53 protein-coding genes and 1 pseudogene (1 of these 54 cut by a window edge) are annotated in these 56,302 nt (G+C 63.7%); 25 read left to right on the top strand and 29 right to left on the bottom strand.

The annotated features are described in order from the left end of the window. A protein-coding gene (locus ACH2DW_RS04815) for a PaaX family transcriptional regulator C-terminal domain-containing protein (RefSeq protein WP_394928581.1) crosses the window boundary here: on the bottom strand, window positions 1-739 show its 5' portion. The gene continues 50 nt to the left of window position 1, outside the view; the window shows 739 of its 789 coding nt (coding positions 1-739); the start codon lies at window positions 737-739; the stop codon falls past the left edge of the window. A 113-nt stretch (window positions 740-852) separates the two neighbouring features. Between ACH2DW_RS04815 and ACH2DW_RS04810 the strand changes: the two genes are divergently transcribed. Continuing rightward, window positions 853-1,872, top strand: a complete 1,020-nt coding sequence (locus tag ACH2DW_RS04810; protein WP_394928580.1) for a fatty acid desaturase — start codon at window positions 853-855, stop codon at window positions 1,870-1,872. Between the two features lie 76 nt (window positions 1,873-1,948). Here the strand turns inward: ACH2DW_RS04810 and ACH2DW_RS04805 are convergent, their stop codons facing one another. After that, window positions 1,949-3,889 carry an alkyl/aryl-sulfatase gene (locus ACH2DW_RS04805; protein WP_394928579.1) on the bottom strand — a complete coding sequence of 647 codons (1,941 nt, stop codon included), beginning with the start codon at window positions 3,887-3,889 and terminating at the stop codon, window positions 1,949-1,951. Window positions 3,890-3,966: 77 nt separating this feature from the next. On the opposite strand from ACH2DW_RS04805, the gene ACH2DW_RS04800 reads away from it, so the two are divergent. Beyond that, on the top strand, window positions 3,967-5,241 hold the full coding sequence (locus ACH2DW_RS04800) for a serine hydrolase domain-containing protein (RefSeq protein WP_394928578.1): 1,275 nt from the start codon (window positions 3,967-3,969) through the stop codon (window positions 5,239-5,241). Between the two features lie 492 nt (window positions 5,242-5,733). Here the strand turns inward: ACH2DW_RS04800 and ACH2DW_RS04795 are convergent. Next, window positions 5,734-6,183 (bottom strand): annotated as a pseudogene (locus tag ACH2DW_RS04795) (DMT family transporter); the annotation flags it as partial. Window positions 6,184-6,240: 57 nt separating this feature from the next. Between ACH2DW_RS04795 and ACH2DW_RS04790 the strand changes: the two are divergent. Next, window positions 6,241-7,158: a LysR family transcriptional regulator gene (locus ACH2DW_RS04790; RefSeq protein ID WP_394928577.1), complete on the top strand. Its 918-nt coding sequence runs from the start codon at window positions 6,241-6,243 to the stop codon at window positions 7,156-7,158. Here the strand turns inward: ACH2DW_RS04790 and ACH2DW_RS04785 are convergent. Next, window positions 7,144-8,733: a N,N-dimethylformamidase beta subunit family domain-containing protein gene (locus ACH2DW_RS04785; protein WP_394928576.1), complete on the bottom strand. Its 1,590-nt coding sequence runs from the start codon at window positions 8,731-8,733 to the stop codon at window positions 7,144-7,146. The genes ACH2DW_RS04790 and ACH2DW_RS04785 overlap by 15 nt on opposite strands. 99 nt (window positions 8,734-8,832) lie before the next feature. Here ACH2DW_RS04785 and ACH2DW_RS04780 point away from each other — a divergent pair, with 99 nt between their 5' ends. The 3 genes from ACH2DW_RS04780 to ACH2DW_RS04770 are packed head-to-tail and all read left to right on the top strand — an operon-like array spanning window position 8,833 to window position 12,195. Next, a complete protein-coding gene (locus ACH2DW_RS04780) occupies window positions 8,833-10,020 on the top strand; it encodes an amidohydrolase family protein (protein ID WP_394928575.1) in 1,188 nt (395 codons plus the stop codon). Further along, window positions 10,017-11,588 carry an AMP-binding protein gene (locus ACH2DW_RS04775; protein WP_394928574.1) on the top strand — a complete coding sequence of 524 codons (1,572 nt, stop codon included), beginning with the start codon at window positions 10,017-10,019 and terminating at the stop codon, window positions 11,586-11,588. Before ACH2DW_RS04780 ends, ACH2DW_RS04775 begins: the two co-directional genes overlap by 4 nt. Before the next feature lie 40 nt (window positions 11,589-11,628). Beyond that, window positions 11,629-12,195: a peroxidase-related enzyme gene (locus ACH2DW_RS04770; protein WP_394928573.1), complete on the top strand. Its 567-nt coding sequence runs from the start codon at window positions 11,629-11,631 to the stop codon at window positions 12,193-12,195. Here ACH2DW_RS04770 and ACH2DW_RS04765 read toward each other — a convergent pair. The 5 genes from ACH2DW_RS04765 to ACH2DW_RS04745 all read right to left on the bottom strand — a co-directional run bounded on the left by ACH2DW_RS04765 (window position 12,177) and on the right by ACH2DW_RS04745 (window position 15,995). Next, on the bottom strand, window positions 12,177-13,031 hold the full coding sequence (locus tag ACH2DW_RS04765; RefSeq protein WP_394928572.1) for a TauD/TfdA dioxygenase family protein: 855 nt from the start codon (window positions 13,029-13,031) through the stop codon (window positions 12,177-12,179). The two genes, ACH2DW_RS04770 and ACH2DW_RS04765, sit on opposite strands and share 19 nt — an antisense overlap. Then, window positions 13,031-13,783: an enoyl-CoA hydratase/isomerase family protein gene (locus ACH2DW_RS04760; RefSeq protein WP_394928571.1), complete on the bottom strand. Its 753-nt coding sequence runs from the start codon at window positions 13,781-13,783 to the stop codon at window positions 13,031-13,033. Before ACH2DW_RS04760 ends, ACH2DW_RS04765 begins: the two co-directional genes overlap by 1 nt. Before the next feature lie 4 nt (window positions 13,784-13,787). Next, window positions 13,788-14,957 carry an alpha/beta hydrolase family protein gene (locus ACH2DW_RS04755; protein ID WP_394928570.1) on the bottom strand — a complete coding sequence of 390 codons (1,170 nt, stop codon included), beginning with the start codon at window positions 14,955-14,957 and terminating at the stop codon, window positions 13,788-13,790. A gap of 110 nt (window positions 14,958-15,067) precedes the next feature. Next, on the bottom strand, window positions 15,068-15,574 hold the full coding sequence (locus ACH2DW_RS04750) for an SRPBCC domain-containing protein (protein ID WP_394928569.1): 507 nt from the start codon (window positions 15,572-15,574) through the stop codon (window positions 15,068-15,070). Continuing rightward, window positions 15,567-15,995 carry an ArsR/SmtB family transcription factor gene (locus tag ACH2DW_RS04745; protein ID WP_394928568.1) on the bottom strand — a complete coding sequence of 143 codons (429 nt, stop codon included), beginning with the start codon at window positions 15,993-15,995 and terminating at the stop codon, window positions 15,567-15,569. Before ACH2DW_RS04745 ends, ACH2DW_RS04750 begins: the two co-directional genes overlap by 8 nt. 117 nt (window positions 15,996-16,112) lie before the next feature. Between ACH2DW_RS04745 and ACH2DW_RS04740 the strand changes: the two genes are divergently transcribed. Next, window positions 16,113-17,411 (top strand): aspartate aminotransferase family protein, encoded by a 1,299-nt coding sequence (locus ACH2DW_RS04740; protein ID WP_394928567.1) that lies wholly within the window; start codon window positions 16,113-16,115, stop codon window positions 17,409-17,411. Between the two features lie 63 nt (window positions 17,412-17,474). Further along, window positions 17,475-18,227, top strand: a complete 753-nt coding sequence (locus ACH2DW_RS04735) for a VOC family protein (RefSeq protein WP_394928566.1) — start codon at window positions 17,475-17,477, stop codon at window positions 18,225-18,227. 4 nt (window positions 18,228-18,231) lie between these two features. Here the strand turns inward: ACH2DW_RS04735 and ACH2DW_RS04730 are convergent, their stop codons facing one another. Together ACH2DW_RS04730 and ACH2DW_RS04725 are read right to left on the bottom strand one after the other, a co-directional pair. Continuing rightward, window positions 18,232-18,993 carry an SDR family NAD(P)-dependent oxidoreductase gene (locus ACH2DW_RS04730; protein WP_394928565.1) on the bottom strand — a complete coding sequence of 254 codons (762 nt, stop codon included), beginning with the start codon at window positions 18,991-18,993 and terminating at the stop codon, window positions 18,232-18,234. A gap of 37 nt (window positions 18,994-19,030) precedes the next feature. Then, window positions 19,031-20,290, bottom strand: a complete 1,260-nt coding sequence (locus ACH2DW_RS04725) for an acyl-CoA dehydrogenase family protein (protein ID WP_394928564.1) — start codon at window positions 20,288-20,290, stop codon at window positions 19,031-19,033. Between the two features lie 61 nt (window positions 20,291-20,351). Between ACH2DW_RS04725 and ACH2DW_RS04720 the strand changes: the two genes are divergently transcribed. Continuing rightward, on the top strand, window positions 20,352-21,128 hold the full coding sequence (locus ACH2DW_RS04720; protein ID WP_394928563.1) for an enoyl-CoA hydratase/isomerase family protein: 777 nt from the start codon (window positions 20,352-20,354) through the stop codon (window positions 21,126-21,128). On the opposite strand, the gene ACH2DW_RS04715 is transcribed toward ACH2DW_RS04720, so the two are convergent. The 5 genes from ACH2DW_RS04715 to ACH2DW_RS04695 are packed head-to-tail and all read right to left on the bottom strand — an operon-like array spanning window position 21,125 to window position 27,466. After that, a complete protein-coding gene (locus ACH2DW_RS04715) occupies window positions 21,125-21,406 on the bottom strand; it encodes a DUF1971 domain-containing protein (RefSeq protein ID WP_394928562.1) in 282 nt (93 codons plus the stop codon). The two genes, ACH2DW_RS04720 and ACH2DW_RS04715, sit on opposite strands and share 4 nt — an antisense overlap. A gap of 4 nt (window positions 21,407-21,410) precedes the next feature. Next, window positions 21,411-23,336 (bottom strand): ABC transporter ATP-binding protein, encoded by a 1,926-nt coding sequence (locus ACH2DW_RS04710; protein ID WP_394928561.1) that lies wholly within the window; start codon window positions 23,334-23,336, stop codon window positions 21,411-21,413. Then, window positions 23,333-25,069, bottom strand: coding sequence for an ABC transporter ATP-binding protein (locus tag ACH2DW_RS04705; RefSeq protein ID WP_394928560.1), 1,737 nt, complete (start codon window positions 25,067-25,069; stop codon window positions 23,333-23,335). The genes ACH2DW_RS04710 and ACH2DW_RS04705 overlap by 4 nt, the downstream gene beginning before the upstream one ends. Window positions 25,070-25,113: 44 nt before the next feature. Further along, window positions 25,114-26,475 (bottom strand): FAD-dependent oxidoreductase, encoded by a 1,362-nt coding sequence (locus ACH2DW_RS04700; protein ID WP_394928559.1) that lies wholly within the window; start codon window positions 26,473-26,475, stop codon window positions 25,114-25,116. A gap of 22 nt (window positions 26,476-26,497) precedes the next feature. Beyond that, a complete protein-coding gene (locus ACH2DW_RS04695) occupies window positions 26,498-27,466 on the bottom strand; it encodes an LLM class F420-dependent oxidoreductase (RefSeq protein ID WP_394928558.1) in 969 nt (322 codons plus the stop codon). 98 nt (window positions 27,467-27,564) lie between these two features. Here ACH2DW_RS04695 and ACH2DW_RS04690 point away from each other — a divergent pair, with 98 nt between their 5' ends. The 8 genes from ACH2DW_RS04690 to ACH2DW_RS04655 all read left to right on the top strand — a co-directional run bounded on the left by ACH2DW_RS04690 (window position 27,565) and on the right by ACH2DW_RS04655 (window position 34,168). Further along, the gene (locus tag ACH2DW_RS04690; protein ID WP_394928557.1) at window positions 27,565-28,137 is read left to right on the top strand and encodes a TetR family transcriptional regulator; all 573 of its coding nucleotides are present in this window, start codon (window positions 27,565-27,567) and stop codon (window positions 28,135-28,137) included. Window positions 28,138-28,168: 31 nt separating this feature from the next. Beyond that, window positions 28,169-29,002, top strand: coding sequence for an alpha/beta fold hydrolase (locus ACH2DW_RS04685; RefSeq protein ID WP_394928556.1), 834 nt, complete (start codon window positions 28,169-28,171; stop codon window positions 29,000-29,002). A 54-nt stretch (window positions 29,003-29,056) separates the two neighbouring features. Beyond that, on the top strand, window positions 29,057-30,118 hold the full coding sequence (locus ACH2DW_RS04680) for an LLM class flavin-dependent oxidoreductase (protein ID WP_394928555.1): 1,062 nt from the start codon (window positions 29,057-29,059) through the stop codon (window positions 30,116-30,118). Further along, window positions 30,099-30,875 carry a LamB/YcsF family protein gene (locus ACH2DW_RS04675; RefSeq protein WP_394928554.1) on the top strand — a complete coding sequence of 259 codons (777 nt, stop codon included), beginning with the start codon at window positions 30,099-30,101 and terminating at the stop codon, window positions 30,873-30,875. Before ACH2DW_RS04680 ends, ACH2DW_RS04675 begins: the two co-directional genes overlap by 20 nt. Next, entirely contained in the window at window positions 30,872-31,564 is a 693-nt protein-coding gene (locus ACH2DW_RS04670; protein ID WP_394928553.1) for an allophanate hydrolase subunit 1, read from the top strand. The genes ACH2DW_RS04675 and ACH2DW_RS04670 overlap by 4 nt, the downstream gene beginning before the upstream one ends. Beyond that, on the top strand, window positions 31,561-32,583 hold the full coding sequence (locus tag ACH2DW_RS04665; RefSeq protein WP_394928552.1) for a biotin-dependent carboxyltransferase family protein: 1,023 nt from the start codon (window positions 31,561-31,563) through the stop codon (window positions 32,581-32,583). The genes ACH2DW_RS04670 and ACH2DW_RS04665 overlap by 4 nt, the downstream gene beginning before the upstream one ends. A gap of 77 nt (window positions 32,584-32,660) precedes the next feature. After that, a complete protein-coding gene (locus tag ACH2DW_RS04660; protein ID WP_394928551.1) occupies window positions 32,661-33,194 on the top strand; it encodes a VOC family protein in 534 nt (177 codons plus the stop codon). Then, window positions 33,191-34,168 carry an FAD-dependent monooxygenase gene (locus tag ACH2DW_RS04655; protein ID WP_394928550.1) on the top strand — a complete coding sequence of 326 codons (978 nt, stop codon included), beginning with the start codon at window positions 33,191-33,193 and terminating at the stop codon, window positions 34,166-34,168. Before ACH2DW_RS04660 ends, ACH2DW_RS04655 begins: the two co-directional genes overlap by 4 nt. A 20-nt stretch (window positions 34,169-34,188) precedes the next feature. On the opposite strand, the gene ACH2DW_RS04650 is transcribed toward ACH2DW_RS04655, so the two are convergent. From ACH2DW_RS04650 to ACH2DW_RS04640, 3 genes are read right to left on the bottom strand one after another with little or no spacing between them, the layout of a single operon-like run. Continuing rightward, complete coding sequence (locus ACH2DW_RS04650) at window positions 34,189-34,419, bottom strand: hypothetical protein (RefSeq protein ID WP_394928549.1); 231 nt, start codon at window positions 34,417-34,419, stop codon at window positions 34,189-34,191. Between the two features lie 14 nt (window positions 34,420-34,433). Continuing rightward, window positions 34,434-35,093: a CDGSH iron-sulfur domain-containing protein gene (locus ACH2DW_RS04645; RefSeq protein ID WP_394928548.1), complete on the bottom strand. Its 660-nt coding sequence runs from the start codon at window positions 35,091-35,093 to the stop codon at window positions 34,434-34,436. Between the two features lie 57 nt (window positions 35,094-35,150). Further along, the gene (locus ACH2DW_RS04640) at window positions 35,151-35,891 is read right to left on the bottom strand and encodes an SDR family NAD(P)-dependent oxidoreductase (RefSeq protein ID WP_394928547.1); all 741 of its coding nucleotides are present in this window, start codon (window positions 35,889-35,891) and stop codon (window positions 35,151-35,153) included. 73 nt (window positions 35,892-35,964) lie between these two features. On the opposite strand from ACH2DW_RS04640, the gene ACH2DW_RS04635 reads away from it, so the two are divergent. Beyond that, complete coding sequence (locus tag ACH2DW_RS04635) at window positions 35,965-36,426, top strand: SRPBCC family protein (protein WP_394928546.1); 462 nt, start codon at window positions 35,965-35,967, stop codon at window positions 36,424-36,426. On the opposite strand, the gene ACH2DW_RS04630 is transcribed toward ACH2DW_RS04635, so the two are convergent. The 5 genes from ACH2DW_RS04630 to ACH2DW_RS04610 form a co-directional block, all read right to left on the bottom strand. Then, a complete protein-coding gene (locus ACH2DW_RS04630) occupies window positions 36,427-37,365 on the bottom strand; it encodes a DUF808 domain-containing protein (protein WP_394928545.1) in 939 nt (312 codons plus the stop codon). Between the two features lie 34 nt (window positions 37,366-37,399). Beyond that, window positions 37,400-38,539, bottom strand: a complete 1,140-nt coding sequence (locus ACH2DW_RS04625; protein WP_394928544.1) for a thiolase C-terminal domain-containing protein — start codon at window positions 38,537-38,539, stop codon at window positions 37,400-37,402. Then, on the bottom strand, window positions 38,536-38,970 hold the full coding sequence (locus ACH2DW_RS04620; protein ID WP_394928543.1) for a Zn-ribbon domain-containing OB-fold protein: 435 nt from the start codon (window positions 38,968-38,970) through the stop codon (window positions 38,536-38,538). The genes ACH2DW_RS04625 and ACH2DW_RS04620 overlap by 4 nt, the downstream gene beginning before the upstream one ends. Window positions 38,971-39,000: 30 nt before the next feature. Next, the gene (locus ACH2DW_RS04615) at window positions 39,001-40,560 is read right to left on the bottom strand and encodes a sulfatase (protein ID WP_394928542.1); all 1,560 of its coding nucleotides are present in this window, start codon (window positions 40,558-40,560) and stop codon (window positions 39,001-39,003) included. A gap of 583 nt (window positions 40,561-41,143) precedes the next feature. After that, entirely contained in the window at window positions 41,144-41,791 is a 648-nt protein-coding gene (locus tag ACH2DW_RS04610) for a class I SAM-dependent methyltransferase (protein WP_394928541.1), read from the bottom strand. Between the two features lie 123 nt (window positions 41,792-41,914). Between ACH2DW_RS04610 and ACH2DW_RS04605 the strand changes: the two genes are divergently transcribed. Beyond that, a complete protein-coding gene (locus ACH2DW_RS04605; protein WP_394928540.1) occupies window positions 41,915-42,715 on the top strand; it encodes an SDR family oxidoreductase in 801 nt (266 codons plus the stop codon). A 34-nt stretch (window positions 42,716-42,749) separates the two neighbouring features. Here the strand turns inward: ACH2DW_RS04605 and ACH2DW_RS04600 are convergent, their stop codons facing one another. Both ACH2DW_RS04600 and pobA read right to left on the bottom strand, forming a co-directional pair. Then, window positions 42,750-43,445: a type 1 glutamine amidotransferase gene (locus tag ACH2DW_RS04600; protein ID WP_394928539.1), complete on the bottom strand. Its 696-nt coding sequence runs from the start codon at window positions 43,443-43,445 to the stop codon at window positions 42,750-42,752. A 32-nt stretch (window positions 43,446-43,477) separates the two neighbouring features. Next, the gene (pobA, locus tag ACH2DW_RS04595; RefSeq protein ID WP_394928606.1) at window positions 43,478-44,653 is read right to left on the bottom strand and encodes a 4-hydroxybenzoate 3-monooxygenase; all 1,176 of its coding nucleotides are present in this window, start codon (window positions 44,651-44,653) and stop codon (window positions 43,478-43,480) included. 65 nt (window positions 44,654-44,718) lie between these two features. Between pobA and ACH2DW_RS04590 the strand changes: the two genes are divergently transcribed. Beyond that, on the top strand, window positions 44,719-45,756 hold the full coding sequence (locus tag ACH2DW_RS04590) for an amidohydrolase family protein (RefSeq protein WP_394928605.1): 1,038 nt from the start codon (window positions 44,719-44,721) through the stop codon (window positions 45,754-45,756). Next, complete coding sequence (locus ACH2DW_RS04585; protein ID WP_394928538.1) at window positions 45,753-46,433, top strand: 4-carboxy-4-hydroxy-2-oxoadipate aldolase/oxaloacetate decarboxylase; 681 nt, start codon at window positions 45,753-45,755, stop codon at window positions 46,431-46,433. Before ACH2DW_RS04590 ends, ACH2DW_RS04585 begins: the two co-directional genes overlap by 4 nt. Before the next feature lie 15 nt (window positions 46,434-46,448). On the opposite strand, the gene ACH2DW_RS04580 is transcribed toward ACH2DW_RS04585, so the two are convergent. After that, entirely contained in the window at window positions 46,449-49,241 is a 2,793-nt protein-coding gene (locus ACH2DW_RS04580) for an ATP-binding protein (RefSeq protein ID WP_394928537.1), read from the bottom strand. 208 nt (window positions 49,242-49,449) lie between these two features. Between ACH2DW_RS04580 and ACH2DW_RS04575 the strand changes: the two genes are divergently transcribed. After that, the gene (locus tag ACH2DW_RS04575) at window positions 49,450-50,463 is read left to right on the top strand and encodes a DUF1214 domain-containing protein (RefSeq protein WP_394928536.1); all 1,014 of its coding nucleotides are present in this window, start codon (window positions 49,450-49,452) and stop codon (window positions 50,461-50,463) included. A 514-nt stretch (window positions 50,464-50,977) separates the two neighbouring features. On the opposite strand, the gene ACH2DW_RS04570 is transcribed toward ACH2DW_RS04575, so the two are convergent. Next, window positions 50,978-51,349: a hypothetical protein gene (locus ACH2DW_RS04570; protein WP_394928535.1), complete on the bottom strand. Its 372-nt coding sequence runs from the start codon at window positions 51,347-51,349 to the stop codon at window positions 50,978-50,980. 253 nt (window positions 51,350-51,602) lie between these two features. On the opposite strand from ACH2DW_RS04570, the gene ACH2DW_RS04565 reads away from it, so the two are divergent. After that, window positions 51,603-52,784, top strand: a complete 1,182-nt coding sequence (locus ACH2DW_RS04565; protein WP_394928534.1) for a phytanoyl-CoA dioxygenase family protein — start codon at window positions 51,603-51,605, stop codon at window positions 52,782-52,784. Window positions 52,785-52,807: 23 nt separating this feature from the next. Here ACH2DW_RS04565 and ACH2DW_RS04560 read toward each other — a convergent pair whose 3' ends face one another. Then, on the bottom strand, window positions 52,808-54,007 hold the full coding sequence (locus ACH2DW_RS04560) for an MFS transporter (RefSeq protein WP_394928533.1): 1,200 nt from the start codon (window positions 54,005-54,007) through the stop codon (window positions 52,808-52,810). A gap of 120 nt (window positions 54,008-54,127) precedes the next feature. On the opposite strand from ACH2DW_RS04560, the gene ACH2DW_RS04555 reads away from it, so the two are divergent. After that, window positions 54,128-54,730, top strand: coding sequence for a TetR/AcrR family transcriptional regulator (locus ACH2DW_RS04555; RefSeq protein WP_394928532.1), 603 nt, complete (start codon window positions 54,128-54,130; stop codon window positions 54,728-54,730). 73 nt (window positions 54,731-54,803) lie between these two features. Then, complete coding sequence (locus ACH2DW_RS04550) at window positions 54,804-56,141, top strand: DUF1254 domain-containing protein (protein WP_394928531.1); 1,338 nt, start codon at window positions 54,804-54,806, stop codon at window positions 56,139-56,141. Window positions 56,142-56,302: the final 161 nt, after the last annotated feature.

The following is a 56,302-nucleotide window of genomic DNA, read 5'->3' as shown; positions in this document are numbered from 1 at the left end:
TGAACTCGTCGTAGGCCGATCGGAGCGCGGTTGCGGTCCAGGTCGGAGGAGCGAGCGCCGACGGGAGCTGTGGTTCGATGCGCAGGAAGCGGACCGCGGCTGCTGCGACCATAAAGGACTGCGGCATCAGTTCGATTTCGCCGTGGTCGAGCGCTGAACGTTGCCGAGTGAGTGCGTCGTGCAGCCGTTGTGCCGCCGCTTCGAGTTCGGTGAGTGGCCAGAGCCGGGCCACGAGGTCGTCGACATCGTCGCAGGCGAGCGGCCCTGACGTGATCAGAACGTCGGCCGGGCGTGGCGGTCCGGCGGTATTGGCAGGTCGCATCCAGATGTCGGGTCGCAGCTCGGCGAGCCGCGAGCCAACCATCGATTCGCGGAACGCTCGTCGCTCCGCCATTGATCGGCGATCGCTTGCAGCAACGGCAACGATCCAGTCGCCGTTCCATTCGACAGTGGGTGCAGTCTGTCCGCCGTCCTGCTCACGCTGTCGTTCGAGGAGGCGACCAGCCAATGAGTAGTGACCGTCGTTGGTGATCAGTTCGCCGTTGGTCACCATTCGGGACAGGGAGGTGCGCGCGGTGCCGGGTCGAATACCGAACAACTCGGCGAGCGCCACCAGTGATCTCCCGGGCAGGGTCGGGGGGTGTGTGCCCAGCAGCGCTGAGAGGACGACCGACCGAGCACTGAGTGGTTCGATTCCCAACGCGGCCACGTCGTCGGGTCGCATCGGTGCGGTCGTCATGCGTCGTTGCACGCCGTACCGAATTCGTCGGACCCGGATGCGAAGCGCCAACCCACCCCCACCCGATTGTTACGAATCTTGTTCATCACGACCGCAGAGTGTATCATCACGCCATGGCTGCGCTCCCCGACCTCGACGCGTCGGTGCCCACGATGGTGCCTTCGGCAGATCTGCTTCCCGATGTTCTGCCGACCGATCGGCTCAATGCTCGCGGCATGGCCCAGCGTGAGCTGCGCGATGAACTCCGCCACATCAACAACGTGGGCAATGTCGGCACCGTGCTGCACGCCCTCGCGCTGTCGTTCGGCGTTGTCGCTCTGGCCGGGTACCTCAACACCTGGTGGGCGTACGTCCTGGCATTCATCATGCTCGGCGGCGGCCACGCCCGCCTGAACATCCTCGGCCACGAGTCCGCGCATCGGCTCTTGTTCTCGAATCGCACGGCGAACGATCTCGTCGGTCGGATGCTCGCCTATCCCTCATTTCAGGCGGTGATGGCATATCGCCGATCGCATTTCGCCCATCACCGCGACGAGATGGGTCCCGAAGAGCCCGACCTCTCGTTGTACTCGGGCTACCCGATCCCACCCGACTCGGCACGTCGCAAGCTCCAGCGTGACGCGTTGGGACTGAGCGCCTACAAGAACTTCCGCGGTCTCTTTAGCGCCGTTCGCAATGGTGCGCGCGAAGCGCAGTACATCTTGGCAGTGCAGGTCGTCATGCTTGGCGTGTCGATCGCAGTGATGCGGCCGCTGATGTATGTGGTGTGGGTGCTGTCGTGGTCGACGCTGTGGCGCGTGTCGAACCGCGTCCGCTCGATTGCTGAACACGGCGGCATGGTCCGTTCAAGCGATCGTCGCCTCACCACGCACGTCATCCGGCAGTCCCTCATTGCTCGCATGTGGATGGTGCCGTACAACACCGGGTGGCATTTGGCCCACCATGTCGACATGGGCGTGCCGTGGCGCAACCTGCCGAAGTTGCACGCCGAGCTGGTTGAGTCGGGCTGGGTTGTCGAAGGAATTGAGTACCCGAGCTACCGCGCCTTTTGGAAGGTCGCAGTCTCAGGCACCGTCAAACAGCCAGACGTTGCGGGTGCTGGAAGCGGTCAATCAAGCATGCTCAGTTTTTAAGACTGGCCCCTCGCTCCTCGCCCCTCCCTCTGAACTCTCAACCAGACACCCGGTGCTGAGCCCGCATTTTTCGGATCTAGGGCTCGACGATCGCGAAGCCTGTCTCGAATGTGTCGAGGTTGCCGAAGATCGTGATCAGCGCGCTGGGATCACCGTCGAGCGCGACCAGGCCATCACCAACGGCATCGATGAACGAGACACCGCCGCCGCTGATGTCGACCAGCAAGTCCTTTGTCAGCGTGACGGTCACTGCGGCGTCAGGATCGTGTCGGCCGCAGACGTGGTGAATTGCTTGATTTTCGAGCGCCAGTACCCATGACGCTTCGGACTCGTCGAGATCGGTGAACTGCCAATTGGTGATGACGTGTTCGCCCACAACGTCTTCGGACTTGAGACGGATCGCCATGGCATCGAACACCATGTCGATCGTGAGCGCCACAGCGAAGCCACGTCGCGCGGGGGCCGGGCGCGCCGGTGGTGGGCCGTGCCGCAGCTCTTGTGCGCCGGTCAGGTACGCGTTGCGCCACGTCGCCGATTCGGCCTGGTAACCGAGTTGCTCCAGCGCGTCGGCCTGGAGTCCACGCGCTGCCTGATTCGCCGGGTCGGCGAACACGAGATGGTTGACCACTTCGGCGACCCACCGGTAATCACCGGTGTCGTACGCCGCCTGCGCATGAGCGAGCAGGGCCTCGGCGCCGCCCGCCAGCTCGACATACCGTGTGCCGGCATCAACCGGGGTGCGCATCCAGAGGTGGGCGGGGTTGCCGTCGTACCAGCCGAGGTAGCGCTGGTAGACGGCCTTGGCGTTGTGGACGAGTGCGCCGTAGTAGCCGCGCGTGTGGATCTGATCGGTGAACGCCTGGGGCAGTTCGAGCTCTTCGGCGATCTCGGTCGGCACGAGACCCTTGTTCGCGAGCCGCATGGTCTGATCGTGCATCCAGCGGTAGAGGTCGCGCTGGTGTCGGAGGAACTGCGCCACATCGTCGGTGCCCCAACGAGGCCAATGGTGACTGGCAAACATCAGTGCACTATCGGCCCCGAACAGTTCCAGCGCCTCGTTGATGTACTTCGACCAGCCGAGCGAGTCGCGGGCCTGGGCACCACGCAGTGGCAGCAGGTTGTGCATGTTGTGCGAGCAGTTCTCCGCCATGCACAACCAACCCTTGCGTGACCCGTCGGCTTGCTCGGGACCGCGCTCGGGGAAGAAGAAGTTCATCTCGGCTGGGGCCTCGGCCTCGGGCGTGAGCTGGAAGATGATCCGGATGCCGTCGACCGTCTTCTCCTGTCCGGTCTCGGTGATGTACTCAGTCGGCGGAATCAGGCCGATCTGACCCATCGGTGTGGCCTTGCCGAGGCCGCTGTCGACGTGCTGGCGAGGTCCGGCAGGCAGGGTCATGCCGAACTGGTAGTTGGCGCGGCGGCCCATCGCCGGCCCTGCGATGACGTTCTCGAAGACGGCTTCGTGCAGGAAGTGCTCGGGGGCGATGATCCGGACCTGGCCTGATTCGACCTGTTCGTCGGTGACGACGCCGCGGACTCCGCCGAAGTGATCGATGTGGCTGTGGGTGTAGATGATCCCGACGACGGGTCGTTCGCCAAGTTCAGCATTGGCCAGATCGAGGCAGGCCTTTGCACATGCCTCGCTCGTGAGTGGGTCGATGATGAGCCAGCCGGTGTCGCCAGCGATGAACGTGATGTTCGAGATGTCGTACCCGCGTGCCTGCCACAAGCCGGGTGCGACTTCGAACAGGCCGTGGACGGCGTTCAACCGCGCTTGATTCCAGAGGCTGGCGTTGACCGAGTCAGGTGCGACTTCGGAATCGCGCACGAAGTCGTGGCGGCCGATATCCCACACCGTGCGCCCGTTCTCTTCGATCACTCCGGTGGGGTGTGTCGCAACCAGGCCGCGAGTGACCCGATCCATGTCCGCGGTGTCCGGGACAAAAGCACCCGACGCAGCGGCGAGCAGTTCGAGCGTCTGCTCGGTGGGTGGCTTGGGCATGCGGTCATCGCTCATCGCTCAAGTGTTGCAGTTCTGACAGAATCGACAGCAGCGTCGTCCGTTCCGCCTGCGGTTGGAAATATATTCCGGGCATGAATCGTCGTCGCCTCGTGATCATTGCCTTGTTGTCCCTCGTTGCCGCCAGTTGCGCGTCGAGTGACGGTGACGATGCAGCAACCCCCGTGGCCGAGAAGAACGCGCCGGTTCAGACCGATGTGCCGGTTGAGACTGATGTGCCGGTTGAGACCGAGGCGCCAGCTGAGACCGAGGCGCCAGCTGAGACTGATGCGCCGGTTGAGACTGATGTGCCGGTAGAAACCGATGGGCCTGCCGAGGAGGGAGGGTACGACTTTGGTGCGATCGGTCCGATTGTTGGCGACTTCGTTGAGACGAACGACCTCGACGGTGCCGGCCTCGTCATCGTTGATGCCGACGACGGCGTGGTGCACGAGGACTACTGGGGAGAGTTTTCGGCCGAACGCATCTCGCTCATTGCGTCGTCGAGCAAGATGATCGCCGCCGGGGTGCTTCTTGCACTCCAGGATGACGGTCTCATCGATATCGATGCGCCTGTGGCTGACGTGACCGGATGGGATGGCAACCCTGAGATCACCACGGCGCAATTGATATCGAACAGTTCGGGGCTTGTTGGGCTGGGTCCGAATCCTGCGTACCCCCCGTACCTGTGCCAGTTTTTCACCGACTCAGAACTCGAAGAGTGCGGGGCGGCGATCTTCCAGACGCCCGACGATGATGGAGACATCGTTCCGCCCGACACCGAGTTCCGCTATGGCGGCGCCCAGTGGCAGGTCGCAGGAGCCGTCGCCGAGACCGTGTCGGGTCAGACCTGGGCGAAGCTCATCGATGAGATCTACGTCGAGCCGTGTGGCCTCGAAACTCTCGGGTTCAACAACCACTGGGCGCAGGCCGGTGGATTCGGCTACCCCGCCGAGTTCATCGCTGACGGGCCGTCGATGCTCACCGACACGGAGAACCCGCAGATCGAAGGCGGTGCCTATGCGACCACGGGCGACTATGCCAAGTTGCTCTTGATGCATTTGCGCGGCGGAATGTGCGGCGAGAATCAGGTGCTGTCACAAGCTGCGCTCGACACGATGCACGCCGATCGGATTGCAGCGGCGTACGAGGGCAGCGCTGGTGAATCAACCGGTTATGGGATGGGCTGGTGGGTCGATCGTGAGACTGGCCGGATCAGCGATGGCGGTGCGTATGGCTCGGTTCCCTGGCTCGACCTGGAAGACGGCTACGGCGCCTACCTCGTCATCGAAGCTGACTCGGGCACGGGTGGCGAACTTGCCAGCCTTCTCGAGAACGTCGTCGACGACGCGATGAACGCTGGGAGCTGAGATCACAGGTGGATCCTCGTCAGGGACGACGTGAGTCGACCGTGCGCTGCGCGTCAACGCAATCGCTCCGACGATGATCGCGGCCGAGGCGAGGTGTCCGAGCGTGATGGCTTCGCTGAAGAACACCGAGCCGATGAGGAAGACGGTCGGCAATTCACATGCTCCGGACGCAGCGGTGCGGGCCGTGCCGATGACGGGTGCGGCGGCGGCGTAGATCGTCATCGGGATCAGCGCCGAGAAGGCCCCGATCGCGACCACCCAACCGAACGATTCGAACGACGTCGGGAACGCCTCGCTGGGTGAAAGGCTCAGCAGGAGTGGGCTCATCGCGAGCGATGCCCCGACGGCAACCGCGGCCAGGCGTTCGAATGGGTCGAGCGGGCTGAGGCGCTCGGTCAAGATCGCGACACTGAAGCCGAACGTTGCGGGGGCGATGAAGAGCAACGGTGAGAGTCCTGCACCGGAGCTGGTACCGAGACCGACGATGGCCGCAACGACGACGAGCCCGGCTGAGGCGATGGATCGCGGGGTTGGGCCGACGTTGAAGAGCAACCAACCGATGATGAGGGCGAAGAGCGGATAGGTCATCTGCACCACGCCGGCGACGGCGACGTCGGCCGTGTCGATGGTGCGTACGTAGACGATCCAGCCGCCGCCCATCACGACGCCGCTGAGCAGGCCCCACGAAGTTGCCGTCCGTTTCCCGTGACCGAAGTTGACGAAGCGCACCAACACGAGCGCAGTCAGCGCGAAGCGGAAGAAGGCGACCGCCACGACCGACATGCCGGTGTCGGTCAACTGCCGAACGAAGATCGTGGTGCTTGCGTACGCGAACGAGGTTCCGACGATGGCCAGCGTCGCGATGCGTGGTGTCGGTTGCCAAGCACGGATGTGGTCCAGCGTTCCTTCGGGTGATGTTCGAGCGGTCGGGCTGATGAGCACAAGTACATGATCGACCGCATTCACTGATGCGTCTAGCGAGTTGTATGATCCTTATTCATGCAACCTGTGCATGAATCATTGGAACGTCAGCACGTCGACCTCTTGGTTGCCTTGCGGCACAGCGGCAAGCTCGCGACAGCTGCCGAACTCGTCCACATCAGCTCGTCGGCAGCAAGCCACCGGCTGAAAGAAGCCGAGCGTCGTCTTGGCGTTGCCCTCACCACAACCGAAGGTCGCTCGATCCGCTTGACCGCCGCCGGCCTGCACCTCGCCGAGGTCGGCGAAATTGCCCAGCGCAACCTGCGATCAGCAGAGGAGACGGCGCGCTGGATGAACTCCGCTGACCGGCCTGCCGTCCGCATCGCTCTCGACTTCTACGACACCGCACCGTGGTTTGAGCAACTCATTGGACTGCACGACCTTCCGACCGATGTCGACTTTCTCCGCGTCGGCCACGAGCAGACGGTCGAGTCCGTCGAGCGACGCGTCACCGACCTCGGCATCGTCGTGCTCGCGGCGAGGATCCCCGAGGGCAACGTGCTGTCGGCCGACCACCTTGTGGGGGTGGTGCGCGACGATCATCCGGCAGCCCATCGCGGCGAACTGCAACCGGGGGACATCGTTGACGCCACTTACCTGACCGTCGGTGACCGACCGACGCACGGCTTTGAGCATCACGAGTTCTTCGAACCGGCTGGCGTCCGGCCTCATCGTCTGCGCAAGGTCGAGTCGCTGGCCATGGCGTTGCGACTGATCCGGTCCTTCGGGGGTATCACGGTGCAACCGGCGTTGGCGCTGCGCACCCCTCCGCTCGATGGCCTGGTGGTCGTGCCGCTGGCCGGCGCACCGATTCCGGTTCGCTGGGAGATCGTCTTGCGGAAAGACCCTGCTGACGACGAGGTCGCCATGGCCGATGCAATCCGCCGCTTGGTGGAGGCGAACAGATCTTCCGCAAGCGTTTCACACGGGGCCTGACCGCACTGGTGACTCTGTGAGATGGCGGTTGAGGATGTTGCGGGTGACCTGGGCGACTGCAGGGTCATCGGCGAGACCAAACACCCAGTCGGTGGTTCCCACGACCATCACTTCGCCGTCCTGCCGGTTGACGCGGTCGGCGTACGGCCGGGTTACCAGCATCACCGAGTTGCCGTACCGGCAGCGGGCCAGGCTGTCTGCGTCGACGCGACCGTAGAAGCGCGACGCGGTGAACTCGATGTCACCCTGATCGCTGAGCGCAGAGATTGAGGCCGGGTACTCGCCAACACCGATGTTGCTCGACGGAGTGAGCGCCACAATTTCGGTTCGTTCAATCTGCGGTGCGCCGGGCACGGCTCGCGCTATTGGCAACTGGAACTCGTCGAGATCGATGGGGCAGCCGACGGTTTCGTACCCAACGACGCCGTGCTTGGCGCCGAGTAGATCGCCGTATCGCAAGCCGGTGTTCGCCAGCATCCAGTGGTCGTCGCGGTACACGGTGTACGCCCCGGACCCGCGCGGTGTTGCCTGGCCGAACCTGTTGTACAGCCCCCAACGGGAGCCCGCACCGAGCAAGCTCCACTCGGGCTCGTTGACGATCGGGTCCGCCCACATCCCACTCATGCGAGCGGGGTCGACGTCGAGCATCGGATCACTGATGTGCGCTGCGTACTTGTGGCACACCATCACGTCACCGTCGTGTTCGATGCGGACCTGCCAGAACATCGTGTTGCCGGACAGGCTGGCCAAGTGACCGCCGAGCTGCACATGGGACTCCACGACCCGGCGCGCACCGCAGGACCAGTACTCGTCATGACCGACGTCGATGAGCAAGTCGTAGCCATCGGCAATCGTGGGGTCGTCGTCAAGGTCGGTCGAGATGCACGAGTCGAACTCGTAGCCCTCGGACTCGGCCCACTCGACAAAACGACGCTCGTGGGTGAACCATCCGCTGGATCCGATTGATGCCGGGTAGCCGTGGGTGAAGCGGTACTCCTGAAAGTGGTCACCGTTGACATCGGGTTCCTCACCCCACCGCGCCGGACGTGCCTTGCGGTCATCGCGATCAACTTCAGGACGGCACAGCATGCCGCGTCCAAACGGGCGCCTAAAGCTGACTTGCGTTCCACCGGTGTAGAGGCTGGCGCCGCCCCAGGTGTTGTAGGCGTTCCAGGTATTGGTGCCCAGCACGAACAGGGCCCGACAGGATCGCGTGGTCGGCGTCGAGGGTGCGGTGACCACGAAGCAGGCGTGGGCGACATCCCGGCCGGCCGCAGCGCCGTGCGCCGTCAGCGTCACCAGATGGAATCCCGATCGCCAGTCGTCGCCGATGGGGATGTCCACCGACGCAGGCCACGCACAGCCCACACTGTCCGCGTCAGCTGGCGCTGGTACGGACACGCCGTCGATGCCTGTGGCTTCCCAGAGCACCTCTCGTCTGGCGCCCCATCGCTCGACGACGACGTCGTATCGATGCGGCGTCGACACATGCACGGTCGCGGTCGCCCCTGCCCGATAGCTCAGCCGTCCGCAGTAGCCCTCGATCTCGTCGTAAAAGGTGATGTCATCGCTCACGCTGCCACTCTTGCAGCAGTCTGCGCACCCGAGCGACGCAGCGCACTGACTCGCGCCTGCCTGCCGGTCGGCCATTGCTGTGGTTGTAACTTCGAAGAGATGTCGGCCATCACATCATCAACAGGTCGCTGGGGACTGCGCGCCGCTCGACTGTTCGACGGCTTCGACTTCGTCGAGCGGCCCGAAGTGCTCGTTGACGTCGGCAAGGTGGTGGCCGTCGGCGAAGCGCTGCCGGACTCACTCGAGGTGCGCGATCTGGGCGATGTCACCCTGCTGCCCGGCTTGGTCGACTGCCACCAGCACCTCGTCTTCAACGGACGCGGCACACTCGAGCAACAGGTCAGCGATGTCGATGATGCGACGCTCACTGACCGGGCTCGGGCCAACGCTCGGCTTGCCCTCGAAGGCGGTGTCACCACGGTCCGCGACCTCGGTGACCGCGGCTTCGTGACCCTTGGTCTGCGCGCTGATCCGGATCTCGCAACGATCGCCGCTGCGGGCCCACCGATCACACCGCCCGGTGGCCACTGCTGGTACCTCGGAGGCGAGTGTGAAGGCTCCGACAACCTCGCCGCTGCAGTAGCTGACCGCGTGGAGCGTGGCTGTGACGTCGTGAAGATCATGGTCACAGGCGGAGCGATGACACCGTCGTTCCCGCTCTGGATGTCGCAGTTCTCCGAGGCTGACGTGCGGTTAGTCGTCGATGCTGCGCACGCTGCGGGCCTGCCGGTCGCGGCTCACTGCCACGGTGTCGATGGCATTGCGATGGCGGTCGACGTCGGGGTCGACTCGATCGAGCACTGCACGTTCTTCACCGAGAGCAACGAGAGCATTCCGCCGCCCGAATTACTCGATCGGCTCGCGGCGTCCGGTGTTGCCTTGTCGGCAACATGGGGCGTCACTGAGACGCCACTGACCCCGGCCAACTGGCAGCGGGCGCGGCCGGTGATCGAAGACGCGCTTGGGCGCGTGCACGCCGGTGGCGGGGTCGTCGTGGTGGGGACCGATGCAGGCATCTACCGGCAGAAGCCGCACGACGTGCTACCGCACGCACTCCCGACGCTGCTGAGCGCAGGAATGACCACCGTCGAGGCGTTGCGTGCCATCACCAGTTCGGCGGCCGATGTGTGTCGTCGGCCTGAACGAGGGCGGCTGCAGGCCGGCCTGCCCGCCGACATCGTTGCCGTCGCAGGCGACCCCGCCGCTGATCCGGCAGCACTCACCCGCATCGCTGCGGTGTGGCGCGATGGGCGCAGCATCGTCGGCTCGGTCAGCGACACTGAATGAACAGCAGCTCACTCGTCGACGTGACGCGTCGCGCCGGTCTGCTGGATCCGCGCCGACTTCCTGCGTTGACCGCAGCGATTGGTCGGTGGGGACCCACGCTCGCCGCGCCGTACACCGCGTCCGCACTGGCCACGCCGAACCGAACAGCAGTCGTCGACGATCGCGGCTCGATCAGCTGCGGCGAGCTCGATCGAAACTCGACACAACTTGCCAACGGGCTCCGCCAACTTGGACTCGACCGCGGTGAGCGACTTGGTATCGCCTGCCGAAATCATCGTGAGTTCGTCGAGGCGACCATTGCCGCCGCCAAGCTCGGCGTCTCTGTCGTCTACTTGAACACCGGATTCGCGGCGCCGCAGCTACGCGATGTGCTCGCCCGCGAGCAGGTTGATGTCTTGGTGGTCGATGCCGAACTCGTCGAACTGGTCGATCGGGAATCGTTTCGCGCGCCGGTCGTCGTGGTCGGCTCGTCCGCCGCGTGCGAAGTGCACGCAGGAACAACGTCGCTGCGAGCGGTTCGAAGTTCCGGAGCCCGGCGCCTGCCGCTTCGACCGTCGAAGCCGCTGGCGCCAGTGCTGCTGACATCGGGAACCACAGGGACGCCGAAGGGCGCGCAGCGCAGTGTCCGTGCTGACCCAGCGGCGGCGGCGATTGTCGAGAGCATCCCCTACCGGTTCGACGACATCGTTGCGATCACCTCGCCGCTGTTCCATGCCTGGGGTCTTGCCCAGATGGGTCTCGCAGCGTTGCTGGGAGCAACGATCACGGTCAGCGCTTCCTTCGATGCCGATCGAACGCTTGCCCGGCTTGAACACGATGCCGTGACGGTGCTCGCCGTGGTCCCTGTCATCTTGCAGCGACTCCTCGACGCCGAAGGTCTCGACACGACTGACCTGACCGCGCTGCGCATTGTCGCCTCGAGTGGTTCGGCTTTGCCGATTCCAGTGGTCGAGAATTGGCTCAGACGCGTCGGCCCAAACCTGTACAACCTGTACGGATCCACCGAGGTCGGCCAGGCCACACTCGCCACACCTGCAGACCTGACGGCGTCACCGTCGACGGCTGGCCGAGCGCTTGCTGGGTCGACCGTTGTCATCCTCGACGACGCTGGTCGTCCACTTCCTCCGGGATCTGCCGGCCGGATCTTCGTCGGCAACGGCTCGCAATTCGACGGCTATACGGGCGGCGGTGGCAAGGAGATCATCGATGGTCTGATGTCAACCGGCGATGTGGGCCACCTCGACGAGAGCGGATTGCTGTTTGTGACCGGCCGTGCGGACGACATGATCGTGAGCGGTGGCGAGAACGTGTTCCCGGGCGAGGTTGAAGACCTGTTGTTGGCCGTCGAGGGGATCTCTGATGTCGCTGTGGTCGGCGTCGACGATGATGTCTTCGGGCAAGGGCTGGTCGCGCATGTCGTCACGGCGCCAGGGGTGCGGCTGACGTCCAAGCAGGTCCGCGCGGCTGTTGCCGACAACCTCGCTCGCCACAAGGTGCCGCGACGTGTGGTGTTCTGCGATGAGCTGCCGCGCACCGCAACGGGCAAGATCCGCCGCAACCAGCTCTGAAGTCGATGCCGTCTGCGCGGCGCCGCTACGTTCCTCAGGCATGGCCCTCCCGATCTCTCGTTTCCCGGTTCCCGAGCTTGCTGAGCTTCCCGACGACATCCGGGCGTTGATCGAAACGATCCAGGAGAAGTCGGGATTCATCCCCAACGTGTTTCTGGCGCTCGCGCATCGGCCGGCTGAGTTCCGTGCCTTCTTTGCCGCGCACGACGCCTTGATGGACAAGTCCGACGGACTTTCGAAAGCGGAACGCGAGATGATCGTCGTGGCGACAAGTGCAACCAACGGCTGCCTGTACTGCGTGGTGGCGCACGGTGCCATCCTCCGGATTCGGGCGAAGAACCCGTTGATCGCAGATCAACTTGCGATCAATCCGTGGAAGGCCGACCTTTCGTCGCGCGAACGGCACATGATCGACTTCGGCCTCAAGGTCGCAGGCGATTCGGCGCAGATCGTCGATGCCGATCTCGACGCGATGCGTGCGGCTGGCTTCACCGACGACGAGATCTGGGACATCGGTGCGATCGCGGCGTTCTTTGCCATGTCGAATCGGCTGGCGAACCTCACCTCGATGCGTCCGAACGACGAGTTCTACGCGATGGCTCGGTAACCAATCGTCGTGCGGTGCAACAGCCGGTCGTAACCGTCGTAGCCGCTGGTTGCGCGGTGCAGAACGCAGCGGTTGTCCCACATCACCAGCATGTTCGGCTCCCACCGATGTTGGTACTGGAACTCATCTCGGGTTTGCCAGGCATACATCTCACCGAGGAGCAGCCTGGCGTCGTCGTCGTCCATGCCATCGATGCCGATGATGTAGCCGATGGTCGAGTACAGCGTCTCGGCGCCCGTCTCAGGGTGGGTCCGAATCAACGGATGGAGCTGGGTGGCGTAGGCGCTGTCATTCGGACGGATCTGCATCGACCGGTCCGCATCGTCGTCGCCGTACTGACCGTCGGGCGCATAGCCGCCGCGCGCCGAATGGATACCGACTTTGCCGTCGATCTTGGCACGGAGTTCTGCAGGCATCGCCGCAAGTGCGGCCTGCTGGTTGGTGTACAACGTGTCGCCGCCGAGCGGTGGAATGACCTTGCCGTACAGACATGTCCCGTCGGGCGGAAACTCCTGAAAGCTCCAGTCGGCGTGCCAGTTTTCAGCGAAGAGTGACGACGTCTCGTCAGCGCGACGGCGAATTGCCGCGATGTGGGGATGCCCATCGATCGCAGCGAAAAAGGGGTCGTCACCGAAAGGACCGAACCGGAGCGTGAACGCTTCGAGATCACTGTCACTCAACTGCTGATCGGGGAACGCCAACACTTTGTGCTCGAGCCACGCAGCACGGATGGCAGCAACGTCGGCATCATCGAGTCGGCGAAGATCTACATCGCGCACGGTTGCGCCGCACGCCGCTCCGCTCGGCACAACCTGAATGCGTCCTGCGGTGTCCATCAGCGTCCACCTCGAGACATCCGGTCGGCCATGTCATCTGGCATGCCGTGTGGCAGTTGGCGTTCGTGCAGCAGCGCATCGCTGCGGGTGCGTTGCTCGCGGTCATCGATGAGCCGTTTCACGATGCGATTGGTGCCACGTGAGTTGGCAAGGATCTCGCTGCTCAACGCATCGACGGTGGCGTCAAGATTGTCGTCGGCAACGCACTGGTCCACGAGTCCCATGCCGGCCGCCTCGGCGCCGGTGATTCGTCGGCTGGTGAACATCAGCTCCTTTGCTGCGGAGCGACCAATGCGTTCGGGCAGTCGGATCGACATGCCCCAAATGGGTGCCAGCCCCCATTGGCCGTGGGTGTCGCCGAGCTTGGCCGACTCGCTGGCGATGAGCAGGTCACACGCCAACGCGAGTTCAAGTCCACCCGTGTAGCAGTGCCCATGGATGCGGGCGATCGTCGGCTGCGGGAGCGCTTCGAGGGCATCAACCGTCTCCGGTTCGAAGTGACGGCTCGGTGCTCGTTCGCCGGACGCGATTGACCCGAGGTCATGACCAGCGCAGAACGCGCGGCCGGCACCTGTCAGTACGACACAGCCCACCGATTCGTCGCCAGCGATCGCATCGAGATGCTCGCGTAGCTCGATGAACATGGTGGGGCCGAGTGCGTTGAGCTTGTCGGGCCGATTGAGCGTGAGGGTGGTCAGCACAGCGCCGTCTGCAGTGGCGATGTCGGTGCGGAGGACGAGTGGTTCAGTCATGGTGCTACGCGCTTCTCAGGAGGCGTTCCTGTCCGATGGGGGTGCCGAGACGCGCGGCGAGTGCGTCGGTGACGAAGTCGGTGACCTTTGATTCGAGTGGGAATGAGAGGTGGCTGCCCTCGTACCAGCAGATTTCAGGCTGCTCCCAGTGCTCCCACAAGGCGTGCACATTGCCGGGCCGTACCCATCGGTCGACGATGCCGCCGTAGATGAAGCGGGCCTCGTGGGGAATCACGGGCTGCATGGCGAGTGGCGAGACAGCGCGGTTGACGCGTTCGAGCGATCGCCAACTGAGTCCCCACTGCTCGTAGAAGGGCGGCAGTAATGCTTCGACGTTGCGACGCAGGCCGCGCACAAGGTCTGCCTCGGGAACTCCGGCGATCGCGATCGCCAGATCGGATTCGAAACAGGCCAGCAGTGAGGTGAAGTAGCCGCCGAGCGAGATGCCAGATGCCCCGACGGCAGGGGCATCCTGGGTGTCGATCAGCCACTGCTTGAGCCGGCGGATGTCCCAGATTGCCTGGGCTGCCGTGTGCACCGTGTTCATCGCACCGCCGAACAGCACACGGTCACCCGACGCTCCAACGGCGCGTGGGCCGTGCAGCGGCGAGACGGGAAAGGCGAGGTTGAGTCCAAGTTTGTGGTGGAGGCGCTTGGCGTTGAACGCTGCGAAGTCGATGCGCGGCGTACCGGTGCGGTAGCCGTTGATGCAGATCAGCCAAGGGCGCGGCGGCCCCTCGTGGCGCAGGACCCAAGCGTGCGCGGTTCGGTTGGGTTCGTACTCCAGCCAACGTTCACGACCGGGCTCTCCGTCGTGAGGTTCGTACTCGCTGTCGGCGATGAGGTGGTGGTAGTCGAGGCCACTGGCTGATCTGGGTGTCAGGGTGACCCGGCTCAGCTCCGGCGGGTCGACGTGGTATGACATTGGATCATCGACCCAGCCGCGGTCGTTGAACATCTCGACGCCGTCGCCGAGTTCGTTGCGGAGTCGCCGACGGAAGTCGATCGATGGGGCGCGTAGCCGGCTGTTCGTTGTCTCGATCTGTAGGGCCCATTCGTCGACGAGCCACTTGGCGGCCAACATTGGTGTGAGTTTGGGTGTGGGCAGGTCGTGCAGGCGATGGCCGACGACCCAGTTGCGGGTTTGCCCGACCATCTCGTCGATCACTGACATGCGTGCTCCGTTCCCCATCGTCACCTCGTCGGTGACGCCATCTTGACCGTAGTGCCGGCGCCCGATGAGCGGCGGATCGTTCTCCTCCGGTTATCGCCGTTCGAGTGTTGTCAGGCGGCGTCGGTGATGTGGGCGGTGAGCTTGTCGAGGGCCATATTCCAACCCTGTGCGCCGGGGGAGTCTGCGGGCACGCCGACGTGGGTCATCACCATGGCGGTCTTGCTGTTGCGGTCGGTGAGTTCGACGATGACCTTGGTCGTGGTTGGCATGCCTTCGGGCATCTCCATGTCGCCGGCGGTCATCACGTCGCCGTCGGCGTTGCTCATCGACTCGGTGTAGACGAGGCGGGTGTGCGGGGACACCTCGAGGTACTCGCCGACGAACCACATCTGCATCGCCCCGTTGGGCGTGTCCATCTCCATGCAGACGTGTCGTTTGCCGCCGACAGTGACGTCCATCTTGGCTACCGGGATGCGCGCACCCGTCGGGCCATACCAAGCGGCGAAGTGGTCAGCGTCGGTCCACATCGCCCACACGAGTGGCATCGGCGCGTCGAAGGTGCGCTCGATGACCACGGACTTGGTCGAGTCTGAATCGGTGGTGTTGGTGTCAGTCATCGTTGTTGTCTGCCTCTTCTGGTCGATGTTCGGTGTGGTGTTGCAGCCGCGTGAGGTAGTCGTCCATGCGGTCGAAGCGCGCTTCCCACATGGGGCGGTACTGCTCGGTCCAGTCAGCGATCTGAGCGATCGGCGCAGCATCAAGGGCACACGGACGGAACTGTGCGTGTTGGCCACGGACGATGAGACCGGCTCGTTCGAGCACCTTGAGATGCTTCGAGACCGCCGGCAGTTTCATGTCGAACGGTTCGGCGAGTTCGTTGACTGTTGCGGCCCCTTGGGCAAGGTGAGCGAGGATCGCCCGGCGGGTCGAGTTGGCGAGCGCCGCGAAGGTGACGGTGAGACGGTCGTCGTCATCGCCACTGATGCCATTGATGTCGATGATCTCGCCGGAGAAGCCTGAAGTGAGTGTCGCAGTCATGTATTTAACCAAGACGGAAACTAATTGACGAGGTCGATGATGTCAACTCTGTCCGTGACAGACTGGCCTCACTCTCGTGTCCGCCGGGGCCGAGTCGATCGACCCAGGGGACTGACGATGACGACGAATGCTGAACTGCTCAAGCGATACCGGGCGGTGCTGCCCTCGTTCGTCAGCCCCCTCCACGTCGAGCCGATCTCGATCGATCGCGGTGAGGGCAGCCATGTCTGGGATGTCGAAGGCAATCGCTACCTCGACTGGTTTGGCGGTGTGCTGACGACGATGATCGGCCACTCGATTCCCGAGATCGTCGCTGCCGTTCAGGCGCAGGCGGCGAAGGTCATGCACACCTCGACGCTTTATCTCTCCGAGCCGATGATTGGCTTCGCCGAAGACGTCGCCGCGGTGTCAGGCATCCCCGACGCCCGTGTGTTCTTCACCGCCTCCGGGTCAGAAGCCAACGACATGGCGGTCATGCTCGCCACCACGTATCGCGGCTCAAATGAGATCCTCGCAATGCGCAACAGTTACCACGGACGGTCGCACACCGCGCAGGCAATCACGGCGCAAAGCTCCTGGTCGATGGCTGCCATGTCAGGGCTGAACGTCAACTTCATCCAAGGCGCCTATCGGCTGCGATCACCGTTCCGCGACCTCGACGACGACGCCTTCACCGCAGCCTGCGTGGACGATCTCGTTCAGATGATCGATATGGGCACAGCCGGCAGGGTCGCTGCCATGATCGCCGAGCCAATCCAGGGTGTTGGCGGATTCGCCACACCACCTGACGGCTTTTTCGGTGCGATGAGCAAGGAACTTGCGAACCGCGAGATCCTGTTCATCTCCGATGAAGTTCAGACCGGATGGGGCCGCACTGGCGAGCACTTCTGGGGATACCAGGCACACGGCATCGTGCCCGACATCTTGACCTTCGCCAAGGGCGTCGGGAACGGGATCACACTCGCCGGTGTTGTCGCCCGCGCAGAGATCATGGACTGCATCGACGTGCTCTCCTTCTCCACGTTCGGCGGCAATCCGCTGTCGGCCGCGGCGGGGCGAGCCACGTTGAAGTACGTACTCGATAACGACCTGCAGGGCAACGCCAAGCAGATGGGCGAGCGCCTGACTGCTCGCCTCGGACCCGTGATCGAAGCGACCCCTTGGATTGCCGAGCTGCGCGGTCGTGGCCTGATGCAGGCCATCGAGATTGTGCACCCGGGTGGTATCGAACCTGACTCGGCGACAACCGCGCGACTGCTCGACGCTGCCAAGGACCGCGGCCTGCTCGTTGGCAAGGGCGGCCTCTATGGCAATGTCATCCGCATGGCCCCGATGCTGGCCATCAGCGAAGCTGAACTCGACGATGGCATCGATGCCCTCATCGCCGCGATCGGCGTGATCGACGGCGAGCACTGAGCACCAATCGGGGGTGCCTCAGCTCGCTCTGCACGACACCGTTTTGATGAAAGGCTCGAGGTTATGAGCACGACGGAATCCGCTTCGACACAACCACTGGTTGCACCGACGATCGAGGGTCCAATTCGCCCCGACCTCCGCCCGAAGGGTGTCAATCATCTGGCGATCTCGACCACTGACATGAAGGCGCAACTCACGTACTGGGCCGAGGTCCTGGGCTGCCCGACCAAAGCGTTGTATTGGATGCACGGCGTGGAGAACACCTTCCACGGCTTCGTCGAGTTGTCTGGCGAGTCCTACATCGCGTTCGTGCAACATCCCGGCAACTCGAGCAACATTGAGTACGGCGTGACCCACGCGGGCAATCCAGGCGCACCGGTCACTGGTGGCGCGACCCAGCACATCGCCATGCACGTCGACACGCTCGACGACGTTTTGGCGATGCGCGACCGGATCCGGTCGAACGACGTTCACGTGATGGGCCCCATTGATCACGGGATGATCAAGTCGATCTACTTCGCAGGTCCTGAAGGGCTCAGCCTTGAAGTGTGCTGCGGCTCAGACATTGACGAAAAGCAGTGGGTCGATCCAGAGGTGCAGGGCCTGTGCGGCATCTCCGCCGATGAACTCGCCAAGCTCACGAGTCCAGCTGGGGTCGCGGTGGGGGACGAACCCGTTCCGCAACCATCACTCGACTCGGCTGGTCCGCGTATGCACTACCCGGACAACATTTACGCCGCATTGATGACGATGTCTGATGCCGACATCTGGCACCGCGTCAGTGAGACCACGCCGCCGGTGCCGCTCCCCGAGTGAGGGGCTACTTCGGTGCGAATCGCGTCCCGGCGTCGAGACGGATGGTGTCGCCGTTGAGCATGGGGTTCTCGATCATCGCGATCGCCAGACGCGCGTACTCGTCAGGTCGTCCGAGGCGGCGTGGGAACGCAGCGTCCTTCGTGAGGTTCGCGGCGCGTTCCTCTGTCACCCCCGCGGTGAGGCCGGTCGCGAACAAGCTGGGCGCGATCGTGTTGACGCGGATGCCGATCGTGCCCAGGTCGCGCGCCATCGTCAGTGTCATCCCCGCTATGCCTGCCTTCGCAGCGGTGTAGGCGACCTGACCGACTTGGCCTTCGAACGCGGCGATCGACGAAGTGTTGATGAGTATGCCTCGCTCGTCATCGTCGTTTGGGTCGTTGTCAGCCATGTGGTCGGCGCAGAGCCGGTTGGTGTTGAACGTCCCAATCAGGTTCAGATCGATCACCGCTCGGAAGTCGTCGAGGTTGAAGGGGCCGTTGCGGCCCAGGGTGCGCCCTGCCTTGCCACCACCGGCGGTGTTGACCGCCACGTCGAGGCCGCCGAGCGCATCCACTGCCTCGTTGATGACCAGTTCGATGCCATCGAAGTCGAGTACGTCGGTTGGATGCCACGATCCGCTCAGTTCGGCTGCAACCTCGGCACCGGCTGACTGCTCTCGGTCGAGGATCGCGACCTTGCCGCCCCCGGCGGCGATGCGCTCTGCGGTGGCACGTGCGAACCCCGACGCGCCGCCGATGAGGATGGCCTTGAGTCCTTCGATCTCCATATGCTGTTCTCCTGTCTCGCTCTCAGTTGGTGTCGTGTCAACGGTTGACCTGGCGGAATGGCAGGCCTCGATCCGGCGCAGGTTCGCGCGGCAGGCCGAGCACGGTCTCGCCGAGGATGTTGTGTTGGATCTCGTCGGTGCCGCCTGCAATCGACTGGGCGGGAGTTGACACCAGTACCTCAGCAACCACTGCGTCGGTCGGGTCGCCAGTCTCGGTGAGCATCCCGTTGGCGCCGGAGATCATCGAGTGCACGCTGTTTGATCGACGCGCCGCCTCCGACAGCGCGAGCTTGCCGATCGAACCCTCCGAGCCCGGTGAGCGTCCCAGCTCGCGGCTGGCCCGAGCTCGCTTCGCGGTCCAGTCAGCGGCGCGGTGGAAGCTGATTGCCGCGGCCATCTCGTCGCGCAGCACCGGGTCGTCGCTCCTCCCGGTCGATTGCGCTCGCTCCACAACCAGATCGAGCCGGCCCTGTCGTTGCGGATACCAAACGTATGTCCGGTTGTACTCAGCAGCTTCGACGCGGGCCTCGTCAACCACGCGCCCTGATGCTTGGGCAGCGAACTTCGCCTCGCGACTTGTCGCATAGGAACGTTCGTGGGCCAGCGTGCCCCGCGCGACGGCCCACCCACCGCCGACCTCCCCCACGACGTGTGCGTGCGGGATACTCACATCGTTCAGAAAGACCTCGTTGAACGACGAGTACTCGTTCATTTGGCGAATCGGCCGGACGTCGACGCCCGGCTGATGCATGTTGAGGAGGAAGTACGTCAGGCCGCGATGCTTGGGCGCATCCCAGTCGGAGCGAGCGACGAGGATCCCCATGTCGGCGTGATCAGCGGAGGTATTCCAGACCTTCTGCCCGTTGACGATCCACTGGTCGCCGTCTCGGACGGCCGTCGCTTGAAGCCCGGCCAGGTCGGACCCTGCGCCTGGCTCGCTGAAGAGCTGGCACCAGGTCAGCGCACCGGTCAGTGTGTCGCGCAGGAATGAGGCCTTGAGCTCGTCGCTGGCGTGGTCGTACATCGTCGGTGCGGCCAACCCGAACCCTCCACCGAGTGGCACCGCGACCCCACCGGCGTCGCGGATCGCAGCATGGGCGGTCCGATCAGCCCACGCAGGCAGGCCGAGACCGAACCAATTGGTCGACCACGACGGAACCGCCCATCCGGCGTCGACGAGGCGCTCACGCCACTCGATCAGTGAGAGGTCCGGGTTCCATGCCTGCTCGAACCACGCGTGGACCGCCGCGCGCACCGACTCCTCGGTTGGGGTGTCCTGGTTGCTGCGTTCGCTCATGGTGATCGGCAACAAGTGTGATCGAATGGCGCCTGAGAATCAGCACCGGAGGGAGCAACGAATGACTGACATCCAACCACTCGTCATCATCGAGCGCGGCGTCGAGGGCGGCGACGCACATGTCGCGACGATTCGCCTGAACCGGCCGCCGAACAACTTCTTTTCGGTTGGCTTGATCGAAGCGATTGCCGAACTACTCGAAGCGCTCGATGACGACGACGCGGTGCGCGTCGTCGTGCTTGCGGCTGACGGCAAACACTTCTGTGCCGGCGCTGACTTCTCCGGGCAGCGGGAGGACACGACGGCCCAGCTGTACTCCGCTGCGGCTCGACTGTTCCGGACGCGCAAACCGATCGTCGCGGCGATCCAAGGCGCAGCGGTCGGTGGTGGCCTCGGCCTGGCACTTGCAGCCGACTTCCGCATCGGAACACCAGAAGCGCGGTTGAGTGCGAACTTCGCGCGGCTCGGATTTCATCACGGCTTCGGACTTTCGGTGACGCTGCCACGCCTCGTCGGTCAGCAGCGCGCGGCCGAACTGCTCTACACCGGTCGACGGCTCAACGGCGACGACGCCACAGCGATCGGGCTGCTCGATCGCCTTGTTCCACTCGCTGATCTTGAGGCCGAGGCGCAGGCGTTTGCCGGGGAGATTGCCGGGTCCGCTCCGCTCGCCGTTGAGTCGATCCGCGCCACGTTGCGCGCTGGCCTCGCCGACGAGATCGTGGCGGCAACGGACCATGAGATGGCAGAGCAAACACGCCTGCGCGCCACGGCCGATTTTGCCGAAGGCACCCGTGCGATGGGCGAGCGACGCGCACCCAACTTCGAGCGCCGCTAACGGTGGAACTCGACGGCGAAGCGGACCGGGCCGTCGATGACCACGTGGTGTCGCCGAGCGGGAGGGATCACCTGACGTTGTCCGGCCGTCACAGTGCGAACCTCGTCCAGTGTGTCCTCAAAGACGAAGCCGAGCGACCCTGACTCGACGATTAATCGGCCCCACACGCCGTCGGCAACAGCGTGCGCAGCGCGCAGCCCACGCGGTGTCGACGTTTCGTCGAACGTCGGGGTGGTCCGCTGGAGTTCGAGCCCGTCCGGCAATTGTTGAGCGGGCACGAGATCAGGTCGCCTGACCAGCGAACTGTGCGCCATGCAGGCGGGCGTAGGCGCCGCCCCTTCGGAGCAGTTCGCCGTGCGCGCCTTGCTCGACGATGTGTCCGTCTTCCATCACCAGGATCACGTCGGCGCCACGGATCGTCGACAGACGGTGCGCGATCACGAAGCTCGTTCGATCCTGACGCAGGGCATTCATCGCTTCCTGGATCAGGACCTCGGTGCGAGTGTCGACGGAGCTCGTCGCTTCGTCGAGGATGAGGATTGACGGGTTTGCCAGGAACGCACGAGCAATCGTGATGAGCTGCTTTTCGCCGATGCTGATGTTGTCGCCCTCGTCATTGATGACGGTGTCGTAGCCGTCGGGCAGTGTGCTCACGAATCGGTCCACGTAGGTGACACGAGCAGCTTCTTGGATCTGCTCCTCGGTGGCATGGGGGTTGCCGTAGGCGAGGTTTTCACGGATGGTGCCGCCGAAGAGCCACGTGTCCTGCAACACCATGCCGACCTTCGAGCGCAGCTCGGCGCGTGGGAATGAGGCGATGTCGCGTCCGTCGAGCGAGATCGCACCAGATTGAAGATCGTAGAACCGCATGATCAGGTTGACCAGCGTGGTTTTGCCGGCGCCGGTTGGCCCGACGATGGCGATGGTTTGCCCGGGTTCGACCGTGAGGTTGAGATTCTGGATCAGGGGTTGTTCAGGGAGGTAGGAGAAGTTGACGTCGTCGAACACGACGCGGCCGAGCACCGGTGGCGGGTCGACGGTGGCGACCTGTTCGACTGTCTGTTCGTCGGCGTCGAGGAGTTCGAGGACACGCTCCAAGGAGGCAATGCCTGACTGGAAGGTCGTCGCCATGGAAGCGATGCGTGTCAGCGGCTCAGAGAAGTTGCGGGCGTACTGAATCATTGCCTGCATGTCGCCAATGCTGATTGCGCCCGACGAGATGCGGAGGCCGCCGACGACGGCGATCAGGACGTACTGGATGTTGCCCATGAAGGTCATCGCTGGCTGGATCAAGCCCGACATGAACTGTGCGGCGAAGCTCGCTTCGTACAACTTGTCGTTGTCCTCTGCGAAGCGTTCCTCAACCTTGCGGTGCTGACCGAAGCTTTTGACGATCGCATGCCCGGTGAACACCTCTTCGGCTTGGCCGTTGACTGCGCCGGTGTGCCGCCACTGCTCGACGAACCGCGGCCCGGCCCGACCGCCGATCACCTTGATCAGCACGATCGAGAGTGGGACGGTGACCAATGCGATGGCAGCGAGCAGCGGCGAAATGAGGAACATCATCACGGTGACGCCGATCAGCGTCAGGAGTGAGGTGAGGATCTGGCTGACGGTCTGTTGCAGACTCTGCGCGAGGTTGTCGATGTCATTGGTGACCCGGCTGAGCAGGTCCCCGCGTGACTGCTTGTCGATGTAGGCGAGTGGGAGGCGGTTGAGCTTGGTTTCGACTGATTCGCGCAACGCAAACATGGAGCGTTGGACCACACCGGCGAGCATGAAGGCCTGGCCGTAAGCGAGCACGAAGGAGATGACGTAGAGACCGACGAGGAGCATCAGTTGCGAGTGCAGCCGATCGAAATCGATGCCATCGGCGGCGCCGCTGGAACCTGGAATGAGGCCGTCGACGATGATGTCGGTGGCTTCACCAAGGAGCCGAGGGCCGATGACCACAATCGTCACGCTGAGCACCGTGAGAACGCCGATGATCCAGAGGCGGAGGCGTTCGGCGCCGAGGATCTCGCCGAGCCGTTTCACCGTCGGGCCGAAGTTGGCCGTCTTCTCCGCCGGCATGCCAGCAGAACCGCCGGGCCCGAAGCTTGATCGCCGAGCTTCAGCACCGGTCGTGGTCAAGATGTCGCGCTCGTCGTCACCGCCGGGCACATCCGCGGTCCGATCGATCTCGTCGGGGGTCGTGTCGTCGCTCATCCGACTGCCTCGGCTTCGAACTGCGAGTCGACGATCTCGGCGTAGGTCGGGCAGCTGTCGATGAGTGCGACGTGACGGCCCCGACCGACGATGCGGCCGTGTTCGATCACGATGATTTGGTCGGCGTCAGCAATGGTCGACACGCGCTGCGCCACGATCAGCACCCCAGCGTCGCGGACATGGGGCTGAAGGGCGAGGCGGAGTCGAGCGTCGGTGGCGAGGTCGAGCGCGGAGAACGAGTCATCGAAGATGTAGATGTCCGGGCGCATGACCAGTGCTCGAGCGATCGAAAGGCGCTGGCGCTGTCCGCCCGACACGTTGGTGCCGCCTTGGGTGATGGGGCTTTCGAGTCCCTGTGGCATCGATTGGACGAAGCCCGCGCCCTGGGCGACTTCCAGCGCCTGCCACAACTCTTCTTCGGTTGCGTCTGGTCGGCCGAACCGGAGATTCGATGCGACCGTGCCCGAGAACAAGTACGGCTTCTGCGGCACGTAGCCGATTGACCCCCAGAGGAGATCCGGGTCGAGTTGACGAACGTCGACACCGTTGACTGAAACCGAACCCTCGGTTACGTCAAACAACCGTGGCACCAGGTCGACGATGGTTGACTTGCCGGAGCCCGTACTGCCGATGATGGCCGTGGTGCGCCCGGGGGTGATCCGGAATGAGATGTCAGACAAGACCGGGCTGGTCGCCCCCGGGTACGTGAAGCCGACCCCGTCGAAGTCGACCGTTCCGCGCTCGGTCAGTGTGGTGATCGGCGACGTTGGGGGAACGACGGATGAGTCGGTGTCGAGCACCTCGGCAATGCGCTCGGCGGCAACTGCGGCACGGGGAATCATCGACACCATGAAGGTGAGCATCACGACGGCGATCAGCACCTGGACGAGGTAGCTGAGATAGGCGACGACTGAGCCGAGTTCCATCTCGCCTGCGTTGATGCGATCTGCGCCGAGCCACAACACGGCGACGCTTGACATGCTGATGAAGAGGGTGACGGTCGGGAACATCAGGGACATCAAGCGACCGGCGCGCAGTGACGTCGCCGTCAGGTCATCGTTGGCCTCGGCGAAGCGGGCGACCTCTTCGGGCTCGCGGACGAACGCACGCACCACGCGAATCCCGGTGATCTGTTCGCGTAGTACAGCGTTCACGCGGTCGACCTTGAGTTGCATCACCTGGAAGGTGGGCACCATGCGGCTGATGATGATGCCGAGCACGACGATCAGGATCGGGATGGCGACGAGCATGATGACCGACAGTCCAACGTCCTCGCGGATGGCGAAGACGATCCCGAACACCATGGTGATCGGGGCGGCGATCATCATCGTGCAGGCGAGCACGACCAGCATCTGCACCTGCTGAACGTCGTTGGTGACACGCGTGATCAGCGATGGCGCCCCGAACTGGCCGACCTCTCGAGCCGAATAGCTGTTGACCTGCTGAAAGATGTCGCGCCGCAGGTCGCGCCCGAAGCTCATCGCCGCTTGCGCTCCGAACCAGACGGCAGCGATGACGAAGACGATCTGGACGAAACTGAATCCGAGCATCACGGCACCGGTTCGCCAGATGTAGCCGTTGTCGCCTTGCAGAACTCCGTTGTCGATGATGTCGGCGTTCAACGTCGGCAACGTGAGTGCCGCGGCGGTCTGAATCGCCTGCAGCACCAGGACCAGTGTCAGCAACCGCTTGTATGGCCCGAGATGGGTTCGGAGCAGACGTCGCAATTGCACGAAGAATGACCGTATCGGCTGAGGGCGCGTAGATCCGAGAACGATCAGTGGATACGGACGCCTTGGCGGACCAGTTCTGCTTGCACGACAGCGACGTCGACATCGGCGACGTCTCGGCCTTGTTGGATCGAGACCGCCGCTGCGACCCCGGCACCTTGCCCGCTGACGGTGCAACACATCATGTTACGAACGGCGGCATGGCTGATCTTGTCGCCGCCGATGCTCCGCCCGGCGACGAGCAGGTGCTGGATGTTCTTGGGAAGCAGTGCCCGATACGGCACCTGAAAGTACCGCCCGGTCGTCGGCAGGATCAGCACGCCGTAGCCGTCGATGAACTCGGGGAAGATCCCGATCGAATCCTCGAACCGGCCCTGCTCGCGCACGTCCTGTTCGGTCATGTTGTAGACCGCGTCGATCTTGCGGGTCTCGCGAATGCCGACGCTCATGCCGAAGTTACGGATCTTGGCGTTCTCGCAGCCGGGTGTGAATCGACGGAGCGCTTCGGCCGCCATTACTGCCTGTCGCCGCCCCTCGATCTCTGCAGCCGTGAGTGACTCGACGTCGGTGCCGTCCACCTCATCGAGGTGCACCAGGTTGAGGTAGGTGAGGTCACCCTGATCGCTGATGGCTCCCCATGTCCCGCCGATCGTCGTGAGATCGCGCGGAATGATGCCGGCATCGATCGCCTGTGTGAACGGGGCGCGCAGGAACGGCGAGAACATCTCGTCTTCTTTGCCCGTCGTCTCGACCGTCCAGGCACCGTCAGACCAGTCCGCGTAGGTCTGGGGGTCCGCAGCCACGCCGGCCAGGAACGTCTGCTTGTCGACACCGCTGAGGTGAAACATCACCGATGCGGCCAGTAACTCCTCGGGATCCGCCTGCCGGGTTGGTGCACCTGCCCGGGCAGCAACGTCGGCGTCCCCGCTCGCGTCGATGATCCGTTGACCGAGGACGGCCTGGCGCCCTGACTTGCTCTCGACGATGACGCCCCGCAGGAGGCTTCCGTCGAGGATCGGCGCCACGACCGAGCAGTGCAGCAGGGGCTGGATGCCGCACTCCTGCACGAGTACATCGGCGACGTACTTGAACAGTTCGCCGTCGAGTGCGTGGCTGTCGGACTGCGGTTCGGATTGGGCCGCTCCCATCGCCAGCGCCCGCTGTTCGAACTCGATGCCGATGCCCTCGGTGTCGATGGTCTCTGCGTGTCGGTACCACGCGAACCCTTCGACCCCGACGGCGGTGATGTTGCCGCCGAAGCACCCGTGCCGTTCGATAAGTACGACGGACGCTCCGGCACGCGCGGCACCAATCGCAGCAGCCAATCCGCCTGGTCCGCTGCCGATCACGACCACGTCAGCCGAGGCCAACACCGGCGTCTCGCGAGCGGGTTCGGCGACGTACTCCATCGGCTGGCGATGTTAGATCGGTTCAGTCACCGATGGCGGCGTTGGCGACTTCGCCGAGCAGACCGATGCGATCGGTCTTGTGTCCGTTGCCGGGCAGGTTGATGGTCATACCGTCGATTCCGGTGGCCATACAGGCTTGCAGACGCTCGCCCACGGTGTCGGCGTCGCCGTAGATGAGGATGCCCTTGACCATCTCCATCACTTCGTCGTTCCATCCCTTGACCGCTGCGACCTCGCGGAGGTCCTGCTCGGCTTCTTCCATCGTCGGCGCGATGAACACCATTTGCAGCTTGGTCACCTTGACCTCGGAGCGGTCGCGGCCGAGGCGCTCGCAATGTGCTGCGAGTGCGTCAAGCTTGCGCGGGATCTCGTCGATCCCGCCGCTGGCGAGGTTTGACTCGTCGGCGTACTGGGCCACCATTCGCAACGTCTTCTTCTCGCCCGAACCGCCGATCATGATCGGCACCCGAGAAATCGGTGGTGGGGAGTTGACCGCATCGGTGACCTGGTAGTGCTTGCCATCGAGCGACACCGTCTCGCCCCGCAACATCGGGATGATGATCTGCAACGCTTCTTCCATCTTCTCGAAGCGGTCGGTGAAGGTGCCGAACTCGTAGCCGAGTGAGTTGTGCTCGAGTTCGAACCAACCAGCGCCAATGCCGAGCGTTGCCCGCCCACCCGACACGTGGTCGAGAGCCGTGATGGTCTTGGCGAGCAGCGTGGGGTGACGGTAGGTGTTGCCGGTGACCAGTGCTGACAGTCGAACCGATGTCGTGTGTTGCGCGAGTGCCGAGAGCAGGGTGTAGCACTCGAACATGGGCTCGCTCGGGGCACCGATGCCTGGCAGTTGGTAGAAGTGGTCCATCACGAAGACACGGTCGAAGCCTGCTGCCTCGGCTGCTTGGGCCTGCGCGATCACGTTGGCGAACGTGTCGGCGCTGTCGACGCCGGGATAGGTGAAGTTGGGAATCTGGTAGCCGAGTCGTGTCATGAGGTGCTCCTGCGTGAGTGAAGGTGTGCTGACATATTGTTCAGAATGTGTCAGAGACGCAGGCTGACACATTCGCACAAATGTGTCAAGCTGTGGACATGGTGACCCAACCCGACGATGCGAAGCGGTCCGTGATCCACGCAGCCGCGATCAGCGAGTTCTCGGCGCGTGGCTTCAACCGGACCTCGATGTCGAACATTGCGGGCGCTGCGGGCATGTCGCGACCGGCCCTCTATCAGTACTTCAGGAACAAGGGCGACATCTTTGGGTCCGCGTTCGTCGCACTCCTCGACGCGTCCGCAGATGCTGCGCTCGCCGAACTCGAGCGCGATGCACCAATCGCTGATCGGCTCGATGGCTTTCTGCAGCGCTTCGAGGGTGACCTGTGGGAGACGATGTCGGCATCGCCCCATGCCGACGAGATCATGAGCGCGAAGACCGAGCACGCAACTATCGGTGCGCTCGCCGTCATCGCCCGGCTTCAGGCGGGCCTGACAACGTTCCTTGAGGCGGAGTCGAATGTCGACGTGGCAACACGCGAGTCGTGGATCGAACTCGCGCGCCTGTCGCCACGCGGCTTCAAGCTCGACGAACCGACCGTCGATGTCTACCGTCGCCGCCTCACCGCACTTGCCCGCAGCCTCGCGGCAGACATCGGCACCGCCCGATGAACGTCGGTCTGGCGTCAGGGTGGTACTCGCGGTGATCTCCGAGCCGAGCGAGGTCATGGCCGACTGGCAGGAGTGTGATGTCGACGCAGACGGCGTGGCCATTCACGTTTACCGAGCTGGGCGACCCGACCGGCCACCGTTGGTTCTGGCACATGGGTTGAGCGACAGCGGCCGGTGCTGGTGGCGAGTCGCTCAAGCGCTCGAAAACGACTTTGACGTCGTGATGATCGACGCCCGGAATCACGGCCAGTCTGAAACGGCTCCCGGTGAGGGGCCCCCGCCCACTGCCGATGTTGCGGCGGTCGTCGAACAACTCGGCCTCGACCGACCGGCGTTGATCGGCCATTCGGTCGGAGCCCGAACCGTTGCGGACTTTGCGGCCGGCCACCCTGGAGTGGTGAGCCGACTCGTGCTCATCGATCCGCCGTGGACCGCCAGCCAGGAATCTGATGGTGGGATCTCTGACTCGAGACGCGAGGCAGTGCGCAGCTGGCTCGTGTCCTGTTCGTCCGCCACCACGACCGAACTCCGGGCTCTTGCCCATGAGCAGCACCCGACATGGCCGTCCGAGGAGTATCCGACGTGGATCGAGTCGAACCAGCAGGTGCGACCGGAGGCAGCCGACACGATGGTCGGCAGCGGATGGGGTGAGACCGTTGCTGCGATCGACTGCCCGTCTCTGCTGGTTCATGGTGATGCTGACAGCGGCGGCATGGTGACCGACGACGTTGCTCGACGTGTCACCGCGATGAACTCAGCCATCACCGCGATGCGCATTGCCGGCGCGGGCCACAACATTCACCGCGAGCAGTTCGATCGCTTCATGGAAGCCACCCGCAACTTTCTCGGCCGTCCAATTTCGTGAGCCGGTGAGGCCAGCCCAGGCGACGCGCGAGCGCGGGACGAGTATTGTGATCACATGCGGTTGGGGGTGTACGGGATGCCGGTGGACCGCGAGGGGCTCGACTATGTGGTCGAGGCCGAGCGGCTTGGGGTTGACTCGGTCTGGGTCCCCGAGTTCTGGGGATACGACGCGCTCACCGGTCTAGGCGCGATCGCGGCGCTGACCGACACGATCAAGCTCGGCACTGCCATCGTGCAACTGGACACGCGCACCCCGGCGATGCTGGCGATGTCGGCGATGAGCCTCCAGCAGCTCTCGGGCGGCCGGTTCTTACTCGGCGTCGGTGCGAGCGGCCCGCAGGTCATGGAGGGCTGGCACGGGGTGCCCTTTGCCAAGCCCGTCCGTCGTACGCGCGAGACGATCGAGATCATCCGGATGATCACCGCGGGCGAACGCCTGGTCTACGACGGTGAGATGTACCAGCTGCCGCTGCCCGGGGGCGAAGGGAAGGCGCTGCGTGCTGCCGCACCGCCTGTCCACGTGCCGGTGTACATCGCCTCGCTTGGTCCGGCGAACCTCCGTCTCACCGGTGCCGTTGCCGACGGCTGGATCGGCAACTCATTTTTCTGTGAGACCGCCGACGTGTTCTTCGATGAGATCCGCGTCGGCGCCGAGTCGGTTGGCAAGACACTCGGCGACATCGACCTGACGGTGTCGGTCAGTTGCGAGATCACCGATGACGTCGAAGAAGCCGGTCGACGCCATGCCTCGGGCTTCGCCTTCACGTTCGGCGCGATGGGATCGGCGACATCGAACTTCTACAACGAGGCCTTCGCACGGCAGGGCTTCGGCGACGAGGTTGCCGAGGTGCAGCGACTCTGGCTTGATGGTGACCGCGCTGCCGCTGCTGCCCGCGTGCCTGCGGAGATCGGACTCCGCACGAATTTGATTGGACCAGTCGAAGAGATTCGCCGTCGGCTTCGGGAGTATCGCGATTGCGGGGTCAACAGCTTGCGGGTCGGGCCGATGGGCGACACCCTTGATCAACGTCTTGCTGGCTTGGGTCAGCTGCAGGATCTCGTTTCCGAGCTCAACGCGACAGATACCGTGCCAGGTGATGACCGATCGATCGATTGATCTCAATGCTGACCTCGGTGAGGCCTCTGAGTCGGGGACGAAAGGCGACGACGACGCGATGCTGTCGCTCGTGTCGAGCGCCAACGTGGCGTGCGGCGGTCACGCTGGCGATCCCGAAACGATGTTTCGTGCACTGTCGATCGCATCGGAACGAGGTGTCGTCGTCGGAGCCCACCCGGGCTACGCCGACCGCGAGGGGTTCGGTCGACGCGTCATTCCAATGAGTCATGCCGAAGTCGGGCGGATGATCGCAGCTCAGATTGGCGCGTTGCAGGCCGTCGCCAGGCTGGTACCGATCGAGGTGCGCTACGTGAAGATCCATGGCGCCCTCTCGAATCTCGCAGCTCGCGACGCCGACGTGGCCGCCGCCGTCGTCGATGCTGTGCAGCGAGTCAGCGGGGAACTTGCGATCCTTGCGATCTCGGGGACCGAAATCGAGCGCGTCGCCCGGGCTGCGGGCGCGCCGGTCTTTTCGGAGATTTTCGCTGACCGCGGCTACCAGCCGAACGGACAACTCGTGCCGCGCGATCGGCTCGGAGCCATGATTCACGACCCACGTGAAGCAACCGACCGATTGCTCGGCTTCTTGGAAACCGGCCTGATGCCTGTTGTCGGCGGCGAACCGATCGAGCTTGCTGCGCACTCGATCTGCGTGCACGGCGACAGCGACGGAGCGGTCGCGATGGCTCGGATGATCAGAGATGGACTCGGTACGGCGGGGATACAGCCCGCTGGCTTCGTCGATGCGACGTCGTGAGCTCAGCGCTCAACACACCGCGGTACACGGCGGTTGGTGATTGCGGTGTGCTCGTCGAATTTGCCGCCGAGGTCAGTGACATCGCAAATGATGCGGTGATTGCACTGGATCATGTGATCCGCTCGGCGCAACTGACCGGAGTCACCGAGCTGGTGCCTGCATTCGTGAACCTGCTTGTCGTGTTCGACCCGCTTGTCACTGACCATCAGTTGATCGAAGCGGAGTTGCGTTCGGTGATGCACTTGAGCCACGTTGCGGCGGAGGGTCGGCATCACATCGTGCCTGTGTGTTACGAGGAGCAATTTGCTCCGGATCTGGCAGTGGTCGCGGCAGCGTCAGGCCTGAGCGTGGAGGCGGTGATCGACGCGCATCTCGGCGGAGAATTCCGCGTGGCGATGTACGGCTTTGCACCGGGTTACGCCTACATGTCGGGGACGCCCGGGGTGATCCACGTGCCGCGCAAACCCGCTCCGGTGCGCGGCGTCGCCGCCGACAGCGTGATCATTGCTGGTCCGCAATGTCTGATCACGACGATCGAGATGCCGACCGGATGGTCGGTCATCGGGCGGTCGGCGACGCAGGTGTTGCGACCGGCCGAGGCCGACCCGTTTTTGTTTGATGTCGGAGATCGGGTCAGTTTCTCCCGGGTTGACCTCGCGTCGTTTGCCCGTCTCGTGGAGGAGCAATGAGCCAGACAGCTCAGTTGCATGTGTCGTTCGCGGGTCCGTTGGTGACCTTCCAAGATGGCGGGCGATTTGGCAGCCTCCGGTTTGGTGTCCCAGCGTCGGGTCCGATGGATCGGCTGGCGCATGCGGCGGCCAACAGAGCGATCGGCAACGGCGCGCAAGCCACGACCATCGAAGTGTCGCGAGGGGGCATCGACCTCGACTGCGTCACCGGAAGCGTCACGTTGGGTATCGCCGGTGGAGACTGCGTCGTCGACCATCGAGGCAGCATCGAATCGGGGTGGACCGTGATCACGATGCGCCCGGGCGAGCGGGTCAGCGTGCGTGCCGGTGAGTGGGGCAGTTGGTCGTACGTGGCGATTGCCGGAGGACCCGTCGTGTCTCGATGGCTGGGTCACTCCGCCACGCACTCGATGTCGGGCCTTGGAGGCGGAGCGCTGGTGGTCGGCGAGAAGATCGACATCGCAGCCGCCCGCGTCGAGTCGGTCAGGGACGGTGAGATCCCCGTCCCTGACTTCGCCCGATCGACAGGTCGGGTACGGGTTGTGATGGGCCCTCAAGATCACCACTTCGAAGACGAGGCGATCGTTGCATTTCGCGAATCGCCCTATCGCGTGACCGACGCGTTCGATCGGATGGGCGTCCGGCTGGCGGGCGCGCCGCTGCCGCTCCGCGAGGTGTTGTCGATCCCGTCCGAGCCGATCGTTCGAGGGTCGATCCAGGTGGCTGGCGATGGCGTTGCAACGGTGCTGCTCGCCGATCATCAGACAACGGGCGGCTACCCGAAGATTGCGACCGTCGTCTCAGCGGACCTCGACGCGTTTACGCAACTCCGTACCGGCGATGTCGTTGAGTTCGAACCGGTTGAAGCCGCGGAGGCCGTCAGCATCGCGCGGCATCGTGCCGCTCAGATCGAGGAGTATCTCGGCACGGTGGTCAGCCCGGGCCGCACGATGACGCATCGTCTCCGCGCTGAGAATCTGATCAGCGGTGCAGTCGCCGATCATGGCTCGCTGGACTGACCTGACGCCGGCTCGCCCAGCCCTCTCTTCGGCATGTCAGACTTTGGTCACTCAACCACAGCCTGCAAGGACACAAGATGACCGACACCACCGTGATCTCCCCTGTGAAGCTGGCTCACATCGTGATCCGCACGCCCCGATACGCGGATTCGATTGCCTGGTGGAGCACCGTGCTTGGTGCCGAGGTCCGCCATCAAAACGACTTCCTGTGTTTCCTGACATACGACGACGAGCACCATCGCCTCGCAATTGTGTCGATGCCGCACCTCGCTGAAAACGACCGGAAGGCGGCCGGACTTGAGCATGTTGCGTTTACGCATGCTGATCTCGACGCGCTCCTCTCGACGTACGAGCGCCTCGCCAAAAAGGGCATCATGCCGATCGCACCGATTCATCACGGCATGACGTTGTCGATGTACTACGCGGACCCCGACGGCAACCAGGTTGAACTGCAGGTCGACGCGATGAACCCAGCTGAAGCTGAGGCGTTCATGGCAAGCGACGTGTTCGCCGCGAATCCGATCGGCATCAAGTTCGATCCCGCCGACTTGGTCGCGCGGCGTGCCGGAGGTGAGTCCGTCGAGTCGCTCCTCGACTACGCCGCATTGTGAGCGATCAGCGGCATGCCGACTTCCTCGTCATCGGGTGTGGCCCGGTTGGCGTGATGGCAGCGTTGCGCTGCGCGCAGCGTGGGCTGAGCGTCATCGCGATAGACCGTTTGACCGAGGTGTACCCGCTCCCGCGGGCCATCGGCATGGACGACGAGGTCCAAGACCTCATCGCTCGCACCGGCCTCATCGATGAGTTCCGCACCTATTCAACGCAACTGCCCGGCGGCGAATTCACCGACGGCGAGGGCAATCGAGTGGTCGGTATCGAGTTGCCGCTCGGCACGGTCGGCGCACTGGGTCACCCGCCCATGGTCACGTTCGACCAACCTTCGCTCGAACGCAACCTGCGCGCCAAAGCAGTGGCAGCGGGCGTCGACATGCGCCTCGGACTCGAAGCGGTGGCACTCACCGATCTCGACGGTGGGGGCGCACGAGTCGACGTTCGAGGCGCCGATGTCGACACGTCGATCACCGCGCGGTGGGTCATCGCTGCAGACGGGGCCAAGAGCACGGTTCGGTCGCTGCGCAGCATCGCGATGATCGATCAGGGCTTCGACCAGACGTGGCTCGTCGTCGACACCTTGCTGCGGGACCCGGATCTTCCGCTCCCTCGCGTCGCGCGCCAGCACTGCAGTGCGGATCGTGTCTGCACGTTCGTGCCAGGACCGGGTGGGCATCGGCGTGGGGGGTTTCAACTGCGACCCGGCGAACAGCGCGAGGATGTCCTCGCGGCGGAATCGATCGCGCAGCTGTTGGCGCCGTGGGGAACGTCCGACCAGATCGAGGTGACGCGCGCCGCAATGTATCGGTTTCATGCGAACGTCGCCGCCACGTTCAGGGACGGGCCGGTCTTCCTGGTCGGCGATGCCGCACATCAGATGCCGCCGTTATGTGGTCGCAGTGGCCAACGACTTGGCAGATGTGACCGAGCGGATTGGCGCCTGGCGCCGCGCTGCCACGGCGTGATGGTGTGATGGCGTGATGTGGCGAGTGGTCAGTCGTTGTCGAATTTGTCGACGATGTGGTGAGCGGCTTCGGCGATCTTGCCCTTGATCCCGCCTTCTTCGGCAGCATGCTCAAGATCGGCGTCGATGACACCGAGCCGGGCTCGCGCGTCCTCAACCATGGAGATCTTGCCATCACCGTCGAGGTCGTAGGCGCCGAGCCGACTCGCCTCGGCCTCGGGGTCTTCGACGGTGGGGTCGTTCTCGGGTTCTGCAGCCATGAGGCCAATCCTACTCAGCCGGTGAAGCCGGCTTCCTTGTGCGAACCGTCGCACAATGGCTTTGACCCCGACTGGCCGCACCGACAGAGGGTGACACGATTGCGGTTTTCGAGAGTGCTGCCGTCGGCGCGTGTGACCTCGATGCCGCCGCTGACCCACAAGGGACCATCGGGGATCACGGCGACCTCGGAAGGAAGGTCCGGTTCGTTCGTTTCGCCGTCGACGGCGTAGGTGAGCGCACCGGATGGACACCGCTCGACCATTGACATCGCTTCGGCGCGGATCCGGCTGTCATCGGCCTTGGCGGCCATCTTCCAAACGTTGGTGACCCGGTTGCCGCAGAAGCCGGCGTGCACACAGATCGGGCGATCGTCGAACACTTCGAAGCCCTCACCTCCGTAGCTCTTCGCTCGCTCGTCATACGCGCCGTCGGGTGCGTTGTCGGTGCCATCCCACTCGACGCGGGCATGGCTGCCGTCGCAGTACGGCTTGTTGTCCGATGCCCCGCATCGACACAGCGCCACACGTCCCTTGATCTCGGCGGCATCGGCGGTGGTGGTCTTCCAGGTCAGCGGTTCACCGTGCTCCGACATGATGGGTGCCTTTGAGGTGATTGGCACACCCCCACTCACCAAGTACGGCCCGCCATCAGCAATCGCGATCTGGTGGTTCATCGGACCATCCTGTCAGGACAGTGCGGTCCCGGTCGGGTGTCGTGCCGCCTGAGCGGCTCAGGCGTGCACGCCACCGTCGACGGTGAATGCCTGACCCGTGCAGTACGCCGACTCATCGCTGGCGAGGAATAGCACCATGTTGGCGACGTCGATCGGCTGCCCGAGGCGGCGTAATGGCAGGTTCCGTTCCACGCGGGCGCGGAGGTCCGCGTCGGCGAAATGGTCCTCGGTCATCGGCGTGGCGATGATGCCCGGATGCACGGAGTTGACCCTGATGCCGTGTCGACCCCACTCCTTGGCCGCCGCCTTGGTGAGACCGGTGACGGCGAACTTCGTCGCACCGTAGGCAGCGTGGTTGTGCACCCCTTCGAGTCCGGCGACCGAGCTGATGTTGACGATGGAGCACGGCGCTTCAGCTGCAATGGATGCGATCGCGGCAGCGCGCATGCCGAGGAACGGGCCGATCTGGTTGATCGAGATCAAATGCTCGAAGTCACTCAACGTCGTTGCCGCGAGCTTCTTCGTGAGGTCGACTCCGGCGTTGTTGACCAAGACGTCGAGCCGTTCGTGTTCCTCGAACACCTGGGTGACGACGTGATGCCAATCGGCCTCGGATCGCACGTCGAGGTGGTGATACGAAATGCGTTCGTGCTGAGCAGCAACCGCTTGGCCGGCGTCATCGAGCACGTCGGTGATCACGACGGTCGCTCCCTCTCCAGCGAACAGTGCACCGGTCTCAGCGCCCATCCCGCGCGCTCCGCCGGTGATGACTGCGACCTTGTCCTGCAATCGTCCCATCGTTGTGGTCTCCCTCTTGCTCCGCACTGATCCGTTCCGTCGACCTGTGTTTACCAGGCCTATGGTTTCTGCCATGACTCCCGACATTGAAGTGTCCCGTGACATCGCTGCTGCTCCGAGTGTCGTGTACGCGGCGCTGACCGATATCGCGCGGATGGGCGAGTGGTCGCCCGAGAACTACCATGCAGAGTGGAACGAAGGGTTCGACCACGCAGCCGTGGGCGCCAAGTTCACCGGTCACAATCGGCACGGCGACAAGGAGTGGACCACCGAAGCCGAAGTCGTCGAGCTGGTTCCCGATCGGCGGTTCTTCTTTGACTGTGACTCGAGGGGCTTCGTCTTTGCGAAGTGGGGCTATGCCATCGAGGCAACCGAAGCGGGATGCCGTGTCACCGAGTACAACCAGGACCTCAGGCCCGAGTCGGCGCTGGAGCGGAGCGCGACGATCTCAGGCGTTGTCGACCGTCTCGCACACAACCGGACCGGCATGGAGCAGACCCTCGAGCGATTGGCAGCGGCACTCGAAGCCAACTGATCAGTGCGACTCGTCGTCTGACTTGCTGTGGAACCGGGACAACACCGCAACGACAATGGCACCGACGATGAGCCCAATCAACGCAGAGATACCGGTGTTGATCAGCCAGGCGAGCATGCCGCCGATGCCGTCGATGTCTTCGACCTTCTTTTCGAGGTCGTGCACGAAGTCGTAGGGGGCGTGCCAGCCGAGTTCGTCTGCGCCGACGAGCAGAATGTGGCCACCAACCCACAACATCGCCGCGGTACCGATGACGGTCAACGCGCTGAGCAACTTCGGCATGCCCATGACCATTGCTCGACCGATTTTCTGCGATGACGTCGACTCGAGTTCGGCGAGTCTCAGACCGATGTCGTCCATCTTCACGATGAGTGCCACGACGCCGTAGACGATCAGGGTGATCACCACTGCAACGACAACGAGGATGATCGCGCGCTGCAGGAACCCTTCGTCGATCACTTCCTTGAGGGCGATGACCATGATTTCGGCCGAGAGAATCAGGTCGGTCCGAATCGCACCCTTAATCGTGGCTTCTTCGGCGTCGGGACCCTGGATCACGACCGGCACGTCGTGACTGTCGTCGTGTTTGAGTCGGTGGTAGATCTTCTCCGCGCCTTCGAAGCAGAGGTAAGTGCCGCCGAGCATGAGGATGATCTCGACAAGTGTCGGAGCGACCGCGCTGAGCACGAGGGCGACCGGCAGGATCAGCAGCAACTTGTTGCGGAGCGATCCCAGCGCGATGCGCTTGATGATGGGCAGCTCACGTTCGGCTGCCAGGCCACGGACGTAGGCCGGTGTGACGGCGGTGTCGTCGACCACGACACCAGCGGCCTTGGCGCTCGCGCGTCCGGCAGCAGCGCCGACGTCGTCGATCGACGCGGCAGCGAGCTTTGCGAGTGCAGCTATGTCATCCAACAGTCCGGCGAGACCACCAGCCATGTCGTCTCCTCATCAGTGGAAGGGACGGGCAACCTTATGGCGCGACGTTGCTGAACACGACGCAGCCGGCGGCGCCAAACATTCCTCCAACGCCGAGCGACACCGAGACTTCGGCTCCCTCGATCTGCGCGGGCGCTGTGCCGCGCATCTGGCGGATGCTTTCTTGCATGGCGTACATCCCGTACATGCCGGAGTGCATGTACGACAGTCCGCCACCGTTCGTGTTCATCGGGAGCGACCCGCCCGGCGCGGTGTTGCGTTCCCACACAAAGTCGCCTGCTTCTCCGCGCCCGCAGAAGCCGAGGTCTTCCAACCCGTACAAGGGGAGGTGCGCGAACGCGTCGTACACCATCAGGTGGTCGACGTCGGCAGTGGTTATCTCGGCGCTGGCAAACGCATCACCGCCTGCAATACGAAATGCTTTCGACGAGCTGAAGTTCTCCATCTGCGACACCATTGGCGTCTCGACGCCTTCGCCGTGGCCAAGCACGTACACCGGCGCAGTCGGGAAATCCATCGTCCGGTCGGCCGAGGTCACGATGAGCGCACCTCCGCCGTCGGTGACGAGACAGCACTCGAGGAGGTGGAACGGATACGCGATCATGCGCGACCCCAGCACATCTTCGACGGTGATGGGATCGCGAAATGTTGCGCGCGGATTCATGCCGGCCCACTCGCGTTGCACGACGGCCACGTTGGCCATCTGTTCGTGGGTCAGCCCTGTGTCGTGCATGTGGCGCAGAACGGGGAGACCGAACATTGTCGGTGGCCCGGTGACACCGAAGGGTCGTTCAAATTGTCCTGAGAGTGCGCTGGTGAACGCCTGGCGGGCCTTGCCGACGCGTGACTTTCCGCTCTCGGCGTGTGTGATCAGCACCGTCGTACAGAGTCCCGCGGCGATGGCCGCCGCGGCGTGCCGGACGTGGATCATGAAAGAGCAACCGCCGACCGACGTGCCGTCGACCCAGCGCGGTTCCAGACCCAGATAGTGCGCGACGTCAGTCGGCCGTTCGCCCGCCGTGGCGAAGCCGTCGATGTCTTTGATGGTCAAGCCAGCATCAGCCAACGCGTTGAACGCTGCATCGGCATGAAGCTGGAGCTCGCTCGTGTCGGTGATGACGCCCATCTGCGTTGTCTCAGCAGCTCCGACGACGGCGAGTGTGGGGCCGCTCATGATGCGGTCCCGTCACTGACCGGTTGGAAGAACGGCAGCGTGATCTCGTCAGAGAAGACCTCGAAGACCACTTCGACGGACATGTCGATGACGAGCGCTTCGGGTGTCTGGTCGCAGTTGACGATGTTCGACATCATCCGGACGCCCTCGTCGAGCTGCACGACGGCAATGGAGTACGGGCTGGCGATTCCGGGGTGGCCGGTGTGGTTGATCAGGTAGCTGTACAGCGTCCCGCGGCCCGATACCTCCTCGACGGCCACATCGTGACTGCTGCACGCAGGACAGAACGGGCGAGGTGGAAAATACGGATCGTGACATGCGTTGCATCGTTGAATGAGGAGTTGGCCATTGCGCGTGCCTTCCCAAAAGTGCTGCGTCTCAGGGGTGGGCCGCGGCAGGGGCCGCTTCGTTCGATCGACCGTCGGCGTCATCGTCGGAGTTTGGCATTCGCACCCTCGTCGTCAGCGACTCGGGCCGACCGGTGTACCGCGCGAGGTGTCGTCGGCGCTGATGAGCGCGTCGGCGAGGAGATCGACCGCTCGTGCGCGGCGTTCACCGCCGAGGTGGTGCAGCGGCTCGATCTCGGCTGGGTCTTGGATCAGGTCGAACAACTGCTCGTCCCCAGAGCTGTGTCGCGTGTACTTGCTGCCATCCGCGCCGACGACAGTGCGCGTCTTCTCCGGAATCTGAGCGACCGCTGCAATCGCCGCGGGAAGGTCGTCTTCGACCAGCACGTGAGAGCGAACAGCCGCGGATGAATCGGTGAGTGTCGGCACGAGCGACTGCCCTTGGATGCCGTCGTAATGCTGCAGCCCAGCGAGGTCGAGCAACGTTGGGGCGAGGTCGATCGACCCAGCGAGTGACGAGGTTCGACCCGCTGCATACGTTGGGTCGGCAATGACGAACGGTGGTTGCAGCGTGCCGCGGTAGTGCATGAACCCCTTAGTCATCAGGCCGTGATCACCCATCATGTCGCCGTGATCTGACGTGAAGACGATGATGGTGTTGTTGGCCTGACCGGCCCTCTCGAGCCTGCGCAGGATCTTGCCCACCCCGTCGTCGATCATCTCGATCATGCCGTAGGTCGCAGCAATGGCCTCGCGCACCATGTCGTGGTCGGTTGCACCGAACATCCCAACCCAGCCCCGTTGTTTCGCAGCAGGCGTCGCTTGTATTTGGCGGAGGTACGCCGGGGCGCGTTCGAGTGGATCGCCAATTGTTTCCGGCAATGCCATGTCGGCGGGGTCGTGCCGGTCAAACCAGTCGCCGGGTGGGCACATCGGGTGGTGGGGATCGGGGAACGAGGCCCAGGCGAACCACGGCTTCGACTCGCTGCTCGCGTCGTCGATGAAGGCCAATGTGCGGTCGGTGACAAAGGTGGTGGAATGCAGCTCGGGCCCGTAGGGCGGCTGATAGACCTGCCACCAACGGTCCGAGCGACGAGCCGCCGGCGACTCGTTGGTCATCGGTACGACCAGATCTTCGTATCGGCCACCGCGATCCAACGCCCAGTGCAGGTGATGGCCCGTGATGCGTGCCCCGTGATCGATCGACAGTTCCACATGGTCGAACCCGTAGAAGTCATCAGGCCAGTCCGGGATTCCACCGTCGTATCGCTCGGCGTGTTCGAGCTGATTCCAACCTGTTGGCCAGGGGTCGGCACTGACGGGTTGGCGGTCGACAGCAACGACGGCGTTGCGGCTGAGGCCATGTTGGAGATGTGACTTGCCGATCAGCGCAGTGCGGTATCCCGCCTCGCGAAATGTGCGCACGTGGGTGTTGGCGCCCCAGTCCAACGATCGATCGTTGAACACAACGCCGTGCGCCGTCGGCATCCGCCCCGTCATGATCGTCGAGCGGTTTGGCATGCATACGGGGTTGGCGACCCATGCGTTGTCGAACACCATGCCGCGCGCCGCAATCGAGTCGATGTTCGGCGTCCGAACGACCTGGTTGCCGGCGAAGCCGAGGTGGTCGGCGCGGAGTTGATCGCAGATGATGAACAGGACGTTGGGGGCCATGACGCAGTCTCGCGTGCATTGGCTGCTTCGATTTCGTCAGCCGATGGGCTCGCCGTCGTTGTCTTGGATGGTCCAGCTGCCGTTGGCTTGTCGGGCGGCACCGGTGAAGAGTCGGGAGCGGCGGCCCATGTCGATGACGACGCCAGATGCGTCGCGTACGACACGGCGGATGTGTCCCCACAATGCGATCGCCGCGACTTCGGAGCAGTCGATGGGATCACCGTTTTGGGGGGTGGCAGATCATCTTGTTGTAGTGGGCAGCGTCGAGGCGACCGCCTGACACGATCACTTCGGCAGTCGTGTCATCAATCACGATGTTCAACGTGGGCAGCGGTGCCCGTTGGTCTCCGCGGGCAGATGCTGGGCGAGGAACGCGGCGGCTGCGTCTGCTCGTCGTTGTGGTTCGCTCTGCTGCAGATCGGACAAAGTGGCGTCGAACGGATCGATCATTGCCGCCCGGTCCTTCGAATCGATCAAACGTTCCAATATCTTCATCGCGCGAACAAACGCTCGCACTGTCACAGAGTGAAGGGAACGCTGTGAGGTCTGCAGGTTCAGCGAATCATCGTGCTGGTCGCTGGCATCACGACCGGGTGATGCGCCGGCTGGCCGAAACCGCGTAGAGGGGGTCACCCGGCGCACCGGGGTTGCGCAGCTGCGTCGTGGGCTCATCAAAGCCGGTGGTGATCTCGAAGTAGGTCTCGACGATGCGGCACCGGCCGACATCATCAGTGGCCAACCAACCACGGATCGCTTTTGTCGGGAAGCAGCGGTTCGAGAACGTGCAGACGAACATGCCATCGGGCTGCAGGACGCGTCGGACTTCGGCAAAGACATCGAGCGGCTTGATGAGATAGTCGACGGACACACAGCAGGTAACCGCCGCGAACGCTGCGTCTGCGAACGGCAGGACCGGATCTGCGTTGAGGTCCTTGACGAGCCGTTCATCGGCCATGTCGTTGGCAGCGAGTTCGGCCTCGTTCATCCCGGTGATGACCAGCCGCTCGGGCTTGGTGGGAAAGTGCGAGATCCACGACGAGCAGATGTCGAGCACCGGCCCGGACGAGGCCACGCACAGTCCAAGTTCGTTGTACAGCTCACCGACTGCGGCGATGGCGCCGCCGTCGATGTGCGTCACGAGTCGGTCGAACGCGTAGAAGTCCGAATCGTCTGCCTCGTCGCTACGGGTGAAAAACCCAGGGGGAAACGTCGTCGCATGTCGTTGATCCACCCGCCGACAATCCCACACGGCTGCAGTCTCTGCCCGACTCAGGTGTCGTCGCGCTCGACGACACCTCCCGCCAGCTCAACACCTGACATCATCACGTCACGTTGTCACGGAAAGGGACGCAACATGATCACGATTATTAATGGCGGAACGCAAGGACTCGGTGCGGCAGTCGCACGTCGACTCGTCGCCACTGGATTCACCGAAGGGTTGCTGCTGGTGGGCAGGTCCGCCGACCGCGGGAACCAGCTCGCCGAGGAACTCACCGCCGCCGGGGTCGACACCGCCTTTCTCCAGGCCGACCTCGCTGATGCTGAGGCTCCCACCGCGATCGTGGCGGCGGCCATGGATCGCTTTGGTCGCGTCGACGGGCTCGTCAACGTGTCGGCAGTGACCTCGCGTGCCACCCTCTTCGAGGACACCCCCGAGCACGTTGACAGCCAGATGGCGGTCAACGTCAAGGCGCCCTACTTCCTCATCCAGGCTGCGGCCCGAGAGATGATTGCGCAGGGAACCCCCGGGTCGATCGTCAACGTCGGCTCCACGTCGGGGCACGGCGGCCAGTCGAAGCTCACCGCGTACTGCATGTCAAAGGCAGCCCTGACGGTGATGACCAAGAACCTTGCGTACGGCCTGATGCGCCACGGCATCCGTGTGAACCAGGTCAACCCGGGGTGGATGGAGACAGAGTCGGAACACCGGACGCAGATGGAGCAAGATGGCGCGCCCGAGAACTGGCTGGAGTTGGCTGCACCCGGCCGGCCACTCGGTCGCCTTGTGCAGCCCGAGGAAGTCGCGAACGCGATCGTCTACTGCTTGTCCCCAGATGCCGGGCTGATGACCGGGAACTGCCTCGACATCGACCAGTCGGTGCAAGGCGCCGGTGACCCGCCACTGCCCACCGCCAGCGACACCGTCTCCCCGTGAGCTGTGCGTGCTGACCACACCGGCGGATTGAGGCTCAGGTCGGAGACCACCCGGACCACGCGAGGAAGTTGGCGATGACCGTCCGGCCATCTGGGTGTTCTTCGGTCCAGTACTCCGGGTGAAACTGCGTACCCACCATCGGCCGCTCGTCGTGAACGGCCATCTGGATCGGCGTCGCTGCGGTTGACGCCAGGTTGGCGAATCCGTCAGGAAGCTCGGGAACATGAAGCCCGTGTGCGTGCCGGAAGATGGGCTGTTTGCCGAGGCCAGCCAGCAATGGATGGCCTGAGTTCTCGACAGATAGTTCGACGGGGTGGTACCCAAATTCGAACGGCCGACCATCCTTGGTCGTGACCAACGAGGGGTCGTCCGAGGGGCCGTCAGGGGCGGGGAGCGCGACGATGTCGGCGCCCAGCGCTTGGGCAATGAGCTGGAAACCGCCGCAGAACCCGAAGACCGGCAGCTCGGTCTCGCGGATGATTGCATGGATTGGCGCGAGTGCGTGTGGGTCGTAGTCGTCGGGTGCAAACGAGTTCCCGCTGATGAAGATCGCGGTCGCCCCGATCTTGTCCAGCAGATCCTGGTCGACGCGGTCGTAGCGGACGAGGTGACAGTGCGTGCCGGCGAGATCCTCCAACCGGTACGTGATGCTTGTCCGGCCGGCCAGCATCTTCGGGCCGTGCTCGCGTTCGAAGCCGTCGGCGTGTTCATAGTCGACGAAGACGAGCATCCAGTCAGCCTAGGAACGGCAATGAGTTCCGGTCAGGATTCGAACGGCAAGCCTGCGTACTGCTCTGCCATTGCGGCCTGGGCATGCATCGACGACGCCAAATAGTCAAGTTCAGCCTCTTGGGCCCGCTGATCGAATGCAGTTTGTTCAGGGAAACGGTGCAGCAACGTGGTCATCCACCATGAGAATCGAACCGCGCTCCACACTCGCCGGAGTGCCATCTCGGAGTAGCGGTCGAGATACTCGTCATCGCCACCGTCGTAATGCGCAGTGAGCGCCCGCGACAGATAGTGCACGTCCGAGATTGCAAGGTTCAGGCCTTTGGCGCCAGTTGGTGGAACGATGTGTGCAGCGTCGCCGGCGATGAACAAGTTGCCGTATCGCATGGGTTCAGCGACGAAGCTGCGGAGCGGGGCGATGGACTTTTCGATCGATGGGCCGGTCACGACCTGGCCGCCAACAGTGGATCCGAGCCGGGTTGTCAGCTCTGACCAGAAGCGGTCGTCGGACCAGTCGGCAAGGTCATCGTCGAGTGAGCACTGCACGTAGTACCGGCTCAGCATCGGGTTGCGTTGGCTCGCCAGGGCGAAGCCGTTCGCGTGGTTCGCGTACACGAGGTCGGGGAGTGGCGGCGTCTCGGACATGATTCCGAGCCAGCCGAACGGGTACTCCTTTTCAAAGGTCCGCAGCACAGTGTCAGGGATCGCGGGGCGTGCAGCGCCGTGGTATCCGTCGCAGCCCACGACGTAGTCCGCATCGACCCGCTCGGCGATGCCTCCCACGTCGAAGGTGATGCTCGGACGGTCACTCAGCGGATCGTGGACTTCGACGTTGGCGGCTTCGAAGACAATCGCGGCATGGCGAACGTCGGCTGCTGCGTACAGGTCCTCCTGCATCTTGGTCTGTCCGTATGACATGAAGTGGGAACCAACGTGACGGTTGATGTCGATGAAGAACGCTTCGCGTCCACCCCACACCAGTGCTGCTCCGTCGTGGACATGGCCCTCGGCATCCATCCGCGCGTCAAGTCCGGCGGCGCGGAGTACTTCGACCGACCCCCATTCGAGTACGCCTGCTCGGATTCGGTCCAGGACGTGGTTTCGACTGGACCGTTCGACGACGATCGAGTCAATGCCCGACCGGTGCAGGAGGTGGGAAAGCAGCGACCCGGCTGGGCCGGCACCGATGATGGCCACCTGGGTTCGCAGTGTCACGCGGAGAGTCTCACGGATTGTTGACACTCCGGCAAGAGGACCACCATGATGACGCCACGATGATCATCGACTGCCACGGTCATTACACGACCGCGCCGCCACAGCTCGGTGAGTACCGTGATGCCCAGCGCGCCGCGCTCGACGTCGATTCGGGCCACGTCGGTGAGCGCGGGCAACTCTCGATCTCTGACGAGGAGCTGAGGGAGAGCCTCGAAGACAACCAGCTGCGGTTGCAACGCGAGCGCGGCATCGACCTGACGCTCTTCTCGCCGAGGGCCTCGTGGATGGGCCACCACATTGGCAACGAGCACACCAGTCGAAACTGGACTGAGCACTGCAACGATCTGATCTGGCGAGTGTGTGATCTGTATCCAGACAACTTCGCCCCGGTCTGTCAGCTCCCGCAGTCGCCAGGGATCGGCGTCGAATCGTCGGTGCGCGAGCTGCGACGTTGCGTCGAGGAGATGGGGTTCATCGGTTGCAACCTCAACCCGGATCCGTCGGGTGGGCATTGGACTGGGCCGCCGTTGTTTGATCCGTACTGGCATCCGCTGTTTGCGGCGATGTGTGAGCTCGATGTGCCGGCCATGGTGCACGTCAGCGCCACCTGTAACCCGAATTTCCACTTCACGAGTTCGCACTACCTCGGGGCCGACACCACAGCGTTCGTCCAAGCGATGACGTCAGGACTGTTCCGTGACTTCCCATCGATGCGGTGGGTGATCCCGCACGGAGGTGGAGCGGTTCCGTACCACTGGGGTCGATTCAAGGGGATGGCCGAAGGACATCACGCCGAGGGCGGCACGACATGGCAACTGCTCGACGAATTGATGGCCAACATTTTCTTCGACACATGCGTGTACCACCAGCCGGGCATCGACCTGCTCGTCGACGTTGTGCCGACCGACAACATCCTCTTCGGTTCCGAAATGGTCGGCGCGGTCAAGGGAAAGGACCCCGATACCGGTGAGTACTACGACGACACGAAGCGCTACATCGATCGCGCCAATCTCACAATTGAGCAACGGACCAAAATTTTCGACGGCAACGTCCGCAGGGTGTACCCGCGGCTGACGACCACGGGAGTCGCCTCATGAACAAGCACGTCATCGTCCGCAACATCGATCGGGCTGATTCGTCGGTGATCGACCGATTGGCTGTGGCGGGCACGGCAACCGTGCACGAAGCGATCGGTCGCGTGGGATACGTCGGGCCGCACCTCAAGCCGATCCAACTCGACACGAAGATCGCCGGGTCGGCGGTCACCGTGCTCAGCCATCCGGGCGACAACATCATGATCCACGCTGCGGTCGAGATGTGTCAGCCCGGTGATGTCCTCGTCGTTGCCAACACCGCGCCGTCGACGCACGGCATGTTCGGAGACCTCCTGGCCACGTCACTCATGGCGCGCGGCGTGCGCGGCCTGATCATCGATGCTGGGGTTCGTGATACCGCTGATCTGCGGTCAATGGGCTTTCCGGTGTGGGCCCAGCACGTGTCGTGTCAGGGCACGGTCAAGAACTCCCCGGGTTCGGTCAACGTTCCGGTCATCTTGGGTGGAGTCACGGTGCAGCCGGGCGACGTGGTGTGCGCTGACGACGACGGCGTGGTCATCGTCGAACGAGCTGACGCAGCCTGGGCGCTGGAGCGGTCAGATGCACGGCTGGCGAGGGAAGAGAAGATGCGCGTGACGCTTGAGTCCGGCGAACTCGGTGTCGACGTGTACGGGCTGCGTCAGAAGCTGAACGACATGGGAGTCGAGTACATCGACTGACACGTCGAACTTCCGCTAGCGGGTGAGCGCCGAGCGGATGCGCTCGAGCAAGACGGTTGTGTCGAGATGCGCGCCCTTCTCCTCGACAACGACGACGGCTTGCTCGCCCAGCCGCTCGACCAGACGTTCTCTGGTCCGGTTCGGATGCGTGACGAAGTGATCGTGTTGACCACCTGCTCGGCCGAGCGCCTGGGCGGCGAGCTCGTTGTCGCTCCGCATCACCAGGAGGGACGCCAACGCGGCGAGCGTGTAGAGCGATTCGGTCTCGTTGACGTCCTGCAGTCCGACATCGATCACCTCCAACATCAACTGTTCTGCTTCTCGCAGGCGGCCGATCTCCCCGAGCGAGACCGCGAGCGACCGGGCATCCGGGCCGTACATGGTCCCCAAGATGTCGATCTTGAAGCGGAGTGCTGCGTCGAGATCCACGACGGCTGCGATGTGATCCCCTCGTCGCTGATGCAAGAGGCCGGCCCGGGACTGGCAGAGAGAAGCCCAGCTGGGCGACGTGACGACGGACATGCCCTTGTGCATGAGATCCGCCGTTCGCTCCTCGCCGAGCCACTCGACGAGTTGCAGACTCTGGGAATAGTGCATGGCCAGCCCGGCGGAGTCCCCGAGGGTCTCGAAGAGGTCGGCTGCCTCTTCGAACTCCTCGACCCGAGCCGGCCCGGTGGGAAGCGTCGCTGCATACATGACGAGATGGATCGCGCGCTCCCAACGCGGATCGAACCAGGTCTGCTCATTTCGAGCATCCAGCCGTTCCCGCGCTGCCTCGAGGAAGGCGCCGGCGCGGCCGTTCTCGGCACCTTCGAGATTGAGTGTCACAGCGCCCCGCATCAGCAGGGCCCAGCCCATGGCGTGATCCGTCCCGAGCTCTGACGCCAACGCATCGAATCGGTCGGCAATGTTGAGCGCTGCGGGCAGCCGGGTCCACGCGCCGCAATTGGTGCCCACCAACGCAACCCGAGCCTGGCGCTGGAGATCGGCGCTCGACCCTGCGGCCAGATCGAGCCCCCGCAGACACCTCTCGCACGCCTCGAGGTGCAGGCCCTCGTGGGCCCAGAACCAGTACAGGCCGAAGGCCAGATCGAGGTAGCCGTCGGGCTCATCGCACTCGACGAGGGTCTCGAAGGCCAACCGGATGTTCGGGTACTCGGCACGGATTCTGCGGAAGGCCGAGGCCTGCTCGTGCCCCATCGTCAATGGTGCCAGGCGGTCGATCAGGTCGGTGTACCAGTCGGCGTGTCGACGCCGGATCTCGTCGAGCTCGCCGACCTCAGCAAGCCGCTCCAGCGCCCACTGGCGGATCGGTTCCAGCAGCCGGAAGCGGGTCCCGTCGGCATCGTGCTCGGCGACGACCAACGACTGGTCCACGAGTGCATCGATGCTCTCTGCCGCCTTGAGTTGTTCGATTTCGCTGCAGGTGCAGACTGATTGGGCGGCAGCCAGGTCGAACGTCCCGGCGAACAATGCCAGTCGCCGGAACACGCGTCGTTCGGGCCCGCCAAGCAACTGGAACGACCAGTCGATCGTCGCATCGAGCGTCCGGTTGCGTTCGAACTCTGACTTGGTCGAGGCGAACCGGCTGGTGCCCGACGTGTCGAGCACCTCCAGGATCTCGATCGGCGTCATGCTGCGGATTCGTGCCGCCACGAGCTCTATCCCGAGCGGGATGCCGGCCAACCGATCACAGATCATCTCGATAGCGGCGAGATCCTCGTCGTTCGGCGACCAGCCGACCCGGGCCGTTTCGGCCCGCTCGACGAACAGCTCGACGGCCGGAGACCGACCAGGTCCGGTCGCTTCGAGCCCGAGGGTGGGTACCCGGAGGACTGCCTCGCCGGACAGCCCCATCGGTTCCCGCGACGTCGCGACGATGGTGACCTCGGGTGCCGCCTCGAGGATTCGACGCACCATCTCGGCCGCTCCGTCCAGCACGTGCTCGCAGTTGTCGACGACGAGCAGGGCCTGACGGTCGCGGAGGTGTTGTACGAGCAGGTCGTCGACGTCGAGCTCAGTCGGCCGGAGCCCGAACGGTTCCGCCATGGCGGTGGCGACGAGTCCTGACGAGCCGACGGATGCGAGAGCGATGAACCAGGCCCCATCGGCGAAGCGGTCCGTCAGCGGCCGCGTCGCCTCCACGGCGAGACGCGTCTTCCCAGTCCCGCCCGGACCGGCCAGCATCACCAGGCGGTGCTGCCCGATGAGCCCCTGGATCTCGTCCAGCTCGCTCTCGCGTCCGACGAACGAGTCAAGGGCGAGCGGCAGGTTGCCGAGACGTCGTGCTGATCCGGTCGGGACAGGCGCCGACGTCGTTCGGTGTTCGAAGCTGTCCTGGTCCAAGACCGACGACGGCAGCAGCGACGCGCTCTGGAGCAGCACGTCGGATTCCAGGGCAACAATTTCGGGTGATGGATCGAGGCCGAGTTCGTCACGCAGTCGCCGACGAAGATCCTGGGATACTTCGAGGGCGTCGGCCTGCCGTCCCGACCGGTAGAGCGCGGTGATCAACAACGCGTGCAGCTTCTCGCGATATGGATGCTCGGTGGCGAGCGAAGACAATCGAGGAATCACGCTGACATGGTGATCAAGAGCCAACTCGGCGGTGTAGAGCAGTTCGCTGGCTGCCAACCGCTCCTCCTCCAAGCTCTGCATCTCGGACGCAGCAAAGTCCGCGAATGCGAAGTCCGCAAGGGCCGGACCTCGCCACAGTGCCAACGCTTCCGAGAGCCATCGTTGAGCTTCGACTGGGTCGTATGACAACACGGTGCGCGCATTCTCGACAAGCTTGCGGAAGCGCCGCACATCGATGTCCTGTGTGGCGGGGATGGCGCGAAACTGTAAATCCCCTGCTCAGCCCAGATGCGCGTAATGGCGTTTGGAACGTCAACAAGCCGATCTTGGAGCATTTAGTCCGGCCCAAGGCAGCGATTTATAGACCGCGAGGGCGGCTATGCGACAGCAAGCATTATTGTGGGGCCCGAACAACTCAGTACCGGAGGAAGTAAGAACAATGAGATCGATCCACGAAGCGAACCTCAGCGGCCAAGACACCACCGAGGCGTACATCCGAGAGTTTCCGAATCGGGAACAGGTTCGGATGATGAAAATATGGCTCGAGAATCATGAACCCGGCACGTTCAGCTTCACTGGGCTGGTCGATCCAACCGATGTCACCGTGGTCACCCCGCAGGCAACAGTCGACTACGGCTACTGCTGGTTCAGCCTTTCGGACGGTCCAGCCATTGTCCACGCGCCGCAATATGAGCTGTTCTGCTCTGTGTCGGTCTTCGACATGCTCCACAACGTCCCTGCGGTGATCGTCAACCCCGCACGCCCAATCCTGCTCATTCGGCCGGGTCAAGAAGTCCCCAACGGTGACTACACCATCGTTGAGCTTGAGACCGATCAGGGGCTCATCTTGATTCGTATGGTCGTCGTGGACAACCTGGACGAGGTTCAGGCCCTCCACCCGAGCATCCGGATGGAAGGCGGAAGCGGCGACATGACCCGTCCCGTCCAGCGATTCTCACCAGGCGTCGAAGAAGCCGGGCGGGCAATCATTGCGGCCGGCATTCCGTTTCTCAACCCCGATGAAGCGTTCGGGAAGTGTTCAGGCGATGTCGGCGACATCACCCTCGCCGGCGGGGTGATGATCGGGCAACTCGGGACGCCGAGCGACACCGTGCGCTACGGAACCATTCTCACCGACGCGGACGGCGCACCGTTAACCGGCAACGACACCTACGAGCTGACCGTACCGCAGGGCATCGTGAAGGGCGACGGCTACTTCTCGATCACCGTGTACGACAGCGACACCAAACTGCTCATCCCGAACGACCTCGGGGTATACGACCGCACCACCTACAGCGCTGAGCCAGAACCCGACGGCACTTACCGCATCATCCTCAGCCCCAATGGCAAGGGCCACAACGCCATCCCCACCGGGCGACCGTTCTACGCCATACTCCGCGCTTACGTGCCCGTGCCGGGAGCCGACATGACTGTTGGCATCACCAGGCACTGAGCCGCCCTGACCAACCAGTCGCCCGTAGCCGGTCCAACGGTCGAATCAGCCCAATCAGCTTGACGCGGTCCAACATCGCTGAGCTGGGATTCTTGGAGATTCCTTGCGCGCCCTGCTTTGCTTTAGAACCGAGAGTCGACGTCTCATTCGCCTGAAATCGGTAGCTCTGCCCCCGAAGGCGTGCCGCTAGCCTTCGCTACAGATGCGAAAAGAATGTGTGTGGAGTTTCGCGCCACGTTCCGGACCATCCCCTCCGGAAGGGGGATGGCGCGAAACCTTAAATCCCCTGATCAGCTCAGATGCGTGTAGCGACGTTTGGAACATCAACAAGCCGATCTTGGAACATCTAGTCCAACCCAAAGCAGCGATTTATAGACCTCTATGTCGCGCCTGACGAAACGCACCGTGATGTCGGGGCGGTGAGCAGTAACGATTTTGGGCTCGGCGACCCTGCCGTTGCCGGCGGGATAGGGCTTGTGAGTCAGGCGGGTGTCATCTGTCGTGAATAACGCTCCTACTGCAGCGAAATAGTCCAATCGCCGTTTGCAGTGATCTCAATAAGAGCCGGTCCTGGAAAGCGAGCTGAGCCGGCGTAGTTGCCGATCTCGTTCACGAGTAGATCCCGTCTTCTGCCCGCAAGTGGGTAGGTCAACACCGCAAAGTTGCTGTCACCAGCGTGTGTGATATCGGCGATGCCACTATCCCCGGTGACTAAAACTACTGAGTCACCGAGACCAGTGGCCGATTCGTCAAAAGTGGGGGCCTGATCAACCGTGTTGGCTTCGATACGCCACGAACCACCTGCGGTGATCTCAAGAAACGACGCCCCTTCTTCTTCCTGGACGGTGCCTTGGTAGCTTCCGATCTCGTTGACTAAGAGGTCCACCCGTTCCAACTCTGCGTCTCGGGGTGTGGTGGACGTGGCCCTTTGGTTCCTACAACCCGCTTGATACCCAGTCTCGTCTTACAGCGAGGTATCGAGATGCTGCGCTGCAGCGCCTCCCAGGTCCAGCCCTCGCAATCGAAGGCAAGAACTGATTGACCCTGTACGAGCCGTCGACCGCAACGGCAGGATATCTAGGCTAGGGCCGAGGCGAGGTTTACACTTAGGCTGAACTCCGGCTGACAGAATCGTCGTTGTGACATCGACCGTCGGGTGGAATGCGGCGGTGCCGCCGAATGGCTTCGTCAATCGGCCGCGCCAGACCGCCGCGAGCAATGACAATCCGGATGGGCTGGCGACACCCGACTTGTACGCCGGCGTCGAAACCACCCCCGAGCATCGCAACCTCGCTGCCGGAGACCCGACCTGTGTGGGCTGGGAGCGCCGCCGTGACGATCCTGGCGTCACAGCTCTACGAGAAACCTTGCGGCTGAACAACGGGATTCCCGAGCTCGAGATGTGCACACCTGACCAAGTCGAACGGGCTGCTGGACTCTTCCATCGCGACGGGTTCGTCGTGGTCACCGACGCCCTCGACGCACGACGACTGGCCAACCTCAAACGGGCAACCGAACGCGTCGTCGATGAGATTCTTGCGGCTGACCCCGATGCCTCGGCGGGAGGCGGTGCGGGCGGTCTACCGCATCGATATTCGTTCGGCTCATCGTCGGCATCGAGACATCGGTTGCATGAGCCTGAATGGGTCGACGTGATCGATCTCGCCACCACGACACCGATCCTCACTGCCATCTTTGGATCGGCTGACTACATCGTTGGCGGCGGCGGCGGTGACCTCGCGTTGCCCGGTGCGATTGAGTATCAGGGTCTCCACAGCGACAACATTTGGGTCGAGCCGCACGATCCGGTGGGGAACTTGTCCGTTCGGCAGATGCCGGTTCCGGTCGTCACCATCAACTTCCCGATGATCGACTTGACGTGGGAAAACGGCCCGATCCGTCAGATCCCCGGTACGCAGCGCTCGCTCGACCCCATCCCGACGCTCGCTGACGAGCCCGATTGGATGAAATGGTCAACGTTGTGTCCGACGCCAGCAGGGTCGGCTGTGATCCGCGACAATCGGTGTTGGCACAGTGGGACCCCGAATCTGTCGGACGATGTTCGCTCGATGCCGAATATCGAGTACTTCGCCCCGTGGTTCCGGAGCGAGGGTGTCAACCGCTGTCTGCCCTACGACCTCTGGACCACGCTTTCCGAGCATGGCAAACGGGTGAGTCGTTACGTTGCCGGCCACGACGGGGAGACAATCATCGGTGCCGGTTACACGAGCCCGAGGGCCAAGGACCGAGACGCATTCGTCGAAGCCCAATGTGCAGAACTTGGCGCCGAGGTCGCTGCCGAATGGTGGGCCAGGCGCTAGGAAGTCCCGTCGCCGGACGCCAGTCACCCAGCTTGGGGTTTGAGCCGGTAGAGCAGCGCAGTCCCGAGTAGACCGGAGGCGAGGGCGGCCCATTGGGCTGCGGTGTGGCCTGACGAGTCGATGATTTGTCCCATCGTTGGTGGGCCGATGAGGCCGCCGAGGCCGTTGGCGGTGTAGAGCGCTCCCAAGACACCGCCCATGCCGATGGTGCCGAACAATTGGGCCACAACGGCTGGAGACAGTGCGATGATCCCGCCGTAGGAGACGCCGAGGACGATCGCGAAGGCGATCAGGAGCGCGTAGTTCGCGTCCGCAACGATCCAGATGAGAAAACTCAGTCCGAGGCCCAGGGACGACAGTCGGTAGAGCCCAACGATTCCCACTCTGCCGGCGAGCGCACCGAGTCCCAGGCGGCCGATGATCGACGCCATGCCAATGAGTCCGAGGAGGACGGCGGCGGAGCCCGACGCTTCGGTGGTGTCGATGTAGTCGGCCATGAACACGAAGGGCGTGAAGAGCGCCGCTGCGAGGAAGAGTGAGGAGGCGTAGAGAAACCAGAAGTCACGACGCCCGCGGATGATCTCGCGGATTGGTCGGGGAGCCGCGGCTGAACCGGGGGGCCGATGTGCTCCCACCGCGGCGATGACTAACAAGACTCCGGAGACCGCTGCCAGGACTCGATACGCGTCGCGCCAACCGTTGGCTTCGATCAGCCGCTCGATGATGGGAACGAGCACGAGTGTTCCGGTTCCGATTCCTGCGACCGCGAGGCCGAGGGCGAAGGTGCGTCGTTGTTCGAACCAGCCGCCGACAGCGGCGACCATGGGTACGTAACAGCACGCAACACCGATTCCGACCCCGAGCCCGTAGGTGAAGTAGCCGAGGCGAATCGAGGAGACCTCGGCGGTGAGCAGGAGACCACTGACCATCGCAACAGCGCCGAAAACCATCACACGTCGCGGGCCGATGCGATCAGCGATCCGGCCGCTGATGATGCCGATCGCGAAGTAGGCGAACGTGGTGATCGAAAAGAACAGCGCGGTCGCCGATCGGCTGGTTCCGAACTCGTCAGCCATCGGTCCGAAGAACTCGCCGAAGCTGTAGGCGACTCCAAATACGGTGAACATGGCGAGGAACGCGGAGGCCACGACGATCCACGCTCGCGTTGAGTCGACCTCGTGGGCAGCACTGGTGCTCGTACTGCGGATCTTCGTGGGCGGCATCTGCGTTGTCTCCGGGTTCAGGTCGGTGCGGGTCCGGTGCTTGATTTCGTACTCGCTAGTACGACATACTGAATCACCGACACTCGTCGGTCAAGAACTTCTTTTACTTAAAGGTACGAAATGTCTGCCGGACGGCCACGAGCACTCAATCTCGAGACCGCAATGCCCGTGATTCTTCGTCACTTCTGGCATGACGGGTACGGCGGAGCGACCCTCGATCAGATCGCCGCCGAGCTGGGCGTCACCAAGCCGACTCTGTATCGGACGCTCGGAGAGAAAGAGGCCGTGTTCGCGGCGGCCCTCGGCACCTACCACCAGACGTACATCGCACCCGCCGAACGACACCTCGAACAAGCAGCCACCCTCCGCGCAGCGCTCGCTGGGTTCTTCGCGGTCTTTGTCGATCGGATCCTCGACGATGATCTTCCGGGGGGTTGCTTCCTCGGCGACAGCGCCATGACCGGCAGATTCAGTACCGGACCGATCGCGGCCACCATTCAGAGGCTGCAAGGAGGATTGGCTTCGCTCGTGGAGCTGCGCGTCGCAGCGGCCGTTGACGATGGTGAGCTCGAACCCGCCACTTCGGTGGCGGCTGTTGTCCCGTTCGTTCTTGGCCAGGTCTCAGCGCTCTCGGCAATCTCGCGGTCCTCGCCGACCCAATCGCAGCTCGACTCTGTGGTGGGCTACATGCTTGCCGGTCTTCCTTGGGCTGCCCCACGCTGATCGCGTGCGTCAGGCTCGGCTTGATCGCGGCCGGCCGGTCGCGTAACGTGGTGGAAATGATCTTGAGGCAAGCGTGAGGAGAGGCCAATTGTCCCCCGAAGAGATTGCGACGATCGCAGAAGAGGCGTACATCTTTTCGTTTCCGATGCTGATGGGGTATCGCTACGGGTTCGCCACGTTCTTTGCGCCGCCATTGCCGTCGTACCGGGGGCCGGTGAACGAGATGCACGGCGAACCGGTGACGCTCGACTACCGGTTCAGAGATGTCGTCACGCCGAACGCGGACACGCCGTACAGCTTGGCGGCGCTCGATCTGCGGGCCGAGCCCATGGTGCTCAACGTGCCAGCGGTGACCGACCGCTACTACGTGATGCAGTTCGTCGACCTGTTTGGCGCGAATCCCCACTTCGTCGGCTCCCGCGCAACCGGACCTGCTGCAGGGTCCTATCTGCTGGTCGGTCCCGGGTACACCGGCGACGTCCCGACCGGGTTCACCGATGTCTTGCACTTCGACACCGATCTCGTGTTCATCATCGGGCGAACCCAGCTGCTTGGCCCCGACGATGTCGAGGCGTTACGGCCAGTCATGGCGGCTTATCGCCTCGAGCCGCTCTCGGAACGCCTCGGAACCGAGACGCCGACCGCGCCTGGGTCTGACTGGCCGGTGTGGGACGACGAGGCGTCACGCGACGAACGGTTTGTCGGCTACGTCAACGCGCTGCTCGAGTTGTGCCAGCCACCACATCCCGACGAGATCGCGATGTTCGAGCGGTTCGCGACGGCCGGAGTCGGCGCCGGGCTGTCGTTCGATGTCGACAGCCTCGACGACGACGTTCGCGATGCCCTCCGTGATGGCGCCGACCGCGGTCGCGCAAAGATCGCCGCATTCGTTGCCACCTTGGGTCAGAAGATCAACGGGTGGGTGGCGGTGGAGGCGTTCGGCACTCGCGAGTTCTTCGCCGGCAACTATCTGTTGCGGGCGGCTGGGGCGACGGCCGGCTGGGGCGGTAACGACATCGTCGAGGCGTTTTATCCGACTGCCCGCGAGGACGCTGACGGTGAACCACTCTCAGGTGACCGGTCCTACCGGCTGCGATTCGACACGCCACCTCCCGCACGGGCGTTTTGGTCCGTCACGATGTACGACACCTCGTACGACGGCGTTGCTGGATACCTCGTCGAGAACCCGATCGAGCGGTACCTGATCAATTCGACAACCCCGGGCCTCGCTGCAGGCGATGACGGATCGTTGACGATCCATATCCAACGCGACAAACCCGACACTGCCGAAGGCCGCGCCAACTGGCTGCCCTCACCCGCCGGCCCGCTGTACCTGACGATCCGGATCTACTGGCCTGAACCCGAAGCACTCGATGGCACCTGGCAGCCTCCGCCTGTCGTGGCCGTCTGACCTCAGCGCTCATGGACCTTGACGAAATCGAACGGGTGCTGGTCGACACGACCAACACCAAACTGAGACCAGCGGCCCCCGTTCACCATCTCGGCGCTGTTAACTTGTGGCAATGATCAGAGAGATTCCGGCCCACTGATGGGCGACGCGATCGGCGCCAC

This window comes from uncultured Ilumatobacter sp. (genome assembly GCF_963980585.1).
GTDB lineage: Bacteria > Actinomycetota > Acidimicrobiia > Acidimicrobiales > Ilumatobacteraceae > Ilumatobacter_A.
This window is presented reverse-complemented; position numbering and strand designations above follow the sequence as displayed.

Bases quoted from the DNA above. Each gene is read 5' to 3' on its own strand.
- ACH2DW_RS04810 (WP_394928580.1), top strand. From the start codon at position 853: ATGGCTGCGCTCCCCGACCTCGACGCGTCGGTGCCCACGATGGTGCCT.
- ACH2DW_RS04805 (WP_394928579.1), bottom strand. From the start codon at position 3,889: ATGAGCGATGACCGCATGCCCAAGCCACCCACCGAGCAGACGCTCGAA.
- ACH2DW_RS04800 (WP_394928578.1), top strand. From the start codon at position 3,967: ATGAATCGTCGTCGCCTCGTGATCATTGCCTTGTTGTCCCTCGTTGCC.
- ACH2DW_RS04790 (WP_394928577.1), top strand. From the start codon at position 6,241: ATGCAACCTGTGCATGAATCATTGGAACGTCAGCACGTCGACCTCTTG.
- ACH2DW_RS04780 (WP_394928575.1), top strand. From the start codon at position 8,833: ATGTCGGCCATCACATCATCAACAGGTCGCTGGGGACTGCGCGCCGCT.
- ACH2DW_RS04775 (WP_394928574.1), top strand. From the start codon at position 10,017: ATGAACAGCAGCTCACTCGTCGACGTGACGCGTCGCGCCGGTCTGCTG.
- ACH2DW_RS04770 (WP_394928573.1), top strand. From the start codon at position 11,629: ATGGCCCTCCCGATCTCTCGTTTCCCGGTTCCCGAGCTTGCTGAGCTT.
- ACH2DW_RS04765 (WP_394928572.1), bottom strand. From the start codon at position 13,031: ATGGACACCGCAGGACGCATTCAGGTTGTGCCGAGCGGAGCGGCGTGC.
- ACH2DW_RS04760 (WP_394928571.1), bottom strand. From the start codon at position 13,783: ATGACTGAACCACTCGTCCTCCGCACCGACATCGCCACTGCAGACGGC.
- ACH2DW_RS04755 (WP_394928570.1), bottom strand. From the start codon at position 14,957: ATGTCAGTGATCGACGAGATGGTCGGGCAAACCCGCAACTGGGTCGTC.
- ACH2DW_RS04750 (WP_394928569.1), bottom strand. From the start codon at position 15,574: ATGACTGACACCAACACCACCGATTCAGACTCGACCAAGTCCGTGGTC.
- ACH2DW_RS04745 (WP_394928568.1), bottom strand. From the start codon at position 15,995: ATGACTGCGACACTCACTTCAGGCTTCTCCGGCGAGATCATCGACATC.
- ACH2DW_RS04740 (WP_394928567.1), top strand. From the start codon at position 16,113: ATGACGACGAATGCTGAACTGCTCAAGCGATACCGGGCGGTGCTGCCC.
- ACH2DW_RS04735 (WP_394928566.1), top strand. From the start codon at position 17,475: ATGAGCACGACGGAATCCGCTTCGACACAACCACTGGTTGCACCGACG.
- ACH2DW_RS04730 (WP_394928565.1), bottom strand. From the start codon at position 18,993: ATGGAGATCGAAGGACTCAAGGCCATCCTCATCGGCGGCGCGTCGGGG.
- ACH2DW_RS04725 (WP_394928564.1), bottom strand. From the start codon at position 20,290: ATGAGCGAACGCAGCAACCAGGACACCCCAACCGAGGAGTCGGTGCGC.
- ACH2DW_RS04720 (WP_394928563.1), top strand. From the start codon at position 20,352: ATGACTGACATCCAACCACTCGTCATCATCGAGCGCGGCGTCGAGGGC.
- ACH2DW_RS04710 (WP_394928561.1), bottom strand. From the start codon at position 23,336: ATGAGCGACGACACGACCCCCGACGAGATCGATCGGACCGCGGATGTG.
- ACH2DW_RS04700 (WP_394928559.1), bottom strand. From the start codon at position 26,475: ATGGAGTACGTCGCCGAACCCGCTCGCGAGACGCCGGTGTTGGCCTCG.
- ACH2DW_RS04695 (WP_394928558.1), bottom strand. From the start codon at position 27,466: ATGACACGACTCGGCTACCAGATTCCCAACTTCACCTATCCCGGCGTC.
- ACH2DW_RS04690 (WP_394928557.1), top strand. From the start codon at position 27,565: ATGGTGACCCAACCCGACGATGCGAAGCGGTCCGTGATCCACGCAGCC.
- ACH2DW_RS04680 (WP_394928555.1), top strand. From the start codon at position 29,057: ATGCGGTTGGGGGTGTACGGGATGCCGGTGGACCGCGAGGGGCTCGAC.
- ACH2DW_RS04675 (WP_394928554.1), top strand. From the start codon at position 30,099: ATGACCGATCGATCGATTGATCTCAATGCTGACCTCGGTGAGGCCTCT.
- ACH2DW_RS04665 (WP_394928552.1), top strand. From the start codon at position 31,561: ATGAGCCAGACAGCTCAGTTGCATGTGTCGTTCGCGGGTCCGTTGGTG.
- ACH2DW_RS04660 (WP_394928551.1), top strand. From the start codon at position 32,661: ATGACCGACACCACCGTGATCTCCCCTGTGAAGCTGGCTCACATCGTG.
- ACH2DW_RS04650 (WP_394928549.1), bottom strand. From the start codon at position 34,419: ATGGCTGCAGAACCCGAGAACGACCCCACCGTCGAAGACCCCGAGGCC.
- ACH2DW_RS04645 (WP_394928548.1), bottom strand. From the start codon at position 35,093: ATGAACCACCAGATCGCGATTGCTGATGGCGGGCCGTACTTGGTGAGT.
- ACH2DW_RS04640 (WP_394928547.1), bottom strand. From the start codon at position 35,891: ATGGGACGATTGCAGGACAAGGTCGCAGTCATCACCGGCGGAGCGCGC.
- ACH2DW_RS04635 (WP_394928546.1), top strand. From the start codon at position 35,965: ATGACTCCCGACATTGAAGTGTCCCGTGACATCGCTGCTGCTCCGAGT.
- ACH2DW_RS04630 (WP_394928545.1), bottom strand. From the start codon at position 37,365: ATGGCTGGTGGTCTCGCCGGACTGTTGGATGACATAGCTGCACTCGCA.
- ACH2DW_RS04625 (WP_394928544.1), bottom strand. From the start codon at position 38,539: ATGAGCGGCCCCACACTCGCCGTCGTCGGAGCTGCTGAGACAACGCAG.
- ACH2DW_RS04620 (WP_394928543.1), bottom strand. From the start codon at position 38,970: ATGACGCCGACGGTCGATCGAACGAAGCGGCCCCTGCCGCGGCCCACC.
- ACH2DW_RS04615 (WP_394928542.1), bottom strand. From the start codon at position 40,560: ATGGCCCCCAACGTCCTGTTCATCATCTGCGATCAACTCCGCGCCGAC.
- ACH2DW_RS04605 (WP_394928540.1), top strand. From the start codon at position 41,915: ATGATCACGATTATTAATGGCGGAACGCAAGGACTCGGTGCGGCAGTC.
- ACH2DW_RS04600 (WP_394928539.1), bottom strand. From the start codon at position 43,445: ATGCTCGTCTTCGTCGACTATGAACACGCCGACGGCTTCGAACGCGAG.
- ACH2DW_RS04590 (WP_394928605.1), top strand. From the start codon at position 44,719: ATGATCATCGACTGCCACGGTCATTACACGACCGCGCCGCCACAGCTC.
- ACH2DW_RS04585 (WP_394928538.1), top strand. From the start codon at position 45,753: ATGAACAAGCACGTCATCGTCCGCAACATCGATCGGGCTGATTCGTCG.
- ACH2DW_RS04575 (WP_394928536.1), top strand. From the start codon at position 49,450: ATGAGATCGATCCACGAAGCGAACCTCAGCGGCCAAGACACCACCGAG.
- ACH2DW_RS04560 (WP_394928533.1), bottom strand. From the start codon at position 54,007: ATGCCGCCCACGAAGATCCGCAGTACGAGCACCAGTGCTGCCCACGAG.
- ACH2DW_RS04555 (WP_394928532.1), top strand. From the start codon at position 54,128: ATGTCTGCCGGACGGCCACGAGCACTCAATCTCGAGACCGCAATGCCC.